Annotated in this window: 53 protein-coding genes (2 of these 53 running past the window's edge); 25 read left to right on the forward strand and 28 right to left on the reverse strand. The window is 69.7% G+C overall.

Annotated features, from left to right (window positions below):
- Both OG588_RS31525 and OG588_RS31530 read left to right on the forward strand, forming a co-directional pair.
- Window positions 1–232, forward strand: partial view of a biotin--[acetyl-CoA-carboxylase] ligase gene (locus tag OG588_RS31525; protein ID WP_405950214.1) — the end only. It extends 644 nt beyond the left edge of the window; 232 of the gene's 876 nt are visible here — the last part of the coding sequence; its start codon lies off the left edge, out of view; it ends in the stop codon at window positions 230–232.
- Window positions 233–350: 118 nt separating this feature from the next.
- Window positions 351–1,517 (forward strand): adenylate/guanylate cyclase domain-containing protein, encoded by a 1,167-nt coding sequence (locus OG588_RS31530; RefSeq protein WP_405950215.1) that lies wholly within the window; start codon window positions 351–353, stop codon window positions 1,515–1,517.
- Between the two features lie 20 nt (window positions 1,518–1,537).
- Here OG588_RS31530 and OG588_RS31535 read toward each other — a convergent pair whose 3' ends face one another.
- The gene (locus OG588_RS31535; protein ID WP_405950216.1) at window positions 1,538–2,146 is read right to left on the reverse strand and encodes a hypothetical protein; all 609 of its coding nucleotides are present in this window, start codon (window positions 2,144–2,146) and stop codon (window positions 1,538–1,540) included.
- 146 nt (window positions 2,147–2,292) lie between these two features.
- Between OG588_RS31535 and OG588_RS31540 the strand changes: the two genes are divergently transcribed.
- From OG588_RS31540 to hutH, 3 genes are all read left to right on the forward strand, one after another.
- Window positions 2,293–3,099 (forward strand): enoyl-CoA hydratase/isomerase family protein, encoded by an 807-nt coding sequence (locus OG588_RS31540; RefSeq protein WP_266861375.1) that lies wholly within the window; start codon window positions 2,293–2,295, stop codon window positions 3,097–3,099.
- 221 nt (window positions 3,100–3,320) lie between these two features.
- Window positions 3,321–4,466 (forward strand): diguanylate cyclase domain-containing protein, encoded by a 1,146-nt coding sequence (locus OG588_RS31545; RefSeq protein ID WP_405950217.1) that lies wholly within the window; start codon window positions 3,321–3,323, stop codon window positions 4,464–4,466.
- A gap of 325 nt (window positions 4,467–4,791) precedes the next feature.
- The gene (gene hutH, locus OG588_RS31550) at window positions 4,792–6,330 is read left to right on the forward strand and encodes a histidine ammonia-lyase (RefSeq protein WP_405953256.1); all 1,539 of its coding nucleotides are present in this window, start codon (window positions 4,792–4,794) and stop codon (window positions 6,328–6,330) included.
- A gap of 42 nt (window positions 6,331–6,372) precedes the next feature.
- On the opposite strand, the gene OG588_RS31555 is transcribed toward hutH, so the two are convergent.
- Both OG588_RS31555 and OG588_RS31560 read right to left on the reverse strand, forming a co-directional pair.
- A complete protein-coding gene (locus tag OG588_RS31555; protein WP_405950218.1) occupies window positions 6,373–7,185 on the reverse strand; it encodes a hypothetical protein in 813 nt (270 codons plus the stop codon).
- 41 nt (window positions 7,186–7,226) lie between these two features.
- On the reverse strand, window positions 7,227–7,520 hold the full coding sequence (locus tag OG588_RS31560) for an LAETG motif-containing sortase-dependent surface protein (protein ID WP_366096576.1): 294 nt from the start codon (window positions 7,518–7,520) through the stop codon (window positions 7,227–7,229).
- A gap of 130 nt (window positions 7,521–7,650) precedes the next feature.
- On the opposite strand from OG588_RS31560, the gene OG588_RS31565 reads away from it, so the two are divergent.
- Together OG588_RS31565 and OG588_RS31570 are read left to right on the forward strand one after the other, a co-directional pair.
- Window positions 7,651–8,004 (forward strand): hypothetical protein, encoded by a 354-nt coding sequence (locus OG588_RS31565; RefSeq protein WP_026150221.1) that lies wholly within the window; start codon window positions 7,651–7,653, stop codon window positions 8,002–8,004.
- A 211-nt stretch (window positions 8,005–8,215) separates the two neighbouring features.
- Entirely contained in the window at window positions 8,216–9,466 is a 1,251-nt protein-coding gene (locus OG588_RS31570; RefSeq protein ID WP_405950219.1) for an Ig-like domain-containing protein, read from the forward strand.
- Between the two features lie 422 nt (window positions 9,467–9,888).
- Here the strand turns inward: OG588_RS31570 and OG588_RS31575 are convergent, their stop codons facing one another.
- Both OG588_RS31575 and OG588_RS31580 read right to left on the reverse strand, forming a co-directional pair.
- On the reverse strand, window positions 9,889–10,092 hold the full coding sequence (locus OG588_RS31575; RefSeq protein ID WP_405950220.1) for a DUF397 domain-containing protein: 204 nt from the start codon (window positions 10,090–10,092) through the stop codon (window positions 9,889–9,891).
- Window positions 10,064–10,927 (reverse strand): helix-turn-helix domain-containing protein, encoded by an 864-nt coding sequence (locus OG588_RS31580; RefSeq protein WP_405950221.1) that lies wholly within the window; start codon window positions 10,925–10,927, stop codon window positions 10,064–10,066. The genes OG588_RS31575 and OG588_RS31580 overlap by 29 nt, the downstream gene beginning before the upstream one ends.
- Window positions 10,928–11,039: 112 nt before the next feature.
- On the opposite strand from OG588_RS31580, the gene OG588_RS31585 reads away from it, so the two are divergent.
- Together OG588_RS31585 and OG588_RS31590 are read left to right on the forward strand one after the other, a co-directional pair.
- Entirely contained in the window at window positions 11,040–11,249 is a 210-nt protein-coding gene (locus tag OG588_RS31585) for a hypothetical protein (protein WP_317775088.1), read from the forward strand.
- The gene (locus OG588_RS31590) at window positions 11,246–11,623 is read left to right on the forward strand and encodes an ATP-binding protein (protein ID WP_405950222.1); all 378 of its coding nucleotides are present in this window, start codon (window positions 11,246–11,248) and stop codon (window positions 11,621–11,623) included. Before OG588_RS31585 ends, OG588_RS31590 begins: the two co-directional genes overlap by 4 nt.
- A 22-nt stretch (window positions 11,624–11,645) precedes the next feature.
- Here OG588_RS31590 and OG588_RS31595 read toward each other — a convergent pair whose 3' ends face one another.
- A complete protein-coding gene (locus tag OG588_RS31595; protein WP_405950223.1) occupies window positions 11,646–12,212 on the reverse strand; it encodes a DUF6817 domain-containing protein in 567 nt (188 codons plus the stop codon).
- Between the two features lie 106 nt (window positions 12,213–12,318).
- Between OG588_RS31595 and OG588_RS31600 the strand changes: the two genes are divergently transcribed.
- The gene (locus tag OG588_RS31600; RefSeq protein ID WP_405950224.1) at window positions 12,319–12,711 is read left to right on the forward strand and encodes a hypothetical protein; all 393 of its coding nucleotides are present in this window, start codon (window positions 12,319–12,321) and stop codon (window positions 12,709–12,711) included.
- A gap of 66 nt (window positions 12,712–12,777) precedes the next feature.
- On the opposite strand, the gene OG588_RS31605 is transcribed toward OG588_RS31600, so the two are convergent.
- Genes OG588_RS31605 through OG588_RS31625 form a run of 5 tightly spaced genes read right to left on the reverse strand, consistent with a single transcriptional unit; the run spans window position 12,778 to window position 19,497 of the window.
- On the reverse strand, window positions 12,778–13,143 hold the full coding sequence (locus OG588_RS31605) for an Imm50 family immunity protein (protein WP_405950225.1): 366 nt from the start codon (window positions 13,141–13,143) through the stop codon (window positions 12,778–12,780).
- Window positions 13,133–13,630 (reverse strand): Imm50 family immunity protein, encoded by a 498-nt coding sequence (locus OG588_RS31610; RefSeq protein WP_405950226.1) that lies wholly within the window; start codon window positions 13,628–13,630, stop codon window positions 13,133–13,135. Before OG588_RS31610 ends, OG588_RS31605 begins: the two co-directional genes overlap by 11 nt.
- On the reverse strand, window positions 13,620–18,272 hold the full coding sequence (locus OG588_RS31615; RefSeq protein WP_405950227.1) for a putative T7SS-secreted protein: 4,653 nt from the start codon (window positions 18,270–18,272) through the stop codon (window positions 13,620–13,622). The genes OG588_RS31610 and OG588_RS31615 overlap by 11 nt, the downstream gene beginning before the upstream one ends.
- Entirely contained in the window at window positions 18,272–18,967 is a 696-nt protein-coding gene (locus OG588_RS31620; RefSeq protein ID WP_405950228.1) for a hypothetical protein, read from the reverse strand. The genes OG588_RS31615 and OG588_RS31620 overlap by 1 nt, the downstream gene beginning before the upstream one ends.
- The gene (locus tag OG588_RS31625; protein ID WP_405950229.1) at window positions 18,964–19,497 is read right to left on the reverse strand and encodes a hypothetical protein; all 534 of its coding nucleotides are present in this window, start codon (window positions 19,495–19,497) and stop codon (window positions 18,964–18,966) included. The genes OG588_RS31620 and OG588_RS31625 overlap by 4 nt, the downstream gene beginning before the upstream one ends.
- A gap of 210 nt (window positions 19,498–19,707) precedes the next feature.
- Here OG588_RS31625 and OG588_RS31630 point away from each other — a divergent pair, with 210 nt between their 5' ends.
- The 4 genes from OG588_RS31630 to OG588_RS31645 all read left to right on the forward strand — a co-directional run bounded on the left by OG588_RS31630 (window position 19,708) and on the right by OG588_RS31645 (window position 27,482).
- Window positions 19,708–21,180, forward strand: coding sequence for an ABC transporter permease (locus tag OG588_RS31630; protein WP_405950230.1), 1,473 nt, complete (start codon window positions 19,708–19,710; stop codon window positions 21,178–21,180).
- 153 nt (window positions 21,181–21,333) lie between these two features.
- A complete protein-coding gene (locus OG588_RS31635) occupies window positions 21,334–22,020 on the forward strand; it encodes an ABC transporter ATP-binding protein (protein WP_266861382.1) in 687 nt (228 codons plus the stop codon).
- Window positions 22,021–22,308: 288 nt separating this feature from the next.
- Entirely contained in the window at window positions 22,309–25,656 is a 3,348-nt protein-coding gene (locus OG588_RS31640; RefSeq protein ID WP_405953257.1) for a S8 family peptidase, read from the forward strand.
- 95 nt (window positions 25,657–25,751) lie between these two features.
- Window positions 25,752–27,482, forward strand: coding sequence for an AAA family ATPase (locus OG588_RS31645; RefSeq protein ID WP_405950231.1), 1,731 nt, complete (start codon window positions 25,752–25,754; stop codon window positions 27,480–27,482).
- A 50-nt stretch (window positions 27,483–27,532) separates the two neighbouring features.
- Here the strand turns inward: OG588_RS31645 and OG588_RS31650 are convergent, their stop codons facing one another.
- Window positions 27,533–28,177 carry a DUF6416 domain-containing protein gene (locus tag OG588_RS31650; RefSeq protein WP_405950232.1) on the reverse strand — a complete coding sequence of 215 codons (645 nt, stop codon included), beginning with the start codon at window positions 28,175–28,177 and terminating at the stop codon, window positions 27,533–27,535.
- Window positions 28,178–28,313: 136 nt separating this feature from the next.
- Here OG588_RS31650 and OG588_RS31655 point away from each other — a divergent pair, with 136 nt between their 5' ends.
- Together OG588_RS31655 and OG588_RS31660 are read left to right on the forward strand one after the other, a co-directional pair.
- The gene (locus OG588_RS31655) at window positions 28,314–29,084 is read left to right on the forward strand and encodes an antibiotic biosynthesis monooxygenase (protein ID WP_366096465.1); all 771 of its coding nucleotides are present in this window, start codon (window positions 28,314–28,316) and stop codon (window positions 29,082–29,084) included.
- Window positions 29,085–29,117: 33 nt separating this feature from the next.
- Window positions 29,118–29,630 carry a hypothetical protein gene (locus tag OG588_RS31660; protein ID WP_405950233.1) on the forward strand — a complete coding sequence of 171 codons (513 nt, stop codon included), beginning with the start codon at window positions 29,118–29,120 and terminating at the stop codon, window positions 29,628–29,630.
- Here OG588_RS31660 and OG588_RS31665 read toward each other — a convergent pair.
- Window positions 29,620–30,555 carry a helix-turn-helix domain-containing protein gene (locus OG588_RS31665; RefSeq protein ID WP_405950234.1) on the reverse strand — a complete coding sequence of 312 codons (936 nt, stop codon included), beginning with the start codon at window positions 30,553–30,555 and terminating at the stop codon, window positions 29,620–29,622. The genes OG588_RS31660 and OG588_RS31665 overlap by 11 nt on opposite strands.
- A gap of 172 nt (window positions 30,556–30,727) precedes the next feature.
- On the opposite strand from OG588_RS31665, the gene OG588_RS31670 reads away from it, so the two are divergent.
- Window positions 30,728–31,768, forward strand: a complete 1,041-nt coding sequence (locus OG588_RS31670; protein WP_405950235.1) for an NAD(P)-dependent alcohol dehydrogenase — start codon at window positions 30,728–30,730, stop codon at window positions 31,766–31,768.
- Window positions 31,769–32,042: 274 nt separating this feature from the next.
- Here the strand turns inward: OG588_RS31670 and OG588_RS31675 are convergent, their stop codons facing one another.
- From OG588_RS31675 to OG588_RS31690, 4 genes are all read right to left on the reverse strand, one after another.
- Window positions 32,043–33,083: a FecCD family ABC transporter permease gene (locus OG588_RS31675; protein WP_405950236.1), complete on the reverse strand. Its 1,041-nt coding sequence runs from the start codon at window positions 33,081–33,083 to the stop codon at window positions 32,043–32,045.
- A complete protein-coding gene (locus OG588_RS31680; protein ID WP_405950237.1) occupies window positions 33,080–34,069 on the reverse strand; it encodes a FecCD family ABC transporter permease in 990 nt (329 codons plus the stop codon). The genes OG588_RS31675 and OG588_RS31680 overlap by 4 nt, the downstream gene beginning before the upstream one ends.
- A 34-nt stretch (window positions 34,070–34,103) precedes the next feature.
- Window positions 34,104–35,159 carry an ABC transporter substrate-binding protein gene (locus tag OG588_RS31685; RefSeq protein WP_405950238.1) on the reverse strand — a complete coding sequence of 352 codons (1,056 nt, stop codon included), beginning with the start codon at window positions 35,157–35,159 and terminating at the stop codon, window positions 34,104–34,106.
- Between the two features lie 82 nt (window positions 35,160–35,241).
- Window positions 35,242–36,138, reverse strand: coding sequence for an AraC family transcriptional regulator N-terminal domain-containing protein (locus OG588_RS31690; protein WP_405950239.1), 897 nt, complete (start codon window positions 36,136–36,138; stop codon window positions 35,242–35,244).
- A gap of 162 nt (window positions 36,139–36,300) precedes the next feature.
- On the opposite strand from OG588_RS31690, the gene OG588_RS31695 reads away from it, so the two are divergent.
- Window positions 36,301–37,383 carry an aldo/keto reductase gene (locus tag OG588_RS31695; RefSeq protein ID WP_405950240.1) on the forward strand — a complete coding sequence of 361 codons (1,083 nt, stop codon included), beginning with the start codon at window positions 36,301–36,303 and terminating at the stop codon, window positions 37,381–37,383.
- Window positions 37,384–37,411: 28 nt separating this feature from the next.
- On the opposite strand, the gene OG588_RS31700 is transcribed toward OG588_RS31695, so the two are convergent.
- Window positions 37,412–38,149 (reverse strand): SDR family oxidoreductase, encoded by a 738-nt coding sequence (locus tag OG588_RS31700; RefSeq protein WP_405950241.1) that lies wholly within the window; start codon window positions 38,147–38,149, stop codon window positions 37,412–37,414.
- A 111-nt stretch (window positions 38,150–38,260) separates the two neighbouring features.
- Here OG588_RS31700 and OG588_RS31705 point away from each other — a divergent pair, with 111 nt between their 5' ends.
- The gene (locus OG588_RS31705) at window positions 38,261–39,052 is read left to right on the forward strand and encodes a helix-turn-helix transcriptional regulator (protein ID WP_405950242.1); all 792 of its coding nucleotides are present in this window, start codon (window positions 38,261–38,263) and stop codon (window positions 39,050–39,052) included.
- A gap of 55 nt (window positions 39,053–39,107) precedes the next feature.
- On the opposite strand, the gene OG588_RS31710 is transcribed toward OG588_RS31705, so the two are convergent.
- The gene (locus tag OG588_RS31710; protein ID WP_405950243.1) at window positions 39,108–42,104 is read right to left on the reverse strand and encodes a tetratricopeptide repeat protein; all 2,997 of its coding nucleotides are present in this window, start codon (window positions 42,102–42,104) and stop codon (window positions 39,108–39,110) included.
- A gap of 304 nt (window positions 42,105–42,408) precedes the next feature.
- On the opposite strand from OG588_RS31710, the gene OG588_RS31715 reads away from it, so the two are divergent.
- From OG588_RS31715 to msrA (OG588_RS31735), 5 genes are all read left to right on the forward strand, one after another.
- Entirely contained in the window at window positions 42,409–44,592 is a 2,184-nt protein-coding gene (locus tag OG588_RS31715) for a glycogen debranching N-terminal domain-containing protein (protein ID WP_405950244.1), read from the forward strand.
- Between the two features lie 130 nt (window positions 44,593–44,722).
- Window positions 44,723–45,907, forward strand: coding sequence for a glycosyltransferase family 4 protein (locus OG588_RS31720; protein ID WP_405950245.1), 1,185 nt, complete (start codon window positions 44,723–44,725; stop codon window positions 45,905–45,907).
- Window positions 45,908–46,074: 167 nt separating this feature from the next.
- Window positions 46,075–46,641 carry a dihydrofolate reductase family protein gene (locus OG588_RS31725; RefSeq protein WP_405950246.1) on the forward strand — a complete coding sequence of 189 codons (567 nt, stop codon included), beginning with the start codon at window positions 46,075–46,077 and terminating at the stop codon, window positions 46,639–46,641.
- A gap of 112 nt (window positions 46,642–46,753) precedes the next feature.
- A complete protein-coding gene (locus tag OG588_RS31730; RefSeq protein ID WP_405950247.1) occupies window positions 46,754–48,217 on the forward strand; it encodes an amidase in 1,464 nt (487 codons plus the stop codon).
- Window positions 48,218–48,391: 174 nt separating this feature from the next.
- A complete protein-coding gene (gene msrA / locus OG588_RS31735; protein WP_360079523.1) occupies window positions 48,392–48,904 on the forward strand; it encodes a peptide-methionine (S)-S-oxide reductase MsrA in 513 nt (170 codons plus the stop codon).
- Window positions 48,905–48,988: 84 nt separating this feature from the next.
- On the opposite strand, the gene OG588_RS31740 is transcribed toward msrA (OG588_RS31735), so the two are convergent.
- The 7 genes from OG588_RS31740 to OG588_RS31770 all read right to left on the reverse strand — a co-directional run bounded on the left by OG588_RS31740 (window position 48,989) and on the right by OG588_RS31770 (window position 54,655).
- Window positions 48,989–49,924: a DUF5829 family protein gene (locus tag OG588_RS31740; RefSeq protein ID WP_405953258.1), complete on the reverse strand. Its 936-nt coding sequence runs from the start codon at window positions 49,922–49,924 to the stop codon at window positions 48,989–48,991.
- Between the two features lie 110 nt (window positions 49,925–50,034).
- Window positions 50,035–50,343: a hypothetical protein gene (locus tag OG588_RS31745; protein ID WP_405950248.1), complete on the reverse strand. Its 309-nt coding sequence runs from the start codon at window positions 50,341–50,343 to the stop codon at window positions 50,035–50,037.
- A 99-nt stretch (window positions 50,344–50,442) separates the two neighbouring features.
- The gene (locus tag OG588_RS31750; RefSeq protein ID WP_405950249.1) at window positions 50,443–51,486 is read right to left on the reverse strand and encodes a threonine/serine dehydratase; all 1,044 of its coding nucleotides are present in this window, start codon (window positions 51,484–51,486) and stop codon (window positions 50,443–50,445) included.
- A gap of 66 nt (window positions 51,487–51,552) precedes the next feature.
- Window positions 51,553–52,155, reverse strand: a complete 603-nt coding sequence (locus OG588_RS31755) for a DUF4291 domain-containing protein (RefSeq protein WP_405950250.1) — start codon at window positions 52,153–52,155, stop codon at window positions 51,553–51,555.
- Window positions 52,156–52,253: 98 nt separating this feature from the next.
- A complete protein-coding gene (locus tag OG588_RS31760; protein WP_366096444.1) occupies window positions 52,254–52,703 on the reverse strand; it encodes a DUF4304 domain-containing protein in 450 nt (149 codons plus the stop codon).
- Entirely contained in the window at window positions 52,696–53,364 is a 669-nt protein-coding gene (gene msrA / locus OG588_RS31765) for a peptide-methionine (S)-S-oxide reductase MsrA (RefSeq protein ID WP_405950251.1), read from the reverse strand. The genes OG588_RS31760 and msrA (OG588_RS31765) overlap by 8 nt, the downstream gene beginning before the upstream one ends.
- A gap of 172 nt (window positions 53,365–53,536) precedes the next feature.
- The gene (locus OG588_RS31770; protein ID WP_405950252.1) at window positions 53,537–54,655 is read right to left on the reverse strand and encodes a hypothetical protein; all 1,119 of its coding nucleotides are present in this window, start codon (window positions 54,653–54,655) and stop codon (window positions 53,537–53,539) included.
- A gap of 176 nt (window positions 54,656–54,831) precedes the next feature.
- Between OG588_RS31770 and OG588_RS31775 the strand changes: the two genes are divergently transcribed.
- Entirely contained in the window at window positions 54,832–55,986 is a 1,155-nt protein-coding gene (locus OG588_RS31775) for a cystathionine gamma-synthase (protein WP_405950253.1), read from the forward strand.
- A gap of 19 nt (window positions 55,987–56,005) precedes the next feature.
- On the opposite strand, the gene OG588_RS31780 is transcribed toward OG588_RS31775, so the two are convergent.
- Window positions 56,006–56,254 (reverse strand): hypothetical protein, encoded by a 249-nt coding sequence (locus OG588_RS31780; RefSeq protein WP_405950254.1) that lies wholly within the window; start codon window positions 56,252–56,254, stop codon window positions 56,006–56,008.
- Between the two features lie 43 nt (window positions 56,255–56,297).
- On the reverse strand, window positions 56,298–56,395 hold the 3' end of the coding sequence (locus OG588_RS31785; protein WP_019055839.1) for a sigma factor-like helix-turn-helix DNA-binding protein. The gene runs 406 nt beyond the window's last position; only the last 98 of its 504 coding nucleotides appear in the window; its start codon lies beyond the right edge, outside the window; the stop codon is at window positions 56,298–56,300.

The raw sequence follows: 56,395 nt of genomic DNA on the forward strand, positions 1-56,395 counted from the left end.
CGACAAGTGGCGTGCGGCGGGCGGGGACCCGGTGGCGAGCGGCCTCCAGGAGACCTACGCGGCCGGCTGCGCCACGCTCGGCCGGGTCGTCCGGGCCGAACTGCCCGGGGACCGGTCGATCACCGGGGAGGCGGTCGCGATCGACGGCGACGGGCGGCTCGTCCTGGCCACGGAGGACGGCGTGCAGGAGCCCGTGGGGGCGGGCGACATCGTCCACCTGCGCCCCGCGTGACCCCGACCGCTCTTGTGGCGACTCTTCCCGTGTGACTCACGGAGTGAGCTGGCCCACACCTGCCGTAGCATTGGGCCCGGTCGATACCTGACCGTGGCAGATCGGAAGGGCAGCAGGCGTGACCGTCGACGACACGGGCTCCGGCGCGGACGCGGACGGCCGGGTGGACCCTCCCCCAGTCTCGGCTCCGCTCGACCGGGGGGACCCCCAAGGTGCTGCCGAGCCCGGCGAGGACCCGCTCGCGCTGCGCCTCGAAGGCCTCATCCTCGGCGCGGAGCGCCGCTACACCCCCTTCCAGGCGGCCCGCACCGCCGGCGTCTCCATGGAGCTGGCCACGCGTTTCTGGCGGGCCATGGGCTTCGCCGACGTCGGCCAGGCCAAGGCGTTCACGGAGGCGGACGTCCTCGCGCTGCGGCGGCTGGCCGGTCTCGTCGAGGCGGGGCTGCTCAGCGAGGCGATGGCGGTGCAGGTGGCCCGTTCCACCGGGCAGACCACCGCGCGGCTGGCCGGCTGGCAGATGGACTCGTTCCTGGAGGGCCTGACCGAGCCGCCGGAGCCGGGCATGTCCCGCACCGAGGTGACGTACCCGATCATCGAGCTGCTGCTGCCCGAGCTGGAGGAGTTCCTCGTCTACGTCTGGCGGCGCCAGCTCGCCGCCTCGGCGGGCCGGGTCGTCCAGGCCGGTGACGACGAGGAGATGGTCGACCGGCGGCTGGCTGTCGGCTTCGCCGACCTGGTGGGTTTCACCCGGCTCACCCGCCGCATGGAGGAGGAGGAACTCGGCGAACTCGTCGAGGCCTTCGAGACCACCGCCGCCGACCTCGTGGCCGCGCGCGGTGGGCGCCTGATCAAGACCCTGGGCGACGAGGTCCTCTACTCCGCGGACGACGCCGGAGTCGCCGCGGAGATCGCGCTGCTCCTGATCGAGACCATGGCGAACGACGAGACCATGCCCGAACTCCGCGTCGGTATGGCCTTCGGCACGGTGACGACGCGTATGGGCGACGTCTTCGGTACGACGGTCAACCTCGCCTCCCGGCTCACGTCGATAGCTCCTCGCGACGCGGTCCTCGTCGACAGCGCCTTCGCCGAGGAACTCATCCGCAGCGGCGAGGCCCCCGCCTCCGAGGCGGAGGCGGCGGAAGCCGCGGCGAAGGCCGAGAAGGAGGGCGAGGAGCCCCCGACCTACCGCTTCGCCCTCCAGCCGATGTGGCAACGCCCCGTACGCGGCCTGGGAGTTGTCGAACCCTGGCTGCTCACCCGCCGGGACTCGTCACCGGCGTAGCACCAACTCGCTTGCTTCGCTCAGTGGTTGGCGAGTCCGTCCACGCAGAGGCCGATGATCGGCACGCACAGGCTCGGTCGACTCGGGGCGGGCGCCGGGGAGTTGGCGGTCCGGCTCGGGGTGGGCGTGGGTGCCGTGGTCGATGACGGGTGGGGCGCCGGTTCCTGAGGTGCGGGTGGCGTGGTGGCCGCCGTGGTTGTGTCGGGGATCGTCGTCGGGTCCGCGGCGGTCGTGGGTGTCGCGGTCGCGTAGGGGGTCGGTACGACCCCGGAGGTCGTCGTAGTCGTAGGGGTCGGAGTAACGCCGCCCATCACCGAGGTCGCGGTCGGGATCGCGGTCGGGTCGGCGCTGATGGTCGCGGCGGCGTTGGCGGGCCGGTCGGTGCCGTCGCTGGTACCGCTGCCAGGGTCCGGGCGGGGTTCCGCCTCCGCCGTGCCCAGCCCGCCGACTCCCGACTCGGGCGCCAGCCGTACGAGGCTCAGCACCCCGGCGGCCACGGCGAGCCCTCCGACGGCGAGCAGGACCTTGCGGGGGCGGGGGCGGCGGTGCCGGCCGCGCGGAGTCTTCTGGAGCGGCGCTGCTATCTCCTCGGTGTCCGCTGCCCGCTCCGCCTTCGTGGTCGTCGTCACGATCCCTCCCCTGTGGTGTGGCGGACGCACGTTATGCGCTTCTACGGGCGGTGCGGCGGGAGTTGGGTGGGATGTCACCCGAACGGGGAGGCCGCATGCGATGATCGGGGCGAGGTTTGTTAACCCACGTTAACCAGGAGGCGGTCATGAGCGAGGAGCGGTCCGAGACGCGGTTCGGGGAGTTCGTGCTGGTGCGACGGCACGGGTATGTCGCGGAACTGGTCCTGGACCGGCCCAAGGCCATGAACGCCGTCTCCACGGCGATGGCGGGCTCGATCGCCGCGGCCTGCGCGGCGCTGGCGGCGGACCGGGACGTGCGGGTGTCCGTGGTGACCTCGTCGCACGAGCGGGCGTTCTGTGTGGGCGCGGACCTGAAGGAGCGCAACTCGTTGAGCGATGCGGAACTCGTACGGCAGCGCCCGCTCGCACGCGGCGCGTACACCGGCGTCCTGGAGCTCCCCATGCCGACGATCGCCGCGGTTCACGGCTTCGCCCTCGGTGGCGGCTTCGAACTCGCCCTGTCCTGCGACCTGATCGTGGCGGACGGTACGGCTGTGGTGGGGCTGCCGGAGGTGTCGGTGGGTGTGATTCCGGGGGGTGGCGGTACGCAGTTGCTGCCCCGGCGGGTGGGCGCGGCCCGAGCGGCCGAACTGATCTTCACCGCGCGGCGGTTGGCGGCGGCGGAGGCGGCGGAACTGGGCCTGGTGGACGTCCTGGTGGAGCCGGGGCAGGACCGCGAGGAGGCCTTGGCCCTGGGCGCGCGCATCGCCGCGAATTCGCCCGTCGGGCTGCGGGCGGCGAAGCGGGCGTTGCGGTTGGGGCATGGGTTGGATCTGCGGGCCGGGCTTGAGGTCGAGGATGCGGCGTGGCGGTCGGTGGCGTTCTCGGGGGATCGGGCGGAGGGGGTGGCGGCGTTCAACGAGAAGCGGACGCCGGAGTGGCCGGGGGAGTAAGAGGGGGCTTATGTGCGTTGCCGGGTTCGGGTTCGTTGTGGCTGGTCGCGCCCACGCGGCGGAGCCGCCCACCAACCCGGTCAGCCCCAACCTCCCAGGGGCGCGGGGAACTGCGCGACCAGCCCCCACCGGACCCGCACCCGATAGGCAACCCAACTTTCACGACACCTGTTCGCCGCATCAATGTCCCGCTATGCCCGAAACCTCCCTAGCCTGGAGTGATGGGTGAGGACAGGCGGCTGGCGGCCGTGGTGGAGCTGGCGCAGGGGATGGCGGCGGCGCACACCCCGCGCGAGTCCTGGCGGGCGGCGGCATCCGGCGCGTGCCGGGCGCTGGACGGGAGTTTCGCCGCGCTGTCGGTGTGGGAGCGGGAGCTGGGCCGACTACGGGTCCTGGTGAACGTGGGCGAGCGGGCCCAGGGCGAGGAGGAGTTCCCGGACGGCGAGACCTATCCGGTGCACCAGTTCCCGGAGATCACCGAGTTCCTGCACGAACGGTGGGCGGGCGGCGGCGAGCCCAACGCCTGGGTCGAGACCGCCGAGGGCCCGGCCGCGGGCAGCCCCGGCTACTGCCACCAGCGCGTGGCGGCGCTACGGCGTCGTAGGCGCGGATGTTGTGTGGTCGCCCCGATCGTGCTGCACGGGCGGGCGTGGGGGGAGCTGTATGTGGCGCGGCCGGTCGGTGCGGCCGTGTTCGACCGGGGGGACGCCGATTTCGCGACCGTGCTGGCCTCCGTCGTCGCGGCCGGGATCGCGCAGACCGAGCGGTTGGAGGAGGCGCGGCGGCTGGCCTTCACGGACGCGCTCACCGGGCTCGCCAACCGCCGTGCCGTCGACGTGCGGCTCGACGAGGCGATCGAGCGGCATCGGCGGGACGGGGTCGTGGTCAGCCTGGTGGTGTGTGACCTCAATGGGCTGAAGCGCGTCAACGACACCCGGGGGCACGCCGTGGGGGACCGGCTGCTGGAGCGCTTCGGTTCGGTGCTGTCGTTGTGCGGGGCGATGCTGCCGGGTGCGCTTGCCGCGCGGCTCGGCGGGGACGAGTTCTGTCTGCTCGCGGTCGGGCCGCCCGCCGACGAGGTGGTTGACGCGGCGATCGAACTGTGCCGCCGGGCCGCCGAGTTGGAGCTGGGTGAAGGTGTCGCGTGCGGGGTCGCGTCGACGGAGGATCCGATCGGGGCGGTGCGTTCCGGGCGGCGGTTGTTCCGGCTGGCGGACGCGGCGCAGTACCGCGCGAAGGCGCTCCGCGCGGACAGGCCGGTGGTCGCGGGGCGGGACGGGCCGGATGATCCTGTGGTGCGGCTTGCGGACTCTCCTACGCCGGAGCTGCCTGCCGAGCGGCGGCGGTTCCGGGGGCGGCGGGCGTGACGTGGGTGGGTGGTTGGGGGGTGCGGCTTTGTGGGTGGGTGCGGGTGCGTGGTGGGTCGCCGGGCCTTTTGTTGTGGGTCGGCGCCGCGCCGGGGGGTATCCGTCCTCGGATCGGCGCGGGAACCGTCGCTCACCGACTCACCCGTGTTGACGCGCCGACCGCTGCGGGCGGCCCCCCGACACGTCGCCTTGCCGCCGTACGCGGTCGACGGTCCGCTCGGATCGGCTCACCGACTCCGGCGCCCGGTGACCTGTCTGTAAGGGTCTAACCCGCTCCCCGCTAGTGACATCGCTGCATTCAATGCGTACGCTCCTGAATATGGATATGCACACTGTGGTGGTGGGGACGTCCGGGGTCACCGCGTCCGACGTTCTCGCCGTGGCGCGTGGGGGCGCCCGGATCGAGCTTTCGGGCGAGGCTGTCGCGGCGCTCGCTGCGGCGCGGGGGATCGTGGACGCGCTGGCCGCGAAGCCGGAGCCCGTGTACGGGGTGAGTACCGGGTTCGGGGCGTTGGCGTCGCGGCACATCAGCCCGGAACTGCGGGCCCAGTTGCAGCGCAACATCGTTCGTTCGCATGCCGCCGGGATGGGGCCGCGCGTGGAGCGGGAGGTCGTGCGCGCGTTGATGTTCCTGCGGCTCAAGACCGTCTGTTCGGGGCACACCGGGGTGCGGCCCGAGGTCGCGCAGACCATGGCCGACGTGCTCAACGCCGGGATCACGCCCGTCGTCCACGAGTACGGCTCCCTCGGCTGCTCCGGCGACCTCGCGCCGCTCTCCCACTGCGCGTTGACGCTCATGGGCGAGGGCGACGCCGAGGGTCCGGACGGGGGCGTACGGCCCGCTGGTGAGCTGCTCGCGGAAGCCGGGATCGCGCCTGTCGAGCTGCGTGAGAAGGAGGGCCTCGCCCTTCTCAACGGCACCGACGGCATGCTCGGCATGCTGGTCATGGCCCTCGCCGACCTGGACATGCTCTACAAGTCCGCCGACGTCACGGCGGCCCTCTCCCTGGAGGCACTGCTCGGTACCGACAAGGTGCTCGCGCCCGAGCTGCACGCCATCCGGCCGCACCCCGGGCAGGGCGCCAGTGCCGCCAACATGCTTGCCGTGCTTGCCGGTTCGGAGCTGACCGGGCACCACCAGGACGACGCGCCGCGCGTCCAGGACGCCTACTCGGTGCGGTGTGCTCCGCAGGTCGCCGGTGCCGGGCGGGACACCATCGCGCACGCACGGCTCGTCGCCGAGCGGGAGTTGGCGTCGGCCGTCGACAACCCCGTTGTGCTGCCCGATGGGAGGGTCGAGTCGAACGGCAACTTCCATGGTGCGCCGGTGGCTTACGTCCTCGACTTCCTCGCCATCGCCGCCGCCGACCTCGGCTCGATCGCCGAGCGCCGTACCGACCGGCTGCTCGACAAGAACCGTTCGCACGGGCTGCCGCCGTTCCTCGCGGACGACGCCGGTGTCGACTCAGGGCTGATGATCGCCCAGTACACGCAGGCCGCGCTGGTGAGTGAGATGAAGCGGCTGGCGGTGCCCGCCTCCGCCGACTCGATCCCGTCCTCCGCGATGCAGGAGGACCACGTCTCCATGGGCTGGTCGGCCGCACGCAAGCTGCGCACCGCCGTCGACAACCTCACCCGGATCATCGCCGTCGAGCTGTACGCCGCGACGCGCGCCGTGGAGTTGAGGGAGGGGCTGGCGCCGGCGCCGGCGTCGCGGGCGGTCATCGATGCCGTACGGGCAGCGGGAGTTGAGGGTCCCGGGCCGGACCGGTTCCTGTCTCCCGACCTCGCCGCGGCGGACGCGTTCGTGCGGGGCGGGCATGTGGTCGAGGCCGTGGAGAAGGTCACCGGGCCGCTGCGGTAGGGGAGTTGGGGCCCCGCCATGGCAATGGCCGGGCCCCGTGCGTCACTTCAGCTTGGCGGACTGTGCGTCGATCACGGCGGACGGCACGGTGTAGGCCTTGTTCGCCATCAGGGCACCGAAGTTGACCGTGTAGTACGTGACGAGGGTGCTGCCGTGGCGCACCACCTCGGTGTGCACGGTGCCCTTCTGGCCGCCGGAGTCCTCCATGACGCTGATCGCGCCGAACGCCACCGATTCGTCACCGCTGTTGGAGGCCTTCTCGGCGACGACCCCGGTGTATTTCGTGCTGTCCTTGCCCACGGTGAGGGCGAAGCCGCCGGAGCAGCTCTTTACCGCGTCGGAGACGGACTTGAACGCCTTCTCCGCGCCGTCGCCCTCGTAGGAGGACAGTCCGATCATGGTGACCGGGTGGTCCAGTGCGGCGTTGAACGCGTCCTCGAACTCCTTGTCGCTCAGGTCGTCCCCGGACTTGGAGGGAGAGGCGGAGGCCTTCTTCGCCTCGGTGGCCGTCTCGTTCGTGGCCGAGGTGGCGTCACCCGGCGCCTGCGCGGCCATGGCCCAGCCCAGCGCCTGGCACTGCTGCTTGTCGACGGTGACGGCGCTCTTGGTGGCCGGGACCGACTTGTCGACCGGCGCGACTTCGTAGCCGACGAGATCGCTCTTCGCGAGGATCAGCTTCTTCAACTCGGCGGCGGTGTGCGCCTTGCCGGTGTTCTTCTCGGAACCCTGGGCGGCGTTCTCGGTGTTGCTCTCGGCCTTGTCCGAACCGCCGTCGGAGCAACCGGTGATGAGGGCCAGCGACAGTGCGCTCACGGCGACGGTGGCGCACAGTCGTATGCCCGATGATCTCTTCATGAGCGGACTATGAAGCTTAAGTCAAGTAAACGTCAAGCAACTTAAAAGCCCAGCCGTTCCCGTCGTACCGAATACGCCACGAAACCGGCGCCGAGGCCGAGGAACAGCGTGCCTCCGACGATGTACGGCGTGGTGTTCGGGCTGCCGGTGTCGGCGAGTTGGGTGTTCTCGGAGGAGGCGGCGTTGGCCGTCGAGGTGACCCGTGCCTGCTGGGTGACCTGCGAGGTGGGCGTCGCCGAAGTCTCCACTCTGGCCTGGTCGGTCACCGTCGCGTTGGCGGAGGGGACGAACCAGAGGGCGCCCAGCAGGGTGCCTGCGGCGGTGGCGGTCAGCATCGTTCGACGAGCGGTTGACACGGAATATCGATCCCCTTGTGGCGCTGGCGAATTGGCCGTGTGGAGCGATGCTAATGAACTGTGCGGGTCGCGGGAAAGTCACGGGAGCTGTGGGCCGTACGCTCCCGGCATGAGCACCCCAGAGACATCACGTTTTGTACGCCTTCGTGTCGAACTCGTTCTTGAAGTCGAGAACGAGGACGCCGTGACCAAGGCCGCGCTGGCCAAGATCGCCGATGATCCCGAGCTTCCCGGCGACGAGCGCGGGCACGCCGAGACCGCTGTGACGGAAGACACCGCCGAGGCTCTCGCCTACCTCGTGGACCCGTTCGACCTGGTGGGCGAGATGCCCGGGGTCGAACTGGCCCAGGCCTCGTGGAGCAGTGAGGAGATCGACTACGACCCGGATTCGCCGGATTGGGACCTCGACGAGGATGATGTCGACGGCGATGAGGAAGCAGACGGGACGGCAGTGGTCGGCTGAGCCGTGCGCGGGAGCAGGTGACCCCGGGCGGCAACCGCTGCCCGGGGTTTCGCCGTCTCAGTGATGTCAGGGGCCACGGTGGACGTGGTGTGCCCCACACCTGGCGGGGAAGCGGAACGGGATGCGGCAGTCGTAGCGTTGGTTTCTTAAGAAACTGTTTACGGGGCGCCCGGGGTTTTCAGGTTTTTCGGCAACGATGGAGAAACGTGTGATGACGGACAGTAAGCGGCGCAAGGGTCTTGTGGCCGCGTCCGCACTGCTCGGCGGTGTGCTCGTGCTCACGGCGTGTTCCGGCAGCGACGACAAGTCGTCCGGGAGCGATTCGAGCCAGAGCTCGCAGTCCAAGGCCGACGAGGCGGCCGCCAAGAAGTCCTCCGAGGCGCAGATCAAGATCACGCCGGCGGACGGTTCGGACAACGCCTCCATCAACAACTCGGCCGCCGTCACCGTCAGCAAGGGCACGCTCACGGCCGTGTCGATGACGACCGCGGACGGCAAGGCCGTCGCGGGCACCATCTCCGCCGACAAGCTCAGCTGGAAGCCGAGCGCCCAGCTGGAGCGCTCGACCACGTACAAGCTCGCGGCCACGGCGAAGGACTCCGCCGGGCTCGCCGCCCACGAGAACGCCTCCTTCACCACGGTCTCCCCGGCCAACAGCTTCATAGGGAACTTCACGCCCGAGGACGGCTCGACGGTCGGCGTCGGCATGCCGGTGTCGATCAACTTCAACAAGGCGATCACGAACAAGGCCGCCGTCCAGAAGGGCATCACGGTCACCTCCACCAGCGGCCAGGAAGTAGTCTGCCACTGGTTCAACACCCAGCGCATGGACTGCCGCCCCGACGAGTACTGGAAGGAGAACTCCACCGTCACGCTGAAGCTCGCGCTCGACGGCGTGGAGGGCGCCTCCGGGGTCTACGGCGTGCAGCAGAAGACGGTCACCTTCCACATCGGCCGCAACCAGGTCTCGTACGTCGACGCGAAGTCCAAGCAGATGAAGGTCGAGCAGGACGGCAAGGTCGTCAAGACCATCCCGATCTCGGCGGGCTCTCCCGAACACACCACGTACAACGGCCAGATGGTCATGTCGGAGAAGTTCACGCAGACCCGCATGAACGGCGCGACGGTCGGCTTCACGGACGACGACGGCAAGGGCGAGTACGACATCAAGGATGTCCCGCACGCCATCCGCCTGACCAGCTCCGGCACGTTCATCCACGGCAACTACTGGGGTTCGCCCTCGGTGTTCGGCTCCGTCAACACCAGCCACGGCTGCGTGGGCCTGCAGGACGTGAAGGGCGCGGGCGACAAGAACATGCCGGCCGCGTGGTTCTACAACAACTCGATCGTCGGCGACGTGGTCGTCATCTCCAACACCGGCGACAAGACGGTGTCTCCGGACAACGGCCTCAACGGCTGGAACATGGACTGGGCACAGTGGAAGGCGGGGTCGGCGGTCTGATCTGACCCGTCAACTCCGATACGTGTGAAGGCGGTTGCCCCTGAGTGGGGGTGGCCGCCTTTTCGTTACCCCGGGTACAAACAAGTCCGCCTCCCTGAGAAAAGGGAGGCGGACTCATGGCTGCCGGAATCGTGGGCCAAGCACGTGAGGAGGTGGTGGCTCTGGTGGATCACCAGGTAGCCGGAGCCCCTGTCACGGATACCCGCCGTGGCGGGGGCTCGTTCCTCTTCACCGAGGACGATACCGGTGCGGCGCCCGCAGCAACCCCGACTCGTCAACAGGGGGCTTGAGCGCGGCCGAAGGCGGGCTCGGCGCTCTGACCTTCGAAGCCGAGAGGACGGGACCTACTTCGTGGAAGTGTGACACTTCTGGGCTTAGTGTCACACTTTCACGGGGGGCTTGTGGAGGGGGGCGGCTGGTTGTCAGTGGGTCTTCAGGGCGGCGATGAAGGGCGCCCAGGCGGGGGTGGTGAGGATGAGGGCGGGGCGGTGCGGGGCCTTTGAGTCGCGGATGGGGACGAGGCCGGGGAGGTTGTGGGCGACCTCTACGCATTCCCCGCCGTCACCGTTGCTGTAGCTGCTCTTGAACCAGAGCGCGTTACTCAAGTCGGTCCGGTTGCTTGCCATTTCGGTATTCCTCTGCCGCTGCCTTGATCATCGCCAGGGACGCCTTTGGTGACAGTGCGGCGGCCCTGAGCCGATCGTATGCCTTGCGGTACTGCTTCACGAGGGCCGGATCGTCGATGGTGTCACCGCTGTACGACGCTTCGGTGTAGATCAACGGCGGGGCGTCCGGGAAGGTCATGACCATGATCGAGGCGGCCTTCAGCGGATACGCCCCACATGTCCGCGGAATGATTTGCGGAGTGATCCGACGCCGCTCCGCCAACTCAACAATCTGGTCGAGCTGTTCGGCCATCTCCAGCGGCGAGATGATCGGGTCGGAGAGAAGCGACTCGTGCAGGACTGCCCAGTACTCCGGAGTGGTGTGGTCTTCCTCGAAGAGGCGAGCGCGGGCGAGGCGGGCCGTCACCTTCTCCTCGACCCACTCGCCGGAGGCCGTCGGGTGGGTCGCCTGAACCAACGCCCGTGCGTACGGGGCCGTTTGGAGCAGGCCAGGGAAGATGATGGGGGACCACAGCTCGATGGACTCCGCGTGCTTCTCCGCCTCCAGAGCCTTCTCGAAGTACGCGGCATGCGGTCCCCTCCGCGCCTTCCGCACAACCTCACAGTTCCGCTCGAAGAACCCGTCCGTCCCCAACTTCTGATCCGCATGCTGAGCCAGATCCAGCGGCATCCTCCGCTCGCCGTGCTCAATGTCGCTCAGGTACGACTTGCCGTAGAAGCTGCCCTTCAGGAACGTCTCCAACGACAGCCCCGCCTCCTCCCGCTTCCACCTCAACTCCTTGCCGTAGAAGGTCGGAACGCTCATCGAGCCGTCGATGTCCTTGCCCCGTGCCACCACTTGCCCTCCTCCGCTGACCCGGTCGCGAACGCGAAACCTCTTTTACGGTAGCCAGCGGAACGCCACTCTGTGAGGAGTTCGTCACAGAGCGCACAGGAGGCACCCGTTCATGTCCGACCCCTACGACACGACCCTCTGCGTCGAGGAACTCCGCGAGGCCCTCGACCTGCACGGCATCAAACTCCCCTCCCTCGGCATGGACTTGGTGACCCAGGCCGGCGCCTACACCCCGCGCGTCGGCCTCATCACGCTCGGAAACTGCAACGTCCCCACCGCCCGCGAACTCGCCGCCGCCCTCCGCAAGGCGGCGGAACGGTGAGCCTCGAACTCCGCCTGCTCGCCACGCCGAAGGCCGTACCGGAACTGCGTCATCACCTCCGGCATCACGACTACGACGTCCGCCTCTGCGCAACCGAGCTGGTGACGAACGTGATCGAGCACGTGGGGGAGGGGACCCCGGTGACTGTGCGCGTCCTCGACACGGGTGACGGTCGCACCCGGGTCGAGGTCACCGATCCGGACCCGCGGGCGTTGCCGTTGCTGCTCCGGGCGACCGCGACGGACGAACACGGTAGGGGTATGGCCCTTCTCGACGCGCTCGCACAGCGCTGGGGCGTAGAGCAGGGGGCAGACCGCAAGACCGTGTGGTGCGAGTTGGACGGACTCAACAGCCTTGCCGGAAGGGGATGTTGAGGTGAGCTGAGCTGATCCGAGGTCAGCCCAGTTGCCGGGACACGGCCTCGCGGGCGGCGGGGGAGAGCAGGGTGCCCGCGCGGGTGAGGAGCGCGTGCAGGGCTGGGCCGTAGCGCTCGGCCAGTTCCGTGTTGTGTGCCAGTACGTCCAGTTCGTTGGCGGCCGTGATGTCGAAGAACGCCCGCAACTGGTCGGCGGGTGGACTGAGTTCGCGGCCCGTGAAGCGGTCCCGGAAGGCGAACTCCGTGGTGCCGTCGACGCGAGGGTAGACAGCGCCGCGGTCGCAGCCGGCGTAGAGGTAGACCAGGGACTCCGCCTGCTCGCCGATCAGCGTGACGAGCGTGGCCCGGTCGGAGAGGGGCAGCAGGGCCGGTGCGAAGCCGTCCGTACCGTACGTCGCGTGACACAGCCCCGCGGTCTGGACGACGGCATCCGCTCCCCAGTCCGCCAACAGGCCCTGAACACGCCCCAGATGGGCCAGCAGCGTGCCGCCGGGATGGGGCATCTGGTCAGCTTCCTGGCCGTGGAGGAACGCCTCGATCGCCGCCCTTCCCTTGCCTGTCAGGTGGTGCTGCTCGGCTGATGCCATGACTGGAGGTCCTCTCGCCGGTGGTGCGGTAACACTGAGCGCTCTCCATGTTCGGCCTGAGCTCGGGGGTGGGGTGCTCGGGGCACCGAACTCGTATGATCTCGCGGTGAAGATCTGGACGGAGCATCCTGCCAGGGCCGATGTCGAAGTGGTCGTTCGCGGCTACTTCAGCCTGCTCCGGGCCGGGAGGATTTCTGAGGCTGAACAGCTCATCGATCACCACCCCGTCCAGCATGTGCTCAAGTCGCTGTGGACCGGTTCCGTCGAAGCGAGTGCCGATGAGGACGAGGCGAGCGGCAGCCCTGCTGCCGACGAGTGGGAGCAGGACCTGTCCTGGCTCGGCGAACTCGATCTCGCGGACTTCCACTGGGGCCACACCGGCAGCAATTTCTACGTCGAGTTCACCTACCGCGCGCAGGTGATCGAGGTGGCATTGAGCTTCTGGGTCAGGCCCACCGACGCCGGCTGGGTTCTCACGGGACCGTCCACCCTCTGGTAGGGCACGCGAAAGGGCAGCATGATCGGGGTGCCAGCCGTCGATGGGCGTGTGGTGCGCACTGTCACGTCACGGAGTGTCTGAAGCGCGGTAACCACGTGTCTTGGTCAGGCGAACTGCTGACGCCTGGAATCTGACCCCGGATGTCTCGGTCCCGAGCACAACCTTGACCGATCCGTCCTCCTGAGCGGTCAGGTTGACTTCACGGGCCTCGGTGTGGCCCCACCCGGTGACTCGTAGCCCCGCGATATCCACGAAGACGAGGTAATACTCGAAAGCGTTGAACCTCTTTCCATCCCACTCGGCGGGAGGGTTCGATGGGAGACTTCTTGTGTCGAACCCAAGGGTCGCCGAGTTTTCTCGTTCATCGATGTGCAGATAGAAGAGATCGCACGATTCCGGCAAGGTGAGGAGTTGCAACCAGTCAGCGCTCATAGAAGGTCTTCTCATCCATTGCGGGTAGGTGGTTGTGGCGCAAGGAATCGATCTTGCTCATGAAGAGATGCTGCTCGTCGTCCGATCCGTCCGCCTGTTTCCTGAAGGCGCTCACGTGGCCGACGGTGATGGAGTCGCTGCAATCGAACGCAAATTTCACTCCGTGGCCATCAGCCTGTACCCGCATACGTCGTTCTGTGCCATGGGGGGTCATCTCGATTCCGGCCGTTGCCGGCGGATCCCACGCGGTCAGGGAGATGGTGTCCACGGCCAGGAACCGGAACTGGCACTGGACCGTGTCCATGTGCTCGTCGATCCACTCCTGAGGTGCGGAGCCGGGAAAGCATGGCAGATCGACACGGAGCGTCACGCTGGGCCCACGCCAGTTCAGGTTGATCGAACGGATCCTGACCTCGCTCAGGTCCGGGACCTTCCCGTAGAGCGACTGCAGTACCTCCCGATTCACGAGAAAAGCGTCAAAGGTCATAGCGATAATGCTCCTCGCAGCCGGGGATCTGACCATTGCGGGTGTCCTCGAAGGGCCGCACATGGAGGTGTGTGGGCTGGTAGCCGGGCTCACCGAGCTTCTGATGTCCGAACCAGTGGTCCTGGAACACTACAAGGTCCTGCCCGTTGGGATGCTCGTACACCTCTTCTGTGTAGTAGATCGGCTCGTGATTCTCATTCATGAGCTGCTTGGATCCCTGCCATTCCGGTGTCGTGGCCGGAACGTACGGGTTCACCTCCAGTGGCACCGCGCCCTCCGGAATTCCGGCTTCCCGCAATGCTTTTGCCTTGGTCTCTTCGAGGCCCCGTCCGACCTTTTCCGGATAATCGGGGGCGAGTCCGAGGGGGTCGCTCCAGATATTGGGGTTGACGACGTAGGTCGCCGGATTCGGGGCGGGAGCCAGCCCGAGAGGGTCGGGGGTGAGATAGCGCGCCGTCTCCGGGTCGTAATGCCGGAAGAAGTTGTAATGCAGCCCCGTTTCCGGGTCGAAGTACTGGCCCGGGAAGCGAAGCGGCGTATACGCGGTGCTGTCGGCTGCCCAAGCCGTGGTGCCCCACAAAGTCGTGCGGGTGTGCCAGGCGATGTCGCCCTGTTCGTCGATGAGTTCGGTCGGGGTGCCCACCAGGTCGGTGACGATGGCGAAGAAGCGGGAGTCGATCTCGTCTTGCGGGGCGTCTGCGGCAGTGATGCGTTCTGTTTGGGTGATCGGGCGCAGGCCTTGGTGGTCCCAGGTGAGAATCACCGGGTTGGGCAGGTCCGGGGACGTGGTGGTCTGTTCGCACAGGGTTGTGCCGTCCCAGGTGAACATCACGCGTTCTGCGACCCTTTCGCCGTCGGCGGCCAGGCGGGACTTCGCCGTGCGGCGGCCGAGAGGGTCGTACGTGTAGCGCCAGCGAGTTCCGTCCGGAGTCGTCACCGACGTCAAGCGGTCTTCGGTGTCCCACTCGTAGCGCCAGGTGTCCGGCTTTCGGGAGAGACGGGTTTTCTGGCGCAGGGTGATACGGCCCAGGGCATCGTGTTCGTAACGGACGTTGCCCGCGCGGGTGATGCGGGTGCCGGTGTAGGCGCGGTCGCCCGTCGACTCCTGGCCCGGGTGGCCCGCCGGCCAGGACGCCTGCGTTTGGTTGCCCGCCTCGTCGTACGCGTATGTCTCGGTCCAGTTCGCCGCGTGGACCGCCGTTACCCGGCCCGCCGCGTCCAGGTCGAAGCGGCGAGTGCCGGCGAGTTGGTCGTCGATCGCCGTCAGGTTGCCGTCGGCTCGGTAGGTGTAGGCGCGGTGTTGGAGTGAGATGCCCGTTGCGCCGATGACCGACTGGGTTGTCAGGCGGCCGAGGGCGTCGAAAGTGTGCTCCAGTGTGATCAACTCGCCCACCTGGCGGGTCAGTTCGCGGCCCACCTCGTCGTACGTGAAGTCGATGGAGCGGCCCGAGGCCGTCATGCCGGTGCGTCGGCCAGTGGCGTCGTAGGACCAGGTCGTGGTCCCGCCTGTCGGGGTCGTACGGCCGGTGCGGCGGCCGAACTCGTCGTACGCGTAGGTCAGTTCACGGCCGTCGACCGTCTCCGAGCGGACTCGGCCGTGGCGGTCGCGCAGGATCGTCAGGGTGGTGTCCGGGGCGGTCGCCTGGGCGAGTTGGTCCGTCATGTCGTAGGCGTACGTCGTGACTTGGCCGGCCGCGTCCTTGCGGATCACCTGGCCCAGTTCGTTGCGTTCGAACTCGATGACCTGGCCGGGGGTGTTCGTGCGGGATGTCAGACGGCCTGTCGTGTCGTGGGTGTAGGTGAGGGTGCGGTCGTCGAAGTCCGTCTCCGCGATCAGGCGGCCTACCGCGTCGTAGTCGTAACTCCAGGTCAGGCCTTGGGGGTTGGTGACCCGGGTGAGGTTGAGTTCCTTGTCGTGGGTGAACTCGTAGCGCACTCCGTCCGGGCCTGTGCGGGACGTCAACAGGTCGAAGTGCGTGTACTCGAAGCGGGAGATGCCGCCCAGCGGGTCGGTGTGCGTGGTGCAGTTGCCCTCGCCGTCGTACGTCCAGGACTCCGTCGTGCCGTCCGGTGCCGTGCGGCGGGACAGGCGGCCCTCGACCGTCCACTCCCAGCGGGTTGTCGCACCCAGTGCGTTCGTGAGTGTGACAGGTCGGCCGAAACCGTCACGTTCATAGCGAGTGACCCCACCGAGTGGATTCGTGATCCGCAGCGGGAGGCCGGTGCGGTCGCAGTGGACCGTCGTGGTCTGGCCGAGCGGGTCGGTCACCGTCGTCAGGTGGCCTGCCTCGTCGTACGTGAAGTGGGTGGTGTGGCCGAGGGAGTCCGTGACCGAGGTGCGGTTGCCGCGGGCGTCGTACGACTGGCGCACGGTCGTGCCGTCGGGGCTCACCAGCCTTGTCGGCAGGCCGAGTTCGTTGTATTCAGCCTTCGACTCGCGTCCGTCGGGGCGGGTTACGGCGAGCAGGTTGCCCTTCTCGTCGTAGCGGAACGTCATGGTGTGGCCGAGCGGGTCCGTCTCGGAGAGGAGGCGGTTGTAGCGGTCGCGCCGGTACCGGGTGATCGCGCCGAGTGGGTCGGTCACCGCCACGACCTGGTACGCGTCGTTGACGAGGAAGCGGCGGACGTTGCCCGCGGCGGTGGTCGTGGTCGTGACCCGGTGGCCCGTTTCCGGGTCCGTGTCGTCGTAGGTGACGCGCAGGCTCATGTGTCCCGCGGAGCCGCCTTCGGCCGTGCAGCGGTCCTGGTCGTCGTACTCGTAGGTGTAGCCGCGGCCGTTGGTGTCCGTCCACGAAGTGACCCGGCCCGATGTGTCGTACGTGAAGCGCAGGGGCAGGCCGGAGGAGTCGACGACGGCGGTCAGGTTGCCGTCCGTGTAGCCGTAGCGCTTCAACTCATCGCCAGTTGACGCTAGTTGGAAGGCTGTGATGCGGCCCTCTGTCGTCGTGACGCGGACCTCGTGACCGCTGCTGGAGGCGACGGCGAGGGGGGTGCCCTCGCTGTCGTACTCGAAGGTGATCCAGTTGCCGTTGCGGTCGTCGATCTGCTCCAGGACCGCCAGGCCTTCGGTGTGGTCGCTGAAGTGCCACACCCGGCGCGTCCGGGGGTCCGTGACCGTGTAGCCGCCGTCCTCGCGGTGCAGGGGCCAGCGCGGGCCGTGGCTCGGGAGCGTGGGCAGGCCCGGGGCCGGGTGCGGGTAGGGGAGGAGCAGGCCGTCCTCGGTGACGAAGACGACACCCGTGGAGCTGATCTCCAGGTGCTGGTCGAGGGTCGAGGACCAGGACGGGCCGAACCAACGGCCCAGGCGGTAGCCCGATTCCACCCGCCGTTTGAGGACCAGGGGCAGGGCACCCGGCAGCGTCACATCCGTCTGCGGCAGATACATCTTGCCGGTGGCGAGGTCGATGGGGTCGGAACCGCGGCTCTCCACGGCCTTCTGGTCGCGGGTCACCTGCGCCGGGCCGTCCGAGACCGTGCCCTCCGCAGGCTTCGCCGCCGCCTTCTCGGCCGACTCCTCCACCGTCCGACGGATGCCTGACTGTGCCGCCCCCTCCAGCCCTTCCTTGGCCGCGAGCCGCGCCAGCCCTGCTTCCAACCCCGCCCCGTCCCCGGCCAGGTTCGGCAGTAGCCGCCCCAGCCCCTCCGACGGGTCCCTCATGAAGTCGTCCAGCATCGTCTTCGCCGCCCGCTCGGGGTGCGCGGCCGTCGAAACCAGGCCCGCCAGCGTCATGTTGACGTTCTGGACGTACGCGGCCGGGTGCGTGATGTTGTACGGGTCCATGGGGTTGAGGCCGCGGGCGAAGTTCAGGATGCCTGCCGTGCCCTTCACCACGCCGGCGTCGAAGTGCAGGATCTCCGTGTTGACGGCCTGGTAGCCGTCGACCGCGTCCGCCTTGAGCTGGGTGAGCGGGGGCGGTTCGGCGGGGGCGTGGGCCAGGGCCTTGCGGACCGCGCTCGATGCCGTGCGGGCGGCCTCGTCGCGTTGGCGGCGGGCCTCGTTCAGGATCTCGTGGGCGCGCTGCATTCCGGTGGCGCCCGGGTCCGTTGACGGTTCCTGTTTCTTGTCGTCGTCCTTGTGCTTCGCTACGTCCGCCTTGTACGCGTCCGATGCCTTCTTGCCCGGGCCGTACAGATCGATCGCGTCCCGCGCCTGCCCCTGCGCCCACTCCACCGTCTCCGCGTACGTCGACAGCGCCTGGCCCGCCGCGTCGCAGGCGTCCGCCGCCTGGAGCCACTTCGTGGGATGCATCGCGAACTTCTTACGGAACGCCTCGGCCGCCTCGCCCTGCCAGGACGACGAGTTGAGCTTGCGCATGCCGTCGCCGACCTTGTCGAAGGCCGTGTAGAAATCGGTCAGGTTCTTGGCCGTCGCCCTGATCGCCTTCGCGTCGCCGTGGACCAGGTCCTTCGGCTGGTCGCTCTGGCCCAACTGCTGCTCGCCCGGGGTCGCGCCCAGGTCCGAGGCGATGCGGTCGCCCGCGTTCTCGACCTTGTTCGCTAGGTCGTGTGCGCCGACCTTGTCCAGCGCGTCGCCGGCGGCGTCCGTGCCCTGGTCGACCAGTTCGCCCGTGAGCTTCTTGCCCGCGTCGACCGCATCGCCGACCTTGCCCAGACCGGAGTTGACCAGATCGCCGATCCCCATCAGCCCGCGTCCCCGCCCTGCTGAGCCTGTTCCTGTGCTGTCTGCGCGGCCTCCGCCGCCTTCGCCCGTTCCTCCGGTGACGGGCCCAACGGGCCGTCGAGCATGTCGTTGTACTCGTCACCGCTCAGCCCCGCCGCGCTCGCCAGGTTGGCCGGGTTGAGGCCCGGGCCCAGCGGGCTGAACGTGTGCGAGGTCATCACGTCCCGCGCCGCGTCCTTGTACGCCTGCCCGCTGTTGTCCAGCGCCTTGTCCATCGACTCGGCGCTGTAATCCACGCCGCCCGTGTACTCGTTGTTGCGCATCAGGTCGCCCCAGCTCTGCTGGGTGACCTCGTCCTCCGACGCGTACGGGTTGCCCATCCCCGCGTTCACCGCGATCTTCATCGTGCCCTGGATGTACTGGTCCGTCTCGTACAGCGTGCCTGCCGAAAGCCCCACGCCCGTCGCGAAGTTGTTGCCCTCGTTCACCAGCGCGCGCACGCCCCACTCCCAGCGTTCGCAGAACGACGTGAACCCCGACAGCAACTCCTCGTTGCCCAACTCCAGCCCGGAGAGAGCGAGTTCCGAGAATCCTCGGCCCGCTCCGGCCAGGCTGTCGATGCCCAGGTCCTTCAACTCGCCCAGCACCAGGGTGATCCCCTGCGCGATCTCGTCGAGCCCGGCCGCCTTGATGTCCTCGCCCGCGTCCCCGCTCATCCCCGTATCCCGTCTGTGTCTGTGTCTGCGTCCACCGCCGCCGCCTCCGGCACGATCCCCAACACCGGCGGAAACAGCGCCCCTTCGCCCTCGGTACCCACATCCAGCGCCACTCCGCACGGCACACCCGCAGCGTTCACAGCCGGCACCGTCGCGTCCAACAAGCGGGCTCCCAGCAGCCGTTGATACGGCCACTCCTGCCCGACTTCACCCCTCGCGATCGCGAACCTCGCCAACGCCGACTCGTTCGAAAACGCGTAGATCCATCGGATTCCGCCGAAATCGCCGACCAGGGGTGCGTCGTCCTCGTCCGTGGGGACCAATACCGCCGTACGACGGAACTCGCCCAGCAGTACCGCGAATTCACGCCGGCCGCGCGCGACGACATCGCTGCTCAGCGGGTCGCGACCGGCTGGGGGTGCAGGTGGTGGCTCCGGGGTGCTCATCTCCGCGTAGTCCGACAGCCGGGACCGTCGTATGTCCCCGGTCTCCCCGCTGCTCTCCATGTCGTTTCCCCCGCGATCAGACATGGGTGAAATCATCACACCAGCACATCGCGTACGGCAACGCGGATACCCGCCACGGGCCACGGTCGGCGCCGCAAGTGCCGTAAAGCAGCGCATAGCGCGAGCCCATTGACAGCCCCGCGCGGGCTCATTCTTTGGTCACGGACAGCCTTCTCATCGTTCTCTTATGTCGGCCTTATGGCATCATCACGCGCTGTACCTAGCTTGCGGGCCATGTTCTTCACCTACCTGAGGCGCGAGTTGCGCCGCCGCAGAAAAGCGGCCCTCGTCGTCGCCTCCGGCCTCGCACTGGGCATTGCGCTGGTCATCGTGGTCAACTCCGTGTCCTCCGGCATGGGGAAGGCCCAGGACAAGGTCCTCCAGTCGCTGTACGGACTCGGTACGGACATGACCGTCACCAAGGCGGCCACCGCGACCGCCGGCGCCTCGCAGCAGCCGCGGTTCCAGTTCGACGCCAACAACAACGACTCCAGCAAGACGCAGAGCAGTGACCGCGTCATGGTCCAGGGCTTCACCACCCTGGCCTCCACCACCGTCACCAAGGTGGCGGGGCAGAAGGGTGTATCCGACGCCGTCGGCGGGCTCAGCCTCAACGTCGTCAAGGTCGACGGGCAGTTCACCCGCGGCCAGTTCCAGCAGAACCAGGGGAGTGGCACCGGGGGCGGCGGCGGTAACCGCGGCGGCGGTACCGGTGCGCCGCAGGGCGAGGTCACCGGTGGTGGCGCCAACTTCAACATCAACTCGTACTCGGTCTACGGCACGGACGTCACCAAGCCCGCGCTCGGCCCGCTGACCTCCTCGAAGATCACCAGCGGCCGTACCTTCACCACCGCCGAGGCCAACTCCAAGGTCGTCGTCGCCGACTCGGCGTACGCCAAGACGAAGAAGCTCAAGGTCGGCTCCACCGTCACCATCAAGAGCGTCAAGTACAAGGTCATCGGTATCGCCACCGCGACCAGCGGTGACGCGGCGGCCAACCTGTACATCCCGCTGACGCAGGCGCAGACCCTGAGCGGTGACAAGAACAAGGTCACCACGATCTACGTCAAGGCGTCCGACTCCAAGCAGATCTCGGCCGTCAAGAAGACCATTCAGGGCAATGTCTCGGGTACGACGGTCACCACGTCCGCCGACCTCGCCGACACCGTCTCCGGGTCCCTGTCCACCGCCTCCTCCCTCGCCACCAGCGTCGGCAAGTGGCTGTCGATCGCGGTCCTGATCGCCGCGTTCCTGGTCGCCGGGCTGCTCACCTCGTCCGCGGTCTCGCGCCGGGTACGGGAGTTCGGCACGCTGAAGGCGCTCGGCTGGAAGTCCGGCCGGGTGACCCGGCAGGTGGTCGGCGAGGCCGTCGTCAACGGTCTGGTCGGCGGCGTCCTCGGCATCGCGCTCGGCCTGGCGGGCGCGTACGTCGTGACCGCGATCAGCCCGACCCTGTCGGCCTCCCTCGGCAGCACCGCCGCCGGTGGCCGCGCGGGCGGCGGACCCGGCGGTGGCGGCGGCGGCTTCGGCGGTGGCCGGCAGGCCGCGGCCAAGACCCTCGACGTCGCCCTCACCGCACCCGTCAACGCCACCACCATCGCCCTCGCGGTAGGCCTCGCGGTGGCCGGCGGCCTGATCGCCGGAGCCTTCGGCGGCTGGCGAGCGTCTCGACTCCGCCCGGCGGACGCCCTGCGCAGAGTCGAGTAGTCGGCACCTGGTCAATGCCGGTCACTGCAGCGCGCCCCAAAGGGGCGCGGGGAACTGCGCGACCAGCCACGACGGCGCTGCAGACGAAAGCGGCGCAACGGGGCCCGTCCCACGACGGGCCCCAACCCCCTTTACTTCTCCAGGAGTTGGACCATGTACGAACTAAGAGGCGTCACCAAGCTCTACTCACGCGGCAAGGAAACCGTCCACGCCCTCGACGGCATCGACCTCACCATCGGCGACGGCGACCGCCTGGTCATCCAAGGCCCGACCGGCGGCGGCAAGTCCACCCTGCTCCAGATGATCGGCGCCCTCGACCGCCCCACCGCAGGCGAAATCGTCCTGGACGGCGTCGACTTGGCGAAGCTGTCCGAGGCCAAGCTCACCAAGGTGCGCAGCGAGAACATCGGCTTCGTGTTCCAGTCCTTCAACCTGATCCCGACGCTCACCGCCCAGGAGAACGTCGAGACCGCCCTCGTGCCGCTCGGCATGAAGGCGAAGATCCGGCGCGAACGGGCCGCCGAGGCGCTGGTCTCGGTCGGCCTGGGTGAGCGGGCCAACCACCTCCCCGGCGAGATGTCCGGAGGACAGCAGCAGCGCGTCGCCATCGCCCGCGCGCTCGTCAAGCAGCCCAAGGTGCTGCTCGCCGACGAACCGACCGGCAACCTCGACGAGTCGATGCGCGACGAGATCATGGACGTACTGGAGCGCATGTGGAAGGAGCACGGGCTGACCTTCATCATGGTCACCCACGACTCCGCCATCGCGAAGAAGGCGCCGCGTCTCGCCACCATCCGCAAGGGCAAGATCACGGTGAAGGAGAACGCCGCGTCGAAGTAACTCGGCATCCACGCAAGGGAGTTCGGCGCTCAGGTGAGGGACTCGGCGGAGCCCTACCGGAGTTCTCGCGAGCTGAACCCATCGACTGCGTAACGGAGTTCGGGCGACGGCGTAACAGTTCGCGGCAGCGCTTTCTTACCCTCCTCTCATCTCTTGAGCGGGTGATCACCCCTCGGCATACTGCGTATTCCGGGGGGTGTCGCGCACGTGCGTGCGGGCTTTCCCCCGGCCGGGTGAACGGGGAATTCGCCCGGTACCTCAGCTCCAGGGGGAGCCTTGCGCAGACACGTGAAGAGAGCGTGCGCGGCCACCGTCGCCGCGTCCGCCGCCGTAGCCCTCGCCGCCGGAATGACCACCCCGGCGTCGGCGAAGCCCGAACAGCGTGCGGCCGGTGCCGCGCAGACCGGTGCCACCCAACTCGGTGCCGCACAGGCCCGGCTCAAGGGCAGCCACCACATCACCCTGATCACCGGCGACCGCGTCACCCTCGACGCGAAGGGCCGGGTCGCCGGTCTGGAGCCGGCGAAGGGCCGTGAACACATACCCGTTCAGGTCCGCAAGCTCGACGGGCACACGCTCGTCATACCCGTGGACGCGGCCCAGCTGGTCGCGTCCGGCAAGCTCGACCAGCGGCTCTTCGACGTCACCGAGCTGAACAAGTCGGCGGAGCGCGCCTCCCAGAAGGCCGGCCTCAAGGTCATCGTCGGTTACCAGGGCGCCGCCACCGCCACCAAGGCCGACGTCCGGGACGCGGGCAGGCTGCGCCAGTCCCTGAAGACGCTGAACGCCGACGCCGTGCAGACCCCGCAGCAGGACACGCCCGAGCTGTGGAAGGCCGTCACCAACGGCGACAAGGCGGCCTCCGGCATCGCGCACATCTGGCTCGACGGCGTCCGCAAGGCCAGCCTCGACAAGTCCGTGCCGCAGATCGGCGCCCCGAAGGCGTGGGCGGCCGGCTACACGGGCAAGGGCGTCAAGATCGCCGTACTGGACACGGGAGTCGACGCCGACCACCCGGACCTGAAGACCCAGGTCATCGAGTCCAAGAACTTCTCCACGGCCACCGACGCGAACGATCACTTCGGGCACGGCACGCATGTCGCCTCGATCGCGGCGGGCACCGGTGCGAAGTCGAACGGCAAGTACAAGGGTGTCGCGCCCGACGCGAAGATCCTCAACGGCAAGGTCCTCGACGACAACGGCTCCGGTGACGACTCCGGCATCCTCGCCGGCATGGAGTGGGCGGCCCAACAGGGCGCCGACATCGTCAACTTGAGCCTCGGCGGCCAGGACACCCCGGGGATCGACCCGTTGGAGGCGGAGGTCAACAAGCTCTCCGCCGAGAAGGGGATCCTGTTCGCGATCGCCGCGGGCAACGAGGGCCCGGAGTCGATCGGTTCGCCCGGCAGCGCGGACGCGGCCATCACGGTCGGCGCGGTCGACGGCAACGACAAGCTCGCCGGCTTCTCCTCCACCGGCCCGCGCGTCGGCGACGGCGCCATCAAGCCCGACGTCACCGCGCCGGGCGTCGACATCACCGCCGCCGCGGCCCCGGGCAGCGTCATCGACAAGGAGGTCGGCGAGAACCCGCCCGGCTACCTGACCATTTCGGGTACGTCGATGGCGACCCCGCATGTCGCCGGTGCCGCCGCCATCCTCAAGCAGGAGCACCCGAGTTGGGGCTACGCCGAGTTGAAGGGCGCGCTCACCGGGTCCGCGAAGGGCGGCAACTACACGCCGTTCCAGCAGGGTTCAGGCCGGATCGCCGTCGACAAGGCCATCAAGCAGAGCGTCATCGCCGACCCGGTGTCGGAGAGCTTCGGCGTCCAGCAGTGGCCGCACACCGACGACACCCCGGTCACCAAGCAGGTCACCTACCGCAACCTCGGCACCGCGGCCGTCACCCTCAAGCTCGCCGTGGCCGCCACCAACCCCAAGGGCCAGGCGGCTCCTTCGGGCTTCTTCAAGCTCGCCAAGACCTCGGTGACCGTACCGGCCGGCGGCACGGCCTCGGTCGGCCTGACCGTCAACACCAAGCTGGGCGGCACGCTCGACGGTGCCTACTCCGCGTATGTGACGGCGACGGGCGGCGGGCAGAGTGTCCGTACGGCCGCGGCCGTGGTGCGCGAAATCCAGTCGTACGACCTCACGTTGAAGTTCATCAACCGTGACGGCAGCGCCGCCAAGTACTACTCCGCCACGCTGGTGGGCATGTCCGGTCTCGGCAGCGGCAGCTACGCCAGCCCCTACGACGCCTCGGGCACCGTCAAGGTCCGTGTCCCCAAGGGCGGTTACGTCCTCGACACCGGGATCTTCGTGGACCCGGAGGACTTCACCAAGGGTGCCGACTGGCTCGCCCGGCCCAAGCTGGACATCGCCAAGAACACCTCGCTCACGATCGACGCCCGCACCGCGAAGCCGGTCGACGTCACGGTGCCGGACGCCGGAGCCAAGTCGGTCTTCGCGTCACCGGCCTACACGATCGAGACGTCCGACGGCGCGGCCTCCTTCAGCTGGTTCCTGGATTCGTACGCCAACTTCCGCAGCGCGCACCTCGGTCCGCAGATCACCGACGGTTCGCTCTCCGAGCAGTGGGACGCGCACTTCACCAAGGGCGCCGACGAGCAGTACGACACCACGACCGGCGGCAAGGTCAAGCAGCTCGCCACCGGCTACACCAAGCACTACAAGGCGAGTGAACTCGCCACGGTGAAGGGCCGCATGGGCGCCGCGGCGAGCGGCAAGAAGGGGCTGCTCTACGCCTTCGGCTATCTGAGCAACGGCTCCGGCGCCTCCGCCTCCACCCTCGCGCAGCCGCTGCCCGGCACCCGCACGCTGCACGTCTCCACCGTCAACGGCGTCAAGTGGGAGCTGGACTTCGAGCAGGACAGCGCCGCGCTCGACCCGGACGGCTTCCCGATCGCCGAGTCCTACTACGTCTCGAACAGCCCGGAGACCTTCAAGGCCGGCCAGACATACACCAGGACCTTCAACACGGCGGTCTTCGGCCCGCACCTCGACGCCGTCTACGGCGTGTACCGCGCCGGCAACGAGATCTCCGGATTCGTGCCGCTGTTCGCCGACTCCGCGCAGCACGCGGGCTCGTCGCTGTTCACCTCGGTCAACACGACCCTGTACCGCAACGGCACGAAGGTGGGCTCCAACAAGGACCCGCTGCTCGGCGAGGGGGTGTTCAAGGTCCCGGCCGCCAACGCCTCGTACAAGCTGACCACTTCGGTGATCCGCAGTGTCAAGGTCGCCGCCGCCTCCACCCGGATCGACGCGAGCTGGACGTTCTCCTCGAAGAAGCCGACCGGTTCCGACGTGGCCAAGCTTCCGATCTCCACGGCCCGGTTCAACGCGGCCACCGGCCTGGACAGCCGCGTCGCGGCCGGCAAGAAGGCGACGATCCCGGTCACCGTCGAGGGCGCGGCAGCCGGCCGCAACCTCAAGTCCCTGGGCGTGTGGGTGTCGTACGACTACGGCCAGACCTGGAAGAAGGTCAACGTGGTCAACGGCAAGATCACCGTCACCAACCCGGCCAAGGGCAAGGCCATTTCGTTCCACGCGAAGATCGCCGACAAGAAGGGCAACAAGTCGACGATCTCGATCTACAACGCGTACTACGGCAAGTAAGTCCGTGACGCCGGCGGCCTGTTCGGGACTTCGAGTCCGGAACAGGCCGCTTGTGCGTGCATGGGAAACTGGATCTCCGCATGAGGGGAGAGGCAGTGTCGGGAACGTGGGGCGACCTCAGGAAGTGCGAGCGGGCCTGGGCGGACGCGGTGGGTTTCCTGCGACAGGGCCGTGCGGACATCGCCGGGCGTCGGTTCGAGGAGGCACTGCGGCACGACCCGTCGGCCGCCGACGCCTGGCTGGGACTGCACGCGTCGGGGTACCGGCAGGACGACGCCGTGGACCGGATGACATGGAACGCGCGGTCGTTCGGAGCGCTGCGCGCCAAGCTGAGCACCCCTCTCAAGTCCCGCTTCGACCTCGGTTTCTACGTCACGTTCCGGCTGGAGACGCATCGCGACCTCTGGCTGGCGGGGATGGCCCGGTTCCTGGCCGAGGGCCGGCTCGACGAGGCCTGGCAGTCCCTCGAGACCGCGTTTCTCGACTGCGACGAGACGCGGTTCATCTGTACCAGGTACGCCCACCTCAAGCGCGACTGGCCGCTCGTGCTGAACTTCTCGCGGAACATCACCGACGCTTTTCTGCGGGACGAGTCCCAGCTCTATGTGGCGCGAGCGCTGATCGAACAGGCCGTGTTCCACGAGGCGTTGAACGTCCTGGCGCCGCTTCCTCTGAAATTCGCCGCGGGCAGCAAGTTCGACGGCGAGGTGGCGTATCTGCGCGGCCTGGCCAAGGAGGCGCTCGGGCAGGACGAGGAGGCGCTGCGGGACTACCAGTACGCTTTCCGTTGCTTCCCTGGGCTCGGCGACGTGGCGGAGCGCGCACGGGCCACCGTGCCCAGAACCGCGGCCCACCCGGCGCAACCGTCCCTGCCGACACCGGCGGTACGGCCCCGGAGCGATTCCCCACCGACCACCACGGCGGCGGGCGGGGGCCCGGACGCCTCGGTGCTCAGGGAAGAGAGCCTGGCCGAAGCGATGTCACTGCTGGACGACATGGTCGGCCTCGAACCCGTCAAGCGCCAACTCCGCACTTTGACGGCCCAGTTGCGCATGTCGGCGATCCGGAGGCAGCAAGGCCTGCCATCCGCCGTTGCCCCACAGCACTTCGTCTTCGCGGGGCCTCCCGGTACGGGCAAGACCACGGTCGCCCGCATCGTCGGCAAGCTGTTCGCCGGACTCGGCCTGCTGGAAAAGGGGCAGGTGGTCGAGGCCCAGCGCGTCGACCTGGTCGGGCAACATCTCGGCGAGACCGCCATCAAGACGACCAGGACGATCGATTCGGCTCTGGACGGTGTGCTGTTCATCGACGAGGCCTACGCACTGTCCAACAGCGGCTATTCCGGCGGCGACGCCTTCGGCGACGAGGCGCTGCAGGTGCTGCTCAAGCGGGCCGAGGACGACCGCGACCGGCTGGTGGTGGTCCTGGCCGGCTATCCGGACGAGATCGCCGAACTGCTGGCCAGTAATCCAGGCCTGGCCTCGCGCTTCACCACCCGCGTGGACTTCCCGTCGTACACCGCGCCCGAACTGGTCCTCATCGCGCAGCGCTTGGTGGCGGCGCAGGGCGATGTCCTGGCCGAGGACGCCGCGGTGGCGCTGCGATCCGCCTGCGACGACGCCATCCGCGACGCGCTGATCGACCAGCTGGGCAACGGCCGCTTCGTACGCGAACTGTGCCGCAAGGCCGCCGCCTCGCGCGACCTGCGCGTGTACGAGGCCCTTGGCGGCTCGGGCACCCCGTCGATCGAGGACATCACCACACTGCGCCTCGGCGACGTCACGGCCGCCTACCGCGAACTGTGCGAGGCCGTGTCGAGCCCCTGATCCGAGTGGGGGCGGGACAGTGCCGTGGTGGTTCCCACGCACGGCTCCGGTCACCGCTGCCGTGTCGGCGCCTCCGCTGTCAGGGCCGCGTCGAAGAGGTCGGCGACGGACTGCTTCACCGCGTAGTGGGCGCCGCTCGCGGTCTCCCACCAGGAGAACGGAAAGCGGCGTCCGGCCTCCCTGCGTGCCCGGCCGGTGGTGTTCATATATCCGGCCACCACGTTGGGGTTGTTCTTGGTGCCGTCCGGGTTGAGGCCGAACCGCTCCGCGATCTCGTCACTGGAGACCAGGCGGCCTGGGGTGGACCGCAGATAGTCGAAGATCTCCTGTGCGCGCCTCGACAGGGCCAGGTAGTACGCCACGGCCCGGGCCTGGTCGGTGTCCTTCCAGTCAGCGCCGTCGTGGCCCGAGCCGCCGTCGTGCCTGGCCCACATGGGGTCGGTGTCGTCCAGGTGCACGGGAAGCCGCTCCTCGTCCTTCTCGGGGCGGCCAGGCTTCCTGGACCGGGCCGCGGCGTGGCGTTCGAGATCCTCGCGGTCGTAGACGGGGCCGACGGCGATGGTGTCGATGGGCTCGGGGGCTCCGTCGCGGGAGAGGAGCCGGCGGGTCTGTGATTTGTCGGCCTGGTAGATGAGTGCCGCTTCGGCGATTCCGGCGAGCCGCAGAGGACGGCCGTCCGGCCTGTTCATACCCATGCGCGGAACCTTATCCCGTAAAAGGTCCTCACTGTGGACTGTTTATTTGGTCCCCTTGAGGAGGTGGAGTGAGCCCGTAGCGAACCGGTCGCCGGAAGTGCAGCTTCCGGCGGGCCCCTCGTGTTTCCGTGGCCCCATGACAGCCCAGACCGTCGAGTACATCCGATACCGCATCCCCGAGCAGCGGTCGGCACAGTTCCTGGCCGCCTACACCCGTGCCGCACGACAGCTGGCCGCCGCCCCGCAGTGCGTGGCGTACGAGCTGGCCCGCTGCGAGGAGGACGCCGAGCGCTTCGTCCTGCGCATCACCTGGACGTCGACCGAGGCACACCTGGAGGGCTTCCGCGGGTCGGAGCTGTTTCCGCCGTTCCTCGCCGAGATCGGCCCGTACGTCGAGGACGTCGAGGAGATGCGCCACTACGAGCCGACCCCGGTCCGCGGCGACGGCTCCGCCGTCCCCACCCTGTACGACTGGGCGGGCGGCGCCGAGGCCTTCTCCCGGCTGACCGAGGTCTTCTACGACAAGGTGCTCAAGGACGACCTCCTCGCACCCCTCTTCGCCGGACTGGCTCCCGAGCACGCCGAGCACGTCGCCCTCTGGCTCGGCGAGGTCTTCGGCGGCCCGGCTACCTACTCCGAGACCCAGGGCGACCACGGCCACATGGTCGCCAAACACTTCGGCAGGAACATCAGCGAGCGGCAGCGCCGCCGTTGGGTCGACCTCGTCCAGGACGCGGCGGACGACGCGGGCCTGCCGACCGACGCGGAGTTCCGGTCGGCGTTCCTCGCGTACGTGGAGTGGGGGACGCGGTTGGCGGTGTACTTCTCCGGCCCGGACGCGCAACCGCCCGCCAAGCAGCCGGTGCCGCGCTGGAGTTGGGGGTCGATGCCGCCCTATCAGGGGTGACGTCGGCGTCTCGGAGGTGCCATAGGGCCCCCTATGACCGCCGCCGTCACCGCCACGATCACCGCCGTCGTCGGCGTGCTCGGCACCCTCTTCGCCCCCGTCCTCAGCCAGCGCCTCACCGCACGGCAGCGCGCTGATGAGGTCCAACTCGCCGAGCGCAGGCGGCGGTTCGAGGAGCGGCGGAACGCCTATACGCTCATGAACCGAGCCTCGCGGCAGTTCCACACGCTGCTCAAGGACGCCCTGCATCGCCTCCGCGACGGTGTCTACACCGAGCTGGAGCGCGATCAGCTGGAGGAGGCGCGGCGGGACTACCGGGACCGGTACGCCGAGGCGCAGATGGCCGTGCCCGAGCGCGTGCTGGACGCCTCACGGTCGGTGAACGAGGTCCTCGCGGGCGCCGACGCCGCCGTGAAGCGCCTGGACCGTGGCCTCGCCCGGGACGGCGAGAGCGCCGAGGAAGCCCTGCTCGATCTCAAGGAGGCCGAGCCCCGGCCGGCCGCGATGCGGCGGCTGATGCGGGCGGATCCGGGTGTCACGGAGTGAGGTCGGGGCGCTGGGCCGAGGTGCCCACGCGGGTCGCGTCCGTGCCCCAACTCGCCAGCAGGCGCAGGGCGTCGGCGGACGGGGAGCCGGGCTCCGCGTGGTAGGTGATCAGGGACTGCTCGGAGCCGTCGCCCAGGCGGAAGCCCTCGAAGTTGAGGGTGAGGTCGCCGACCAGCGGGTGGTGGAGGCGCTTGACGCCGTAGGTCTTCTCCTTGACGTCGTGCGTGGCCCACATGCGCCTGAACTCCTCGCTCTTGACGGAGAGTTCGCCGACCAGGGCGGACAGCCGCGGGTCGTCCGGGTGGCAGCCCGCGTCCATGCGGAGCATGCTGACGATGTCCGTGGCCTTCTGCTCCCAGTCCACGTACAGCTCCCGGTACTCGGGCCGCAGGAACACCAGCCGCGCCCAGTTCCGCTCCTGCGGCGGCAGCTGTGACCAGTCGCCGAAGACGGCCGCGGCCATCCGGTTCCACACCAGGATGTCCGAGCGGCGGCCCGAGATGTACGCCGGGACCGTGTCGATCGAGTCGAGCAGCTGCCGTAGCGGAGTGCGCACGTGCTGGGTGGGGGGCGACGGCTTCTTCTTGTGCTGCTTCGGCTTCGCGAGGTGGGTGAGGTGCGAGGACTCGGCGTCGGACAGGCGCAGGGCGCGGGCGATCGCGTCGAGGACCTCCGCCGACACGTTCCGCCCGTTGCCCTGCTCCAGGCGGGTGTAGTACGCCACCGAGACCCCGGCCAGCTGCGCCAGCTCCTCGCGGCGCAGCCCGGGCACCCTGCGGTGCCGCCCGAAGTCCGGCAGCCCCACGTCCTCCGGCTTCAGCCGGGCCCGCCGGGTGCGCAGAAACTCGCTCAGCTCGGCACGCCGGTCCAGGGGCCGTCCGGCGTCGACCGCGGGCTCGGTGGCGGGTTCGGGCTGTTCGTCCATACGCTCCAGTATTCCCGGTCGTACGCCCAGGAGCCTGACCTCGCTGGTGGTAGGCACAGCGGACGTACGCAGAGGCGTGACCTGGGTAGCCACAGGACTTTCGGGCAGGCTTGGTTCCGTGCCCGGCCGGAAGGCAGCCGGGCGCGCATCCCCCCGCTAGGAGACTCTCGGCATGACTACAGTCGCCGCATACGCAGCCCCCGCCGCCAAGGCTCCCCTGGAGCGCACCACCATCGAGCGCCGGGCCGTACGTGAGTTCGACGTTCTGATCGACATCAAGTTCGCCGGTATCTGCCACTCGGACATCCACCAGGCCCAAGAGGGCTGGGGCAAGGCCATTTTCCCGATGGTCCCGGGCCACGAGATCGCCGGCATCGTCTCCGAGGTAGGACCCGGCGTCACCAAGTTCCAGGTCGGCGACCGCGTGGGCGTCGGCTGCCTGGTCGACTCCTGCCGCGAGTGCGACAACTGCAAGGCGGGTCTGGAGCAGTACTGCACCGGCGGCAGCGTCGGCACGTACAACGCCATCGGCAAGGACGGCGAGCCCACCTACGGCGGCTACTCCGAGAAGGTCGTCGTCGACGAGAACTTCGTCCTCGGCATCCCCGAGGGCATCGCCCTGGACGAGGCCGCGCCGCTGCTCTGCGCCGGCATCACCCTGTACTCGCCGCTGAAGCACTGGAACGCCGGCCCCGGCAAGAAGGTCGCGATCGTCGGCATGGGCGGCCTCGGTCACATGGGCGTCAAGATCGCGCACGCGCTCGGCGCGGAGGTCACGGTCCTCTCGCAGTCGCTGCGCAAGCAGGAGGACGGCCTGAAGCTGGGCGCCGACCACTACTACGCGACCAGCGACCCGAAGACCTTCGAGGAGCTGCGCGGCACCCTCGACCTGATCATCTCCACGGTGTCGGCCCCGCTCGACCTCGGCGCGTACCTCTCGCTGCTGAAGACGGACGGCGCGCTGGTGAACGTGGGAGCCCCCGAGGAGCCCGTCTCCCTCAACCTGTTCTCCGTGATCGCCGGCCGCAAGACCCTGGCCGGTTCCGGGATCGGCGGTATCCAGGAGACCCAGGAGATGCTGGACTTCTGCGCCGAGCACGGCTTCGGCGCCGAGATCGAGCTGATCTCCGCGGAGCAGATCAACGAGGCGTACGAGCGGGTGCTGGCCAGCGATGTCCGGTACCGGTTCGTGATCGACACGGCCACGATCTGACTCGGCGGCCTCGTTCAGTGAGGGTCCCGGAGCTGTACTGCTCCGGGGCCCGGTGCGCTGTCGAGTGCGGGTGCGTCGGGGCTGGTCGCGCAGTTCCCCGCGCCCCTTTGGGGCGCGTTGTCGAGTGCGGGTGCGTCGTGGTTGCTCGCGCCCACGCGGCGGAGCCGCACATCGATACAGCCCCGCGCCCCTGAGTAGGGAAGCGCCAGGCGCTTTTTAGGGGCGCGGGGAACTGCGCGACCAGCCCCCACCGGTCCGCAGCCGCCGACGAACCTCAGCCCCCCACCCTGTTCCGCCCCAACAGCCACAACAGATACGGCCCCCCGACCAACGAGGTGAGCGCCCCCACCGGCACCTCCAGCGGGGGCAACACCGTGCGGGCAGCGAGATCGGCCGCCACCAGGATCACCGCGCCCGTCAACGCCGAGCACACCAACGGCAGTTGAGGCGTACGGGTGAGCCGCCGGGCCAACTGCGGCGCGGTCAGCGCGACGAACCCGATCGGCCCGGCCGCCCCCGTCGCCGTCGCGGCCAGCACCACCCCGAGCACAGTCAGCGCGAGCCGCGTCCGGTCCACCCGCACCCCCAGCGAGGCCGCGGTGTCGGCATCGAGCCCCAGCGGCCGCACGGCCCGGCTCGCCCACACCAACGCGGGCAGCGACAGCAGCAGTACGACGGCCAGCGGCCCCGCCTGCTCCCAGCCCCGCCCGTTCAGCGAGCCCGTCAGCCACAGCTTGACCTGTTCGGCGGCCTGCAACTCGCTGTCCGCGAGATACAGCTGCACCACGGCCGACAGCGCGACCCCGATGCCAACTCCGGTCAGCACGAACCGACTTGGCTGCATCCCGTGCCGCCACGCCAGCACATACACGAGGGCTGCGGCCGCGAGTCCGCCCAGGACGGAGACGGCGGGCATGGCACCGGGCGAGTTCACCATCCCGGCCGACAGCGCGAGCACGGTCGCGGCGGCGGCACCGTGCCCGACGCCGATCACGTCCGGACTGGCCAGCGGATTCCGGGTGACGGTCTGCACGAGCGCCCCGGCGAGCCCGAGGGTGACCCCGACCAGCGCCCCGAGCACGATCCGGGGAACCCGCAACTCGTTGACGACCAGGTCGTACTGCCCGGAACCGGTACGCAGCGTGTGCCACACCTCGGCGGGCGAGATGTAGGTCTGCCCGAAACAGGCGGCGGCGGTCATCGCAATGCCCAGCGCCAGCACGAGAGTTACGGCCACCACGGCCGAACGACGGTGCAGGAGAAGGGAGACGGCGGGGTGAGGGCGCAGCACACTGACACCGGTGGCGCTGCTCATACGGCGGTTCCCCGGCGCCGTACCAACACCACCAGCACCGGCACCCCCACCAACGCGGTCATCACCCCGGCCGGCACCTCGGCGGGCGCCCGCACGACCCGCCCCGCCACATCCGCGCCGACCAGCAGCGCGGCGCCGAGCAGCGCGGACAGCGGGAGCAGGGTGCGGTGGCCGCCGGAGGTGAGGCGGCGGGCCAGGTGCGGGACGGCCAGCCCCACGAACGCGATCGGCCCGGCGGCGGCCACCGCGGACGCCACCAGCAGGGTCGCCCCGAGCGCCGCACTCACCCGCACGACCCCCACCCGATGCCCCAACGCCCGCGCCGTCTCGTCCCCGAGCGCCAGCGCGTCCAGCCCGCGCGCACAGGCGAGGACCAGCAGGGCCCCCGCCACCAGGAACGGCAGCATCTCCACGACCGTGTCGGCGTCCCGTCCGCTCAGCGAGCCGACCTGCCAGAACCGGAACTGGTCGAGGGTGGCGGAGCTGGAGGTCAGGACGACGGTCGTACCACCGGCGGTCATCGCCGACAACGCCGTACCGGCGAGGGCGAGTTTCACCGGCGAGGCCCCGCCCCGGCCGCGCGCGGCGATGCCGTAGACGAGGCAGGCGGCGAGGACGGCACCGGCGAAGGCGTACCAGACGTAGCCGCTGAAACCGCTCGCGAGGCCGGTGGCGATGGCGAGGACGACGCCGGCCGCCGCGCCCTGGCTCAGGCCGAGGATGCCGGGGTCGGCGAGCGGGTTGCGGGTGACGGCCTGGAGCGCGGCGCCCGCGACGCCGAGTGCGGCACCGGCTGTCAGCCCGATCTCGGTGCGGGGCAGCCGTAGCGACCGTACGACCAGCGCGTCCGGTGAACCACCGCCGTGCAGAAGGGCGTTGAGGACGGCGGACGGAGGCACCGGGCGGGTGCCGACGGCGAGGCTGAGCAGCACGGCGGCGGCCACCGCGAGGGTGGCCGCCGGCCAGGCGAGGCGTTTGACGCTCACGACGTGTTCGCTGTCCGTCTCTCTGCTTGCTTCTCTACTTGCTGATGTCCTCGGCGAGTTGGAGGACGACGAGGCGGGCGGCGGTCGGGCCCGCGTTGAGGTACCAGGGGTCGTCGTCGACCTTCACCGCGTGTCCGGCCTTGACCGCGCTCATCGACTTCCAGAGCGGTCCGGCGAGCACGCTCGCGGCATCCGTCTTGTCCGCGTCGCCCTGCACGGAGTAGAAGATCCAGTCGCCGTCGGCCTTGTCGATGCTCTCGGCGCCGATGTCCTCCGAAATCGCCTTGAACTGCTGGGACTTGGGCCGGTCGAGGCCCATGTCGACGGCGATGGAACCGGTGAAGGAGGAGACGCCGAACATCCGGGTGCGGCCGGGTGTGAACCGCAGCATCGACACGGAGGTCTTCGACAGGGCCTCGCCCTTCTCGTGGGCGTCCTCGACGATGCCGTCGAGCAGCTTCTGCGCCTGCTGGCCCTTGCCGATCGCGTCGCCGACGAGGAGGAGATCGCGCTTCCAGTTGATGCCGTTGCCGGCCGTGATGACGGTCGGGGCGATCTTCGACAGCTTCGGGTAGAGGTCGCCGAGCGAGTCGTTGGCGAGGATCAGGTCGGGCTTGGCGGCGGCGAGAGTCTCCAGGTTGGGCGCCTGGCGGGTGCCCGCGTCCGTCATCGCGGCGAGCTTCGACTTGTCCGCCGGGAAGGCGTCCGCGAGGTAGTCGGGGACCAGTCCGGCGTTGTCGGCGCGGGTGGTGGCGGTCGGGACGGTACCGAGCGAGAGCAGATCGTCGAGCTGGCCGGTGCTCAGCACGGCGATCTTCGTCGGCTTCGACTTGATGGTCGTCCTGCCCTCGAAGTGCGTGACGGTACGGGGGAAGGTGCCGTCGGTGTCGTTGTCCGAGCCCATGCCGGTCGCGAGGGTGCTCGGCGCGGCGTCGGGGCCCTCGGAGGCACCGATCACCTTGTTCTGCCGGCCGTCGCCCGTCTTCTCGGCATCGTTGTCGGCGGAGGACGACGAGCACCCGGCCAGCAACCCCCCGACGACGGACACGGCGGCCAACGCCGTGACAGCCTTCCTCTTGAACGCACGCACTATCACTGTCTCTCCGATCACATCCGGCCAGGTAAGGCTTACCTTAACTTGCCGTCGGAGAGTTCCGTTCCCCTGGCCCCTGTCACGCCCTGTCGACCCCGCCCCGCAGCCGTACCGCGTCCTGCCCCGGTGGGCTGCCGAACGCGCGGCGGTATTCGCGGCTGAACTGGGACGCGCTGTCGTAGCCGACCGCGAAGCCGACGTCGGCGACATCCTCAGTGCTGCTCATCAGGAGCAGCCGGGCCTCCTGGAGGCGGATCCGCTTCTGGTACTGGATCGGGGTCAGGGCGGTCACCGCGCGGAAGTGGCGGTGGAAGGGGGAGGCGCTCATCCCGGCCAGCCGGGCCAGGTCCTCGATGCGGAGGGTCTCCGTGTGGTGGTCGCGGATCCAGCGAATGACCCTGCCGATATGGGTGAGTTGACTGTCCGCGAGCCCGATCTGCCGTACGAGCGCGCCCTGTTCGCCGGTGATCAGCCGCCACAGGATCTCCTTCTCGATCAGCGGGGCGAGCACCGGTGCATCGCCGGGACGGTCGCACAGCCGTAGCAAACGCACTGCCGCGTCGAGGAGTTCGGCCGAAGCGTCGCACACGGCGAGACCGTGCGGGGTCGTGCCGCGGGGGAGTGGGGTGGTCCCCGTGTCGAGCAGCAGGGAGGCGATCTTCGCGGGTTCGAGGGCCAGGCCGCAGGCGAGGAACGGTTTCTCGGGGCCGGCCTGCGTGTAGTGGCCCGCGACCGGGAGATCGACCGAGACGACGAGGTACTGCCCGGCGCCGTAGTCGTGGACGCGGTCGCCGAGGGTGAGCCGTTTCGAGCCCTGCGCGACGATCGCCAGCACGGGACGGGCGAGGCTCGCGGTCGGCGCCTCCGGTCGGTCGGCCCGGGTCAGCAGCAGGCCGTCGACGCCGAGCGGGCGGGGGCGGGAGGCGTGCCGGTCGATCAGGGCGCGCAGCTCATGCAGATGTGCGTTCGGGGACACGTCCGATCAAAGCACCCTGCCTCGCCGGCCGGCAACCGCCCGTCGGCGAGTCGATTCGACAGGATCGTGCAAGAGCCCGGCGGTATCGCCCTAACAACTGCCCTGCTCACAGTGGTGTGCTCAAGGAGTCGGTTTCCCACCCACTCCTCAGAGGAGCATTTCATGGCACTCGACTCGTACGTCGGTCTCGGCCGTTCCGGCCTCAAGGTGAGCCCCTTCTGTCTGGGCGCGATGAACTTCGGCGAGGACGGCGGCTTCGGCTGCGGGGTGAAGGAGTCCGAGGAGATCCTCCGGACCTACCTCGACCGCGGCGGCAACTTCATCGACACCGCGAACTTCTACACGAACGGCCACTCGGAGGCCATCCTCGGCGACTTCCTCACCGCCCACCCCGGCCTGCGCGACCGCTTGGTCCTGGCCACCAAGTTCTACGGCAACCTCCACCTCGGCGACCCCAACGGCGGCGGCGCGAGCCGCAAGGCGATCATCGGCCAGCTGGAGGACTCGCTGCGCCGCCTCCGCACCGACTACATCGACCTGTACTGGCTGCACAACCACGACCGTTCCACCCCGGTCGAGGAGACCCTGCGCACCCTGGACGACCTGGTGACGGCGGGCAAGATCCGTTACGTCGGCTTCTCCGACACCCCGGCCTGGTTCACCGCGAAGGCCCACACGACGGCACTGCTGCGCGGCTGGACCCCGGTCACCGCACTCCAGTTGGAGTACTCGCTCCTGGAACGCACCATCGAGGGCGAGTTGATCCCGCTGGCCCAGGACGCCGGGATGGCTGTACTGCCCTGGAGCCCCCTCAAGAGCGGTTATCTGTCCGGGAAGTACACGAGCGGCGGCTCAACTCCCGCCGATACCAGGCGTTCGGCGGTCCTGGGTGCCCCAACTCCCGCTCAGTTCACGGTGATCGACACCCTCGCCGAGGTCGCGGAACAGGCGGGTGCCACCTCCGCCGCCGTAGCCCTGTCCTGGGTGCAGTCCCGCCCCGGCGTCACCTCCACCCTCATCGGCCCCCGCACCCTGGCCCACCTGGAAGCCAACCTGACCGCCCTGGACGTCCACCTCACCCGGGCCCAGACGGCCACCCTCGACGAGGTGTCCACGCCGACCCTCAACTTCCCCCACGACCTCAACCATCAGGTCGGCGACATGCTCAAGTACGCGGGGGCGACGGTGGACGGGGTGCCGAGCGCGGTGTATCCGCCGTTGGCGCAGAGCGCTGTGCGGTACTGAGGGGCCGTGCGGTACTGAGCGCGGGGAGTCAGGCCTGGGCGGTGGGTCGTACGACGATCTCGTTCACGTCGACCGCGGCGGGCTGCTCGATCGCGAAGGCGACGGCCCGGGCGATCGCGTCGGGCGGGATCGCCAGCCGGTCCCGCATGTCGGTGATCTGTTCCCTGACCCGGCTGTTCGTCGAGGCCTCCGCGAAGCCGGTGGAGATCACGCCGGGGGAGACGGTGGTCACCCGTACCGAGGCGCCGGCCTCCTGGCGCAGCCCCTCGCAGATGGCCCGGACCGCGAACTTGGTGCCGGCGTACACGGCCATGTTCGGCGCGACGCGGAGCCCGGCCGTGGACGCCGTGGTGACGAAGTGGCCGGAGCCCTGGGCGCGGAAGACCGGCAGCGCGGCGGCGATCCCGTGCAGCAGCCCCTTCACGTTGACGTCGACCATCTCGTCCCACTCGTCGACCCGCAGATCGTCGAGGGGAGAGATGGGGCCGACGCCCGCGTTGCCGAACAGCACGTCGAGCCGCCCGAACCGCTCACGGGCCAGCGCGACCAGGGCGTGCAGATCCTCGCGCCGGGTCACGTCGGTGCGGATCGGTACGGCGACACCGCCCGCCTTCTCGATCCGCGCCGCCACCTCCGCCAGCGGCTCCAGCCGGCGCCCGCCCAGCACCACCCGGGCACCCCGCTCGGCCAGCAGCAGCGTGGTCGCCTCACCGATACCGCTGCCGGCACCGGTGATCGCCACGACCTTGCCGTCGATTCCGGACATGGTGTTCCTCCTGTCGCCCGTACATTCACTCGGTTACTTGGCCTCAGTGTGGAGCGCGCTTAGCCTGGTATCCAGAAGCTGCTTATTCTGGAACCAGAGGTGCCACACGCGATGTCGACCCAGCCGGACCAACGCCAGGAACTGGCCGCGTTCCTGCGCAGCCGCAGAGAGCGCGTCACACCGGACGAGGTGGGCCTCCCGCGGACCGGTCGCCGTCGCACACCGGGGCTGCGGCGTGAGGAACTCGCCCTGCTCGCCGGCATCAGCGCGACCTGGTACACGTACCTGGAACAGGGCCGGGAGATCCGTGTCTCCGAACAGGTCCTGGAATCCCTCGCCTCGGCCCTCCGGCTGAACCGGCACGAGCGCGGTCACCTGCTCCGGCTCGCCGGCCACCACGCACCGCCGGACGAGTGCGGGCCCTCCGCACCCCTCACCCCCGAGGTGGCCTCGGTCCCGCTCCTCCTGCACCCGCACCCGGCGTACGTCATCGACGGCAACTACGACGTCCTCACCCACAACCAGCCCGCCGCCGACCTGTTCCCGAACCTCACCGCGCCGACGGACCGCCCGCCGAACTTCCTGCGCTGGGTGTTCCTCGAACCCCTGGCCCGGCACGTCCTGGCCGACTGGGAACCCGAGGCGAGAGGTCTGCTGGCCCGTCTGCGCACCCTGTCCGGCCGGCACCCCGCCGACCCGCGCTACACCCGGCTGATCGAGGAACTACACGAACACAGCGAGGAAGCCCGCACCTGGTGGCCCGACTACGAGGTACAGGCCCGCCACAGTGGCCACAAACGCCTGCGCCCACCGGGCCGCAGCACCCCGGTCACCTACACCTACACGGCCTTCCACCTGGCCGAACAGCCGGAGCAGACGCTGGTCATCTACTTTGCACAGTGATCGTGGGTGACGGACGCCGGCACCTGAACGGCCGTCGAGGTCGGTCCGGACGCCCTCAGGGGATGTCCCGCAGCTCCTCCTCGATCTGCTCGATGAGGGGATGGTCCGCGGGGTGGATCCGGCCGTAGATCTCCCGTGCCGTCACCAGATCGTCCTGCCAGCGCTGGGGCAGTCCACCGGATCCCTTGAGGATCAGTGCCCTGCGGTAGCGGGCCTCGGCCACATAGGGATGCTGGGCACCGTACTTGCCGGTGTAGATGCCGATCGCGTTCGTGACCTCTGTCATCGCGGCCTCGCTGTTGCCCAGTTCGTGCAGCAGGTGCGAGTAGCGGACCAGGGCGCAGGCCCGGTCGGGGTGGTCCCGGTCGCCGTTCATATGGGGTGCGGAGAGCACCTCGTCGAAGATGTGCTTGGCCTCCGCGAGCAGCCGCTCCGCCTCGCGTTCCCCCGGGAACGACCGCTCACGTGCGGTGGCGGAGCGCCGGTCGCGGTGGCCCCGGAACCTCGCCGCCTGCTGGCGGAGCGTCTCGCCCAGATGGACGGACGAGGAGAGGACGACGGGGTGTCCGGCCGCGTATCCGGCGCGTTCCAGGATGTCCAGGGCGGTGCGCAGATGCTGTTCGGCTCCCTCCAGGTCGTGGGAGTCCAGCAGGGCCAGGCCCAGCGACTGGTGGACGAACGCCATCGGGTTGCGGCGCGCGGGTTCGCTGCCGCCCGGGGTCTGCTCCAGGAAGTGCAGCGCTTCGCGGTGCAGGCGCACCGAATCGGTGAGCCGCCCCTGCCGCCAGCGGACCAGACCGAGATCGCACAGGCCGTCGGCCACCTTCACCGGGTTGGGCTCGCCCAGTCTCCGCAGGCGCAGCAGTGTCTGCTCCGCCGCCTCGGACGCCCCCTCGAAGTCGCCGAGTTCCCGCAGGACGCGCCCGAGCTGCATCCGGCTCTCCAGCGTGCGCGGGTCGCGGTCGCCGTCGATGCCGGCGCGGATCGCGAGCGCCTCCTCGGCGAACGTGCGGGCTTCGAGCAGTTCGGCGCTGAGCAGCTTGAGCTGGCTGAGCGAGACCAGGGTGTTGGCGACGAGCGAGTTGCGGCGGCCGCCCAGCCCCTCGCGCTGTGCCAGGGCTTCGGTCAGCAGCCGCTCCGCCTCCGCGCGGTCGCTCTGCACGCGGAAGTACTCGCCCATGCTCTGCAACAGCGTCGAGGTGTTCTCGTCGACGACACCGAGCTCCCGGCAGTGGTCCAGCACGGCCCGGGCGTGCGGGAGCAGCTCGACGCACTGCGGCCAGGTCCCCTCCCGGTCCGGGTCCTCCGGGAACCAGCCGTTGACCAGGCACACCGCGGCCCGCGCGTGCTCGGTCTGCTCCGCGACGGACATCTCCTTGCGGATCACCGCCTGCACCTGCGCGTGCATCACGAGCTTCGCCTCGCCGGTCAGCAGCGAGGAGTTCCTGGCGGTCTCCCGGATACGGCGGCCCCGCGCCGGGTGCGCCACCTCGACACGCAGCCGCTCCGGCAGCAGATCGGTGCGCTCGCCGTCGGCCTCGAAGAAGTAGCCGGGGATGCCCTGCGGTGCCAGGAAGGCGCACAGCCGTAGCAGGAGACCCACGACCTCGTCCTTCTCCTCGGCCTGCTTGAAGGAGAGGATCCAGGCGGGGGCGCCGCTGCGGCTCGCTTCCGGGCGGGTGGACGGAGCCAGTCGCGAGCGGATCTCCAGTGCCCGCAGATACCCCTCGATATCGGGATCGTCACGCAGCGACGCCGCCGCCGACTCCAGCGCGAGCGGCAGCCGGCCCAACTGGTCGACGATCCTTGCCAGTCCGTCCTCGTCGGCGATGCCGCTCGCGTCGCTGAGGAACGCCACGGCCTCCGCTGTGGTGAACGCCTCCAGGGCGATGCGGTGGCGCGGCGCGCTCCGCTGCCACACGGGGTTGACCGAGGTGATCAGGATCTGACCGCCGTCCCCGGCGTCCGGCAGCAGCTGGCGGATGGCGGAGTCGTCCTCGGCCCCGTCGTAGATCAGCAGCGCTCTCGTCCGGGGCAACTCGTGGGACAGCAACTGCTGGAGCGTCTGCTCGGGATCACGGTCGTCGCCGTGCACCGTGCCGCCCGCGGGCTGGTCACGGGCGGTGTGCAGACGGTGCGCGAGATCGAGGAGGCTGGCGCGGGCGGTGGGGGCGTGCGCGGCGTCGACCCGCCAGATGACGTCGAAGAGGTCCTCGTACCGGCGGGCGTACTCGAGCGCCAGCCGGGTCTTGCCGATGCCACTGAGCCCGTGGATCGCGCACGTCCGTACATCGCCCGTGACGTTGACCGTGCCCAGGACCTCGCGCAACAGGGCCAGTTCCCGGCGCCGGGCCGTGAAGTGCGAGGCCCCGCGCCGGTCGAAGTTGCTGATCAGCGGGCCCAGCGCCGGATAGCGCGGCTCGACCTCGCCGACGACGTGGGGGGCCGTGTACGTCGGGAGCGGCACCGCGCCGGCCTGGTGCAGACGGGCGTCGACGGTGGCCGCCACGTCGTCGGCGGAGCGCCCGGCCAGCGTCAGCACCTCGCAGCCGGCCCACCTCGTCAACGGCGGGTTGTGGTGCGCGGTCACCAGAACGAGGGCTGATCTGCTGCGGCTCCGGGCGATGCGGATCAGCCCCGGACTCTGTCCCGGATGGTGATTCACGTCGTCCAACATCCGGGAAACAATGATCAGTTCATGATCGGGGGCCACCTCGGGCGGCGGCGGCACCTGGTGTTCCGCGGTCGCCCACGGCCGGGTGGAGGTCAGATACCCGCTGCGGCGTAACCGCCAGGCCAGCCAGTGCGCCCACGGTTCGTCACCGTGCGGATGACTGATCAGCACCTGCGGCGGGAGCCCCTCGGCCTGTTTCTGGAAGGCGCGCCCGGAGTAGGCGCCGAGGCCGGTGCCCAGGGCCAGCAGACAGATCACCAGGAACTGCAGCCAGCCGTCGACGAACTTGACCCCGGCGAGGGCGCCCGCGGCGATCGCCGCGCCCGCGACCGCGAGCACCTGATTCAGACGTCGTGCGCCCCGACTGTTACGGCGCATGGGATCCCCCCGCCCAACACCGTTCCCCGTTTGGAAGAACAAGTATGAGGCGGGAAGCGGGTCTTGACGCCCCCGTTGCGCAAACCTTCTGCTCCCTTGCGCAAACCTCCTGCGAACGGCGGACGCCGCGCCGCATGATGGCTGTCGCGTCGGCGAGCCGTTATCGTGACTCACCATCAAGTGGCTGTTCAGGTGTTTTTCCGGACGAACTCCCCCACCGTTTCGGGAGGGTGCGACGCAAGCTCGACGGGCCGAGCCGGCACCGGCGCAGCTGGCCTCGCAGCGTTTTGGAAAGGTGCCATCCGTGATCGACTCCGCTCCCCTCCTGCCGGGCCGTCAGCCGTTTCTGGACGACTCGGTGATCTGCCTGGCCGCGCCGTCGTTCGCGCTGTCGCCCCGGGACGGACAGCTGCGGGGAACGGGAGTCGACGGCTTCTACGACCAGGACCAACGGCTCCTCCACACGCTCCGGTTGCTCGTCGACGACCAGGAACCGGAGCATGTCGCGTATCGCACCGAGGGCTCCCGTGAGGCGTTCTTCCAGGCGGTGTGCCGTTCCTCCGAGGACCCGACCTCCGCGCCCTGGCTGCTGGTCACGCGGGAACGCGCGGTCAGGCGTCCGGGCGTCGCGGTGACGGAGCCGGAGCCGGCAGCGGATTCGGGTGACGTCGTTCTGGTGCAGAACGTCGGCCCCGAGGCGGCGCGGTTCATCCTCTCCGTGGTGGCCGCCACCGACCTCGCCGACGTGGCCACGATCAAGGCGGGGGTCCCGGCCACCGACATCCCCGGCGAACTGGGGGAAGGCCTCGCTCCGGAAGTGCGCTGGCACAGCCCGCGAGACAACAGCGAGGTCGTGCTTCGGGCCGAGCCCGTCCCGCTGAACGGCGGTGGGCTCGAACCGAAGATCACGCTGGACGACCACCGGCCCGGACTGGCCGAATTCCGCTGGGAGTTGCTGCTCAGGTCGGGTGAAGAGTGGTCCGTACGACTTGTGGTGCAGGGCGGGACCACGACGGTGGCCGACTATCCGGTACCGCCGCGGCAGCCCGCTCCCTGGGGGCCGGTCGAGGTGACCGGGCACGAGCGCATGGCCGCTCTGCTCACGAAGGGACTGGCCGACCTGGAGGCGCTGCGGCTGGCCGAGCCGACCGCTTCCGCCGACGGGCGCGAGAACCAGTTCGTGGCCGCCGGATGCCCGTGGTTCCTCGGCCTGTTCGGCCGGGACAGCATCTGGGCGGCCCGCATGATGCTGCCGTTCGGCACCGAGCTGGCCCGCGGCACCCTCCGGACCCTGGCCGGCCGGCAGGGGAGGCACCACGACGCGTTCACCGACGAGGCCCCCGGGCGGATCCTGCACGAGCTGCGGCCGACGGAGACCCGGCACGGGGACGGCATGGTGCTCCCCGCCCGCTACTACGCGTCCGTCGACGCGACCCCGCTCTTCGTCGTCCTCCTGCACGAGGCCTGGAAATGGGGTCTCGCCGAGAAAGAGGTGCGGCTGCTGCTGCCGCAGGCCCGGGCGGCGATGGAGTGGGTCGCGGCCACCCTGGGCCCCGACGACCTGATCAGCTACGGCAAGGGCAGGGCCGACGGTCTCCTGCACCAGGGCTGGAAGGACTCGCCCGACGCGATCCGCGACGCCGAGGGGCGCCGCGTGGACCCGCCCATCGCCCTGTGCGAGGTGCAGGGGTACGCCTACCAGGCCGCCGTGGGCTACGCCGAACTCCTCACCGCGCTCCAGGACGACAAGAAGGAGGCACAGGTGTGGCTGGACCGGGCGAGCCGCATCCGTGCCGCCTTCCAGCGGTCCTTCTGGGTCGAGGAGCCGGACGGCCGGCGCTATCCGGCCATCGCCGTCGACGGCGCCGGACGTCCCGTCACCGGCCGGACCTCCAACATGGGGCACCTGCTGAACTCCGGCATCCTCCAGAGCGAGGAGGAGCACCGGGCGGTGGCCGAGGCGCTCATGTCCGACGGACTGCGGACACCCTGGGGGATCCGCACCCGTTCCGCGCACCTGGCCGGATTCAATCCGTTCGGCTATCACGGCGGATCGGTCTGGGCGCACGACTCCGCGATCGCCGTGCACGGGCTCGCCGCCACGGGGTTCGTCGACGAGGCCGCCACCCTGCTCGACGGGATGCTCGACGCGGCCCGGCACTTCGACCACCGGTTGCCCGAGCTCTACGCGGTCTACGCGAACTCCCGGTTCGACCGGCCGGCCCCGTATCCGCCCTCCTGCCGCCCGCAGGCCTGGGCGGCCGCCGCGGCGGCACTGCTCTGCTCCGCGATGCTCCGGGTGGACGCCGACGTCCCCGACCGCCGGCTGACGCTACGGCCGATCGCGCCCTCACGCATGGGCCTGGAATCCCCCTACGCTGTCCGGGGGTTGAGGCTCGGCGAGCGATCCGTCGACGTGACCGTCGACCTCCACGGCGGCGTGAGGGTATCGGGCATCGACACCGAGGAATGGCGCATCGACGCCTGAGGCTCTGGCACGACCTGAGGGTCTCGCACGACTTGAGGTTCTCGCACGACCTGAGGCAGAGCGGTCCCCGAGGAGAGGGAGACACGTGGTACGTGGCGGGCCAACGGACAGCCGGCGTTCCATAGCCCTCGTGCACTGGGCCTTTCCGCCCACGGTCGGCGGTGTCGAATCCCATCTCGCCGACTACGCCGCCTCGTTGGCGCAGCGGGGACACCGGGTGACCCTGCTGACCGGCGAACTCCGGCCGCAGCCGGTCGACCAGGTCGAGGTCCTCAGCCATCGCCTGTTACGGCTGGCCGAGTACCGCGGCGGCACTCCGGGCGCGGGCGGGACCCGGGGCGCGCGGAGATGGGTGACGCCCGCCGAGGAGCGCCAGGCCGCCGAGCTGTACGCATGGCTCGCCCGCGTGGTGGACACCCGCGGCATCCAGCTCGTGCACGGCCACAACCTGCACCACTTCTCCCCGGTACCGGCCCTGGCGCTGAACCGGCTCCGGGAACGCACGAGCACGCCGCTGCTGCACACGTACCACAGCATCTGGCCCGAGGACCCTTGGACGGCCCAGTTCTGCGCCTCCTGGGACGGCCACTTCGTGGTCTCCGAATACCTCGCCTTCGCCTGCCGGACGCACCTCGGCATCCGCGCCCGCCGCATCTACCTGGGCATAGCCACCGACCGGTTCCGCGATCTGCCGCCGGCCCGGGAGGACGGCCCCCGCACCGTGCTCCTGCCGGCCCGCCTCTTCCCGGACAAGGGCGCGGAGCTGGCGGTCCGCATGGTGGGCGCGCTCAGACAGAGCGGGCTGCCCGTCCGCCTGGTGCTGACCAGCCCGCACGAGGTCGTGGACTGGCACGAGGAACAGCAGGGCTTCCTCGTACGGCTCAACAAGCTGATCGACGAGCTGAGACTGCGCTCCCACGTGGACCTGGTGCCGACCCCCAAGGAGAAGATGCCGGGCCTGTACGCCCGCTCCCACGTCGTCGTCTACCCCTCGGACTACCCGGAGCCGCTGGGACTCGCCCCCCTCGAAGCGATGTCCGCCGGCCGCCCCGTCGTCGTCACGGCCACCGGCGGCCTGCCGGAGACCGTCGTCCACGGCCGGACCGGATACGTGGTGAAGCCGGGAGACCTCGATCAACTCAGCGACCGGGTAAGGAGTTTGCTCCTCGACCCGGTCCTCTCCCGCCGACTCGGCCAGGAAGGGCGCAGACACGTCGAGCGCCAGTTCAACCTCCAGACCTACGTCGACAAGATGTCCGCGCAGTACACGGCGCTCGTGAAGGACCGTGTCGAAGGGCTGTCACAGAGCGGCTGACGCGTGCCCGCCTCGATCGGGACGTCATGTCGGCTTGTCCGAGTCGGCCGGGTACACCACGCTGAGCCCCGAGCACGAGGGCGGCCGGCGAGCCCGGATCGCGCACCGATGAGTTTCCCGCGCCGCGCCGGTCCACCCGCCGGAGCCCACGGACGGAAGGCTGAGCCATGCGGAAACTGATCTACGGCATGAACCTGACCCTGGACGGCTACATCGCCACGGCCGGCGACGACATCGGCTGGAGCGGACCGCCGAGCGAGGAGCTGTTCCAGTGGTGGCTCGGCCACGAGCAGGCGAGTGACCTGACGCTGTACGGGCGCAAGCTGTGGCAGACGATGAGCTCCTACTGGCCGACCGGCGACCAGCAGCCGGGCGCCACCCCGGCGGAGATCGAGTTCGCGCGGAACTGGCGGGACACGCCGAAGGTGGTGTTCTCCTCGACGATCGACAAGGTCGACTGGAACACCCGCCTGGTCACCGGCGACGCGATCGCCGAGATCACCCGGCTCAAGGCCGAGGACGGCGGCCCGATGAACATCGGCGGCGCGACACTCGGCGGGGCGGCCATGCGCGCCGGGCTGATCGACGAGTACGCGATCGCCACCCATCCGGTCCTGGTGGGCAGCGGCACACCGTTCTTCGCCGCCCTGGACAGCTGGGTGAACCTGAACCTGGTGGAGACCCGGACACTTCCCGGCGGCGTGGTCCTGAGCAGGTACGAGACGAGGCGCTGAGCAGCGGCACCCACGCGTCGGCCGCCCGGACAGGCCCTGGACCCGGCACGTCAACTCCGTTGCGCGAAGCGGCATTTCGTGGCCCCTCCCCACGGTCGTTACGGTCGGATCCATGAAGCAGAATCCGTGGAGTTTCCCGACGGCCGAAGAGCTCGCCACCGCCCTGCGCGCCGGCGAGGTGACCTCGGCGGAACTGACCGACGAGGCGATCACCCGTATCGAGCGGCACGACAAGGCGATCAACGCGATCTGCGTGCCGGACTTCGACCGCGCCCGGGCCGCCGCACACGCCGCCGACCGGGCCCGCGCCCGAGGCGAGGACCGGCCGCTGCTCGGCATTCCGGTGACGGTCAAGGAGTCGTACGACATCGCCGGGCTGCCCACGACCTGGGGCATGCCGACGCACCGGAGCCATCTGCCGGCCCAGGACGCGGTACAGGTGTCACGGCTCAAGGCGGCCGGTGCGGTGCTGCTCGGCAAGACCAATGTGCCGCTGAGCCTCCAGGACGTGCAGAGCTTCAACGAGATCTACGGCACCACCAACAACCCCTGGGATCACGGCCGTACGTCGGGAGGATCCTCCGGCGGGTCGGCGGCGGCCCTGGCGTCCGGGTTCGGCGCGCTGTCCATCGGATCCGACATCGGGGGTTCGCTGCGCACGCCCGCGCACTTCTGCGGTGTCTACGCGCACAAGCCGACGCTCGGTCTTGCGGCGAGCCGCGGCATGGTCCCGCCGACCGCGCAGGCCCTCCCGGTCGAATCCGACCTCGCCGTCGTCGGTCCGATGGCGCGCACGGCCCGCGACCTCACGCTCCTGCTCGACGTCATGGCCGGACCGGACCCGCTGACCCACGGCGTGGCGTACGACGTGACGCTGCCACCCGCGCGCCACGAGCGGCTCGGCGACTTCCGCGTCCTGGTCCTCGACGAGCATCCGCTCATCGCGACCGGGGCCGCGGTGCGGGCGGGCGTGAACCGGGTGGCCGACGCGCTCGCCGACGCCGGCGCCCGCGTCGAACGGCACACCCCGCTACTGCCCGACCTGACCGAAGCCGCGCTGATCTACGCGCAGTTGCACTTCTCGGGCGCCGCCGCGGGTTTTCCCGTCGAGGCGTACGAGTACTTCCGCACCCGCGCCGCCGGACTGAGCGCGGACGACCACAGCCTCGACGCGGCGCGGCTGCGCGGCATGGTGTTCAGCCACCGGGACTGGATCCGGGCGAACCATCGCCGTGAGCTCCACCGGCGCGGCTGGCGGCAGCTCTTCGGCGAGTTCGACGCCGTGGTGTGTCCCGTCACGCCGACTCCCGCGTTCCCGCACGACCACGACCCCGACCTGATGGCACGCCGACTCGACATCGACGGCGTGGAGTATCCCTACCTCGACCAGCTCGTGTGGGCCGGCCTGGCCACCATGCCCGGGCTGCCGGCCACGGCCGTACCGGCGGGGCGGTCGCCGGAGGGGCTGCCGGTGGGGGTGCAGATCGTCGGGCCGATGTTCGAGGACCGGACCCCGCTGCGGCTGGCGGAACTGCTGGAGGAGCGGATCGGCGGCTTCCGGGCGCCGGGGGCGTAGGGGAGGAGGGGCGGAGGTGAGGCGGGGGAGGTGAGCAGGTCGCCGGGCGCGGAATCGCGCGGGGCCCTCATGCGTTGAGCACACTGGGTAAGGGAGGCCGGCGGCGTACGAGCCGAGTGACCGAGCCGACCCAGCTGCCCGAGTGATCGAGCTGACGGAAATTGGAGGGTCGCGATGGCTGCGCAGACGCAGAGGGCCGTGCTTGCGGGCGGATGCTTCTGGGGGATGGAGGAGCTGGTCCGCCGACTCCCGGGCGTGACCGCGACCCGGGTCGGCTACACCGGGGGAGACGTGCCGAACGCGACGTACCGTAACCACGGCACGCACGCGGAGGCCATCGAGATCCTCTACGACCCGGAGCAGACCGACTACCGCGCGCTCCTGGAGTTCTTCTTCCAGATCCACGACCCGAGCACCAAGAACCGCCAGGGCAACGACATAGGCCTCAGCTACCGCTCGGCGATCTACTACGTCGACGACGAGCAGAAGCGCGTGGCCGAGGACACGATCGCGGACGTGGACGCGTCGGGCCTGTGGCCGGGCAAGGTCGTCACCGAGGTGGAGCCGGTCGGCCCCTTCTGGGAGGCCGAGCCGGAGCACCAGGACTACCTCCAGCGGTACCCGGACGGCTACACCTGCCACTTCCCGCGGCCGGGGTGGCGGCTGCCGGCCCGCGCGGAGGGCTGACGCCGAGGCGGTCCCGGACCGTAGCGGTACGGCATCCAGAGGCGTGCGCCCCCTTCCTTCGGCGGAAGGGGGCGCACGTGTTGTCTAGCGGGCGGTGGTGCCGTTCTCGGCGAACGTCCACACCGCACGGCTGCCGGGGCCGACGGTGAGGGTCGAGTTGCCGATCCGCTCCACGTGCCGGTCCTTCACGGGCCGGTTGAGGGACATGTCGACCTGCCGGTATCCCGTTTGTTCCCGGGGTACGACGTCGAGCCGGATCGTGGTGCCGCCGCCCTCCGCGACGACGCCCCCGCCCGTCACGGTCCGGACGCTGAACCCGCCGGCCCGCAGCAGCGGCACGGTGTCGCCGAGGTCGCCCGCGGTGACCGCGATCCGGACGGCGGTCACGTCCCGCATGAGGTGGGTGCGGTAGTCGTCGGAGAGGTAGCGCTCCCGGCCGACGTCACCGGGGAAACTCGGCGGCTCGGTGTTGCTGCGCGGATCGGCGAAGTACTCCGCCCGGTACTCCATCCCCCAGGCATCGAAGGCGTCGTACTGGGTGTCGGTGAGGACTGCGTCGAACCACGGCACGGGGACACCGTCACCGAAGTCCTTGGTCTGGAGGAAGTCGATGGGTTCGGCGACCCCCTCGGCCTTCAGCCGTTCCTTGACCGTCGCCAGTTCGCCCGCGCGTTCCACCGAGAGGCCCAGCCCGGCGGAGCCGAGCGTCCCGTCCTGTCCGGGGACGTCACCGATGCCGAGCAGTTCCAGGTAGGTCTCGCGGCCCATCAGATAGCGGCCGGTCCAGGTCTGGCCGCCGCTACCGGTTGTGGTGCGGACCTGGAAGTTGGCGAACTCCCGCAGGTAGTCGGAGTGCTCGATGGCGTCGGCGGTCTCCCGGTCGAAGACGCCGAAGGAGTGGTTGTAGAACAGCAACTGCCGATCGTACGAGCCGCCCGAGCCCCGGTTCCCCTCGGCCTGCGCAGTCCCCACCCCACCCCCGATCGCTCCGGCGAGAGCCACAGCGAGCACGATGATCATCCGTAGTGCGCGACGCATCAACATGCGCGGGATCGTAGGGCGTTGCTGGGGTGGCCGCCGGTCTTTGTGAACGAGGTCGAAATGCTTGACACGGCGAGAGGGAACGGCGGCTACAACAGGCTCTCGTCCCGGACCACCCAGCCGGTGCCCAACTCACGGCGCAGCGCCTCCAGCGCGGCCTGCGCCCGCTGTGTGAACAGCTGCAGCTCTTCGTCGGACCACGGGGACGGGTTCGGCGGATAGTCCCAGTCGATCGACGACTGGTACCAGTCGCTCAGCCTCGTCAGCTCGGCCCGGGTGGCCGGGGTGATCGGCAGGCGCTCGACCTCGCAGGGGTAGCCGTAGGGACTGTCCATGTCGTCCGGCCACAACGGGGTGTCTACGCCGGCCTCGAAGAAGAAGCGCAAGTAGTGGGTCACGTTGCAGCCTTTCACGACGCGCATCGGGCGTCGGGAGTCGGGCGTCGGGAGTCGGGCGGGCAATGGTCAGGCTCTGTGCGGGAGGGGAGCCGCGCCGACTCAGCGGTGACAGCCGATCCAGCGGTGATAGGCGTCCACGTCGACATTGCTGCCGCACACGATGGTGACCACATGCCGGCCCGCGAAACGGTCACGGTCTTCCAGGACCGCCGCGATGCCGAGCGCGGCCGACGGTTCGACGACGAGGCCGGCGTGGTCGAGGAGCATCCGCATACCGGCGATGATCGACTCCTCGCGCACCAGGACGGCATCGTCGGCGACCAACAGGAGATCGTCCAGGACGGCCGGGATGGGGCGCCGGCCGGCGACGCCGTCGGCGATGGTGTCGGTCGAGTCGGTGGTGACGACGCGCCGGCTGTGCCACGAGCGCGTCATCGCGGGTGCGCCCAGCGGCTGCACACAAATCACCTCGACGCCGGGCGCCAGGGCCTTCATCACATGCCCCACGCCGGTGGCCATCGCCCCACCGCCGAGAGCGATCAGGACGGTGTCGAACGGCGGCGCGGTGCCCGTCAGTTCGGCCGGTTCGGCCAGTTCGGCCAGTTCGGCCAGTTCCGTCTGTTCAGCCTGTTGTCCTTTTGGCTCCAGCAGTTCCAGGCCGATGGTCGCCGCGCCCTCGCAGGTCTCGAGGTCCAGGCTGTCCTCGACCAGCCGGATACCGTCGTACCGCGCGATGTCCGCCGCCCGCTCCCGCGCCAACTCGTGGTCGCCGTCCACCAGTTCCAGCGTGGCGCCCAGCGCACGGATGCGGTCGAGCTTGGCCACGGTCGCGAAGCGTGACGCCACGACGGTCACATCGAGCCCCCGGCCACGACCGGACCAGGCGAGGGCCTGACCGAGGTTGCCCGCACTGGCACACACCACGGCCCGCGGACCCTGCTCGGCCAGCAGACTCGCGACCACCTCGGTGCCGCGCCCCTTGAAACTGCGCACCGGGTTCGCCGTTTCGAGCTTGATACTCACCGCACACCCGAGACCGGGCTCCAACGCCTCGCAGCGGTACAGCGGCGTGTCGAGAAACACCGGGTCGATCACCCGGCGAGCGGCCCGGATCCGGGCGGTGTCGAGACGCGTCTGCTGCACGACACGGGAGCGTAGCGGCACCGGCGCTGTTCGCTCCGGGGGACCGTCGTCGCCGGTGCTCATCCGTCATCCCTGCAGGTGGGCAAGGAGTCCGTCCGGTCCGTCTCCAAGTGGGTACGGTCGTTCCCGGGGCAGCAGTCGGGCGGCGGAGTCCAGGTCACCACCGCTGACGAGCGCCCGGATCTCATGGGCGAGCGGTGTCACGTCCCGGATGGCCACCGCCCACTCGTCCGCGTACCGGCGCACGGCCTCACCGGACAGACCGAGTTGCAGGGCACGGTAGGGCAGCGGTTGCAGGCGCAGATCCCGCTCCGGGTCCCACTGCACGCGAGCGGGCGCATGCTTCAACTCACGCTGCCAGGCGGCCCGGTCGGGATGCACCCCGCTGACGTAACTCGACAGACACGCGTGTCGCAGCGCCCACTCGAAGCCGTCACGACTGATCTCGACAGCGAGGACGGTCTCCTGCCCCGCCTTCGCGCCCCAGCCGCAGCGGTACATCATCCACAGGAACGACGGCTTGATCCATGTCATCCGGTCCCGCTTCCACGCGGCGGGAAAGCGGCCCTCGCGGGCGGCGGGCAGGCCGATGTCCGGGGGATACGCCTGGTAGACGGTGATCGTGGACTCCGAGTGGACCGCACGGATTCCGCGCTGCGGTTCTTCCATGGCGTACAGGGTGCGGGCCGAGCGACACACAAAGCCACCGGTTTTCGACGGCCGTTCACCTGCGACTGCCGTTCGCTACGGCGGACAGCAGCCGCCCCTCATGAGCGCCGCCGCTCCCGAATGGCAGGCAACGCATACTCCGTCACCGCGCTGATGACCCCACGGGCAACCGGCTCCGGGTCGGTCGTGGCCGAGATGGTCCACCAGGTGTCGCGGTCCGCGGGGAGGAGTCGGCCTATGTGGCTGTGCCAGGCCGCGGGCCCGTACACGGTGTTAGGGCTGGGGCGGGCGGGCAGGTGTGGCTCGCGTCTGCGGGCCTGGGCCCAGCCGAGCTTGTCGGCCACGGTCACGTTGAGCGTGAACTCGACCTGCCCCGCCGTGGTGCGCGCGGCCTTCTGGAAGCCGATGAGCGCCCAGGTCTCCAGGTGGGGCAGTTCGTACGTCTGCCCCGAACCCTTGAAGCCGAGCGCACGCAGACCGGGAGCGATCCGCGCCCGCATCAATGACGTGAACGCCTGCTGCGCGGTGGGCGCGGAGCCGTCAGCCATCGGTCGGCGCCACGCCTATCGGGCAGGACACTCCGGTGCCGCCGATCCCGCAGTAGCCCGCCGGATTCTTTTCGAGGTACTGCTGGTGGTACCCCTCGGCCGGATAGAACTCCCGCCCCTGCGCCGGGAGTACCTCCGTGCTGATCGTGCCGTAGCGCGAGCCCGTGAGGACCCGCTGGTAGGCGGCGCGGGACGCTTCCGCCGCGGCGGCCTGCTCGGGGGTGTGGGTGTAGATCGCCGAGCGGTACTGCGTACCCACATCGCCGCCCTGACGGAAGCCCTGCGTCGGGTTGTGCGACTCCCAGAACGTCTTCAGGAGCCGCTCGTACGAGATCAGCTTCGGGTCGTAGACCACGCGGACCGCCTCCGTGTGACCGGTCAGGCCCGAGCAGACCTCCTCGTACGTCGGGTTCTCGGTGTACCCGCCCTGGTAACCGACCAGCGTCGTCCACACCCCCACCGGGAGCCGCCAGAACGTGCGCTCCGCACCCCAGAAGCACCCCAGTCCGAAGTCGGCGACCTGCAAGTGCTCGGGGTACGGACCGAGCAACGGGCCGCCGAGAACAGCGTGGCGATCGGGGACCGTGAACACCCGCTCCGGCCGACCCTGCAAAGCCTGTTCGGGGGACGGCAGTTGGGGCGTACGACTGTGCAGGAACATACGATCTCCAATCGGGCCACAACGAGGGTCCGCACCTCGTGAACGGGCGAGCCCCTCCGAGAATTCCACCTTCCTGTCAGTACGACCCGTTTCGTGTACGACCGCCCCGGCGCCCAGCGCTCGACACCTGGCACCCGATGCGGCACCCGGCACTCAGCGCAGCACTTCGCACTCAGCGCGGCAGGCTCGCCGGACTCCCGCCGTTCGCCTCGTACCCCGCCACCGCGAGCGCCCGGTAGACCGCGAACTCCCCAGCCGGGTCCGGGGACAGGGTCCAGGGAAGCGCCCCGACGTGGCCGTCGATGTGTATGAGCTGGTTCATCGCCTCGGACCAACGCTCCGCGCGGACCAGGAAGAAGACCAGGAGATGGCGGACGTGCGCCAGCATCGGGTCGTCGGGACGGGCCGCGTGGACGGCGAAGAGCGCGCCGTGGATCGCCTTCTCCACGACCTCGCTCTGGTAGAAGCTGCTGACCAGGTTCACCTCGGGGAGGTGCTCGAAGACCGCGAAGAGCGGCATCGCGGCGAGGAGGGACCCCTGCGGGGCCCGCGCGGCGGCCGCCTCCGCGAACGAGTTCGCCAGCGCGCGCGAACCGTGCCACTTCTCGCACCAGTAGTGCAGGGCCGCCAGATGCGCCCCCATGTGGGCCGGAGCGCGGTCCAGGATCTTCAGCCACATCTGCTCGAACTCCGGCTGCGGATACGTCAGTCCGCGCGCCACCGACAGCTCGACGATGTACGGGACCGGGTCACCGGGGGAGAGGAGCGCCGCCTGCCCGCAGGCGTCCCGTGCCTCCTCCATGATGATCCGGAACTCGTCCGTCCCCCGCGTCGACGTACGCCACGCCTGCTGCACCAGGAACTCCGCGTGGACGGCCGCGCCGCCCGCGTCCTTCGGGTGCTCCAGCCGCCACACCCGCAGCCACTGCCCGCCCGGCGTCTCGCTGACCCCGCCGGGCCGCTGCTGCAACTCCAGCGAGGCGGCGCCCGCGAAGGCCTGCACGCGCTGCCAGCGCAACTCGCCCGTGATCTCCGTGCCGGCCAGCAACTGCATCGCCGCGCGGTAGTCCTGCGTGCGCTGCACCAGGTCGAGGACGTCCAGCAGGTCCTGGTCGGGGCCGGGCATGCGGATGTCCAGCTCCTCCTCGGGCGCGAAGCCGTAGGTCGCCGGGTCCGCGGCGTCCGGGTGGCCCGGCGAGACCTGCTCGATCGCCCCGCGCCTGCGCCGCAGGAACGGGACCAGCACGAAGCCCATCATGACCAGCGCCATCAGGACCCAGAGAATCTCCATGCCACAAGCGAACCAGACGCGTCCGACAATTGGCGAACCCGGTCCACCGCCCTGTGGAAAACCGCCGCCGCACCGCCCCTCGACACCGGGGAACACCGCCGCCGCCCTGCCCCCGCGACCCTGTGGAAAACCTCCGGATCGTCGTCCACCCCGCAGGCGCACTACGCTCGGGGCTCATGAGCGACAGGCACATCAGTCAGCACTTCGAGACCCTCGCGATCCACGCGGGCAACACCGCCGATCCCCTGACCGGCGCGGTCGTCCCGCCGATCTACCAGGTCTCGACCTACAAGCAGGACGGCGTCGGCGGTCTGCGCGGCGGCTACGAGTACAGCCGTAGCGCCAACCCCACCAGGACCGCCCTGGAAGAGAACCTCGCCGCCCTGGAGGGCGGCCGCCGCGGCCTCGCGTTCGCGTCCGGACTGGCGGCCGAGGACTGCCTGTTGCGTACGCTGCTCAGCCCCGGCGACCACGTCGTCATCCCGAACGACGCGTACGGCGGCACGTTCCGGCTGTTCGCGAAGGTCGTCTCCCGGTGGGGCGTCGAGTGGTCGGTCGCCGACACCAGCGACCCGGCGTCGGTACGGGCCGCCATCACCCCGAAGACCAAGGTCATCTGGGTCGAGACCCCCTCGAACCCGCTGCTCGGCATCACCGACATCGCGGTCGTCGCGCAGCTCGCCCGGGACGCGGGCGCGAAGCTCGTCGTCGACAACACCTTCGCGACGCCCTACCTCCAGCAGCCGCTGGCCCTCGGCGCCGACGTGGTCGTGCACTCCCTGACCAAGTACATGGGCGGTCACTCGGACGTGGTCGGCGGCGCGCTGATCGCGGCCGACGAGACGCTCGGCGAGGAACTGGCGTACCACCAGAACGCGATGGGTGCGGTCGCCGGGCCCTTCGACTCCTGGCTGGTGCTGCGCGGCGCCAAGACGCTGTCGGTGCGCATGGACCGGCACAGCGAGAACGCCACCAAGGTCGCCGAGATGCTCACCCGGCACGCACGCGTGACGCGCGTTCTCTACCCGGGACTCCCGGAGCACCCCGGTCACGAGGTCGCCGCCAAGCAGATGCGGTCCTTCGGCGGCATGGTCTCCTTCCAGGTCGAGGGCGGCGAGGAGGCGGCCGTCGAGGTCTGCAACCGCGCCAAGGTGTTCACGCTCGGCGAGTCCCTGGGCGGCGTCGAGTCGCTGATCGAGCACCCGGGGCGCATGACGCACGCGTCCGTGGCCGGTTCGGCCCTGGAGGTCCCCGGCGACCTCGTACGCCTCTCCGTGGGCATCGAGAACGTGCAGGACCTCCTGGAGGACCTGCAGCAGGCCCTGGGCTAGGACCTGTCGGCCGACGGTCTCACCAACCCGTCAGCGGTGGAGTCGTCTCCGACGGCGGCTCCACCCAGGGATGGACCATCAGCGCCCACACGGTGAACGCCACGACCGCCGACCACAGCAGCAGCCACATCAGCCGCCGCGCGGCCCTCCGGCGGCGCAGCATCCGGCCGCCGCGGCGCAGGACGTCCGCGTACAGCTCCGGTGGCACCTGCGGCGGAGTCCGCTCCATGAGCTGCCGTACGGTCGCCTCCCGCTCGGGCTTGTTCACGCGCGCGTATCCCCGCTCCGCGGCCGCACAGGCCTCGTGGGCTTCATGACGGCACCACCTCGGCCCCCGCCACCTTCGGCGCCGGACCGCGCGGCGGATGCAGCAAAGTCGCCGTCGACCGCTCGCAGATCGCCCGGACCC

The organism is Streptomyces prunicolor, from assembly GCF_045162825.1.
Classification (GTDB): Bacteria; Actinomycetota; Actinomycetes; order Streptomycetales; family Streptomycetaceae; genus Streptomyces; species Streptomyces prunicolor.

Coding starts and splice junctions, on each gene's coding strand:
- OG588_RS31540 (WP_266861375.1), top strand. CDS start 2,293: ATGAGCGAGGAGCGGTCCGAGACGCGGTTCGGGGAGTTCGTGCTGGTG.
- OG588_RS31545 (WP_405950217.1), top strand. CDS start 3,321: ATGGGTGAGGACAGGCGGCTGGCGGCCGTGGTGGAGCTGGCGCAGGGG.
- hutH (WP_405953256.1), top strand. CDS start 4,792: ATGCACACTGTGGTGGTGGGGACGTCCGGGGTCACCGCGTCCGACGTT.
- OG588_RS31555 (WP_405950218.1), bottom strand. CDS start 7,185: ATGAAGAGATCATCGGGCATACGACTGTGCGCCACCGTCGCCGTGAGC.
- OG588_RS31560 (WP_366096576.1), bottom strand. CDS start 7,520: ATGCTGACCGCCACCGCCGCAGGCACCCTGCTGGGCGCCCTCTGGTTC.
- OG588_RS31565 (WP_026150221.1), top strand. CDS start 7,651: ATGAGCACCCCAGAGACATCACGTTTTGTACGCCTTCGTGTCGAACTC.
- OG588_RS31570 (WP_405950219.1), top strand. CDS start 8,216: ATGACGGACAGTAAGCGGCGCAAGGGTCTTGTGGCCGCGTCCGCACTG.
- OG588_RS31575 (WP_405950220.1), bottom strand. CDS start 10,092: ATGGCAAGCAACCGGACCGACTTGAGTAACGCGCTCTGGTTCAAGAGC.
- OG588_RS31585 (WP_317775088.1), top strand. CDS start 11,040: ATGTCCGACCCCTACGACACGACCCTCTGCGTCGAGGAACTCCGCGAG.
- OG588_RS31595 (WP_405950223.1), bottom strand. CDS start 12,212: ATGGCATCAGCCGAGCAGCACCACCTGACAGGCAAGGGAAGGGCGGCG.
- OG588_RS31605 (WP_405950225.1), bottom strand. CDS start 13,143: ATGAGCGCTGACTGGTTGCAACTCCTCACCTTGCCGGAATCGTGCGAT.
- OG588_RS31610 (WP_405950226.1), bottom strand. CDS start 13,630: ATGACCTTTGACGCTTTTCTCGTGAATCGGGAGGTACTGCAGTCGCTC.
- OG588_RS31615 (WP_405950227.1), bottom strand. CDS start 18,272: ATGGGGATCGGCGATCTGGTCAACTCCGGTCTGGGCAAGGTCGGCGAT.
- OG588_RS31620 (WP_405950228.1), bottom strand. CDS start 18,967: ATGAGCGGGGACGCGGGCGAGGACATCAAGGCGGCCGGGCTCGACGAG.
- OG588_RS31625 (WP_405950229.1), bottom strand. CDS start 19,497: ATGTCTGATCGCGGGGGAAACGACATGGAGAGCAGCGGGGAGACCGGG.
- OG588_RS31630 (WP_405950230.1), top strand. CDS start 19,708: ATGTTCTTCACCTACCTGAGGCGCGAGTTGCGCCGCCGCAGAAAAGCG.
- OG588_RS31635 (WP_266861382.1), top strand. CDS start 21,334: ATGTACGAACTAAGAGGCGTCACCAAGCTCTACTCACGCGGCAAGGAA.
- OG588_RS31650 (WP_405950232.1), bottom strand. CDS start 28,177: ATGGGTATGAACAGGCCGGACGGCCGTCCTCTGCGGCTCGCCGGAATC.
- OG588_RS31655 (WP_366096465.1), top strand. CDS start 28,314: ATGACAGCCCAGACCGTCGAGTACATCCGATACCGCATCCCCGAGCAG.
- OG588_RS31660 (WP_405950233.1), top strand. CDS start 29,118: ATGACCGCCGCCGTCACCGCCACGATCACCGCCGTCGTCGGCGTGCTC.
- OG588_RS31665 (WP_405950234.1), bottom strand. CDS start 30,555: ATGGACGAACAGCCCGAACCCGCCACCGAGCCCGCGGTCGACGCCGGA.
- OG588_RS31670 (WP_405950235.1), top strand. CDS start 30,728: ATGACTACAGTCGCCGCATACGCAGCCCCCGCCGCCAAGGCTCCCCTG.
- OG588_RS31675 (WP_405950236.1), bottom strand. CDS start 33,083: ATGAGCAGCGCCACCGGTGTCAGTGTGCTGCGCCCTCACCCCGCCGTC.
- OG588_RS31695 (WP_405950240.1), top strand. CDS start 36,301: ATGGCACTCGACTCGTACGTCGGTCTCGGCCGTTCCGGCCTCAAGGTG.
- OG588_RS31700 (WP_405950241.1), bottom strand. CDS start 38,149: ATGTCCGGAATCGACGGCAAGGTCGTGGCGATCACCGGTGCCGGCAGC.
- OG588_RS31705 (WP_405950242.1), top strand. CDS start 38,261: ATGTCGACCCAGCCGGACCAACGCCAGGAACTGGCCGCGTTCCTGCGC.
- OG588_RS31710 (WP_405950243.1), bottom strand. CDS start 42,104: ATGCGCCGTAACAGTCGGGGCGCACGACGTCTGAATCAGGTGCTCGCG.
- OG588_RS31725 (WP_405950246.1), top strand. CDS start 46,075: ATGCGGAAACTGATCTACGGCATGAACCTGACCCTGGACGGCTACATC.
- OG588_RS31730 (WP_405950247.1), top strand. CDS start 46,754: ATGAAGCAGAATCCGTGGAGTTTCCCGACGGCCGAAGAGCTCGCCACC.
- msrA (WP_360079523.1), top strand. CDS start 48,392: ATGGCTGCGCAGACGCAGAGGGCCGTGCTTGCGGGCGGATGCTTCTGG.
- OG588_RS31740 (WP_405953258.1), bottom strand. CDS start 49,924: ATGATCATCGTGCTCGCTGTGGCTCTCGCCGGAGCGATCGGGGGTGGG.
- OG588_RS31755 (WP_405950250.1), bottom strand. CDS start 52,155: ATGGAAGAACCGCAGCGCGGAATCCGTGCGGTCCACTCGGAGTCCACG.
- OG588_RS31760 (WP_366096444.1), bottom strand. CDS start 52,703: ATGGCTGACGGCTCCGCGCCCACCGCGCAGCAGGCGTTCACGTCATTG.
- msrA (WP_405950251.1), bottom strand. CDS start 53,364: ATGTTCCTGCACAGTCGTACGCCCCAACTGCCGTCCCCCGAACAGGCT.
- OG588_RS31770 (WP_405950252.1), bottom strand. CDS start 54,655: ATGGAGATTCTCTGGGTCCTGATGGCGCTGGTCATGATGGGCTTCGTG.
- OG588_RS31775 (WP_405950253.1), top strand. CDS start 54,832: ATGAGCGACAGGCACATCAGTCAGCACTTCGAGACCCTCGCGATCCAC.